This is a genomic window from Streptococcus gwangjuense, assembly GCF_003627155.1.
Lineage (GTDB): Bacteria > Bacillota > Bacilli > Lactobacillales > Streptococcaceae > Streptococcus > Streptococcus gwangjuensis.
In genome coordinates this window covers 979,134-1,036,423 of sequence record NZ_CP032621.1, presented here as the reverse complement: position 1 = coordinate 1,036,423, position 57,290 = coordinate 979,134, and the positions used below count along the sequence as shown (strand labels likewise).

Here is a 57,290-nt window from a genome sequence, read left to right as displayed (position 1 = left end):
GCTTATCGAATCTCAGCTGAGCTGACTCTCTGGTTTTTGGTCATGGTTGTGATTCTGACAATCGTTATTGTAGGCCTTTCTCGGTTAGTCAATCCTCTCTACAGCAGCCTGAGAAAGAAAACGGATCAACTAGTTCAGGAAACACGCCAGCAAATACAAGGGATGCGGGTTATTCGTGCTTTTGGTCAAGAAAAACGAGAGTTACAAATTTTTCAAACCCTTAACCAAGTCTATGCTAGATTACAAGAAAAGACAGGTTTCTGGTCTAGTTTATTAACACCTCTAACCTATCTGATTGTTAATGGAACCCTCCTAGTCATTATCTGGCAGGGATATGTTTCTATTCAAGGAGGATTGCTCAGTCAAGGGGCCCTCATTGCCCTTATCAACTATCTCCTACAGATTTTGGTGGAATTGGTCAAATTAGCTATGCTAATCAATTCTCTCAACCAGTCCTATATCTCTGCTAAGCGAATCGAGGAAGTCTTTGCTGAGGCTCCAGAGGATATCCATTCAAAATTAGAACAAAAGCAAGCTACCAGTGATCAGGTTTTACAAGTTCAAGAACTGACCTTTACCTATCCTGATGCGTCCCAGCCTTCTCTGAGAGACATTTCCTTTGATATGAAGCAAGGGCAAATCCTTGGTATTATTGGGGGAACGGGTTCTGGTAAATCAAGCTTGGTGCAAGTCTTACTTGGTCTTTATCCAGTAGACAAGGGGAGCATTGACCTCTATCGAGATGGGTCTAGTCCTCGTAATTTAAAGCAGTGGCGGTCCTGGATTGCCTATGTGCCCCAAAAAGTCGAACTTTTTAAGGGAACTATTCGTTCCAACCTGACTCTAGGTTTAGATCAAGAAGTAACTGATCAAGAACTCTGGCAGGCCTTGGAAATTGCGCAAGCAAAGGATTTTGTCAGTGAAAAGGAAGGGTTCTTGGATGCCCTAGTTGAGGCAGGAGGGAGAAATTTCTCAGGAGGACAAAAACAAAGACTGTCGATCGCTCGAGCAGTCTTGCGCCAAGCCCCTTTTCTCATCCTAGATGATGCTACCTCCGCGTTGGATACCATTACGGAGTCCAAGCTCTTGAAAGCTATCCGAAAGAACTTACCAAATACAAGCTTAATCTTGATTTCTCAACGAACCTCGACTTTACAGATGTCTGACCAGATTCTCCTCTTGGAAAAAGGTGAGCTTTTAGCTATCGGCAAACACGAGGACTTGATGAAATCCAGTCAAGTCTATCGTGAAATCAATGCATCTCAACATGGAAAGGAGGACTAGCATGAGACGACAAACTGCAAACCAGACGCTCAAACGTTTGGCCAAAGATTTAGCAAGCCATCCTTTCCTCCTTTTCTTAGCCTTTCTAGGAATTATTGCTCAGGTTGGTTTATCAATCTACCTACCTATCTTGATTGGGCAGGTCATCGACCAAGTCCTAGTGACTGGTTCATCATCAGTTTTTTGGCACATTTTCATTCAGATGATTTTGGTGGTCATAGGAAATACTCTCGTTCAATGGGTCAATCCTCTCCTCTATAATCGCCTAATCTTCTCTTATACTAGAAACTTGCGAGAGCGAATCATCCATAAGCTCCATCGTTTACCGATTTCTTTTGTAGACCGGCAAGGCAGTGGAGAAATGGTCAGTCGTGTAACCACGGATATAGAACAGTTGGCAGCTGGCTTGACCATGATTTTTAACCAATTTTTCATTGGCGTCTTGATGATTTTGGTTAGTATTCTAGCCATGCTCCAAATTCATCTCCTCATGACCCTCTTAGTTTTGCTGTTGACGCCACTATCTATGGTAATCTCACGCTTTATTGCTAAACGCTCCTATCATCTATTTCAGAAGCAAACAGAGACAAGGGGAATTCAGACTCAGTTAATTGAAGAATCGCTGAGCCAGCAGACCATTATCCAGTCTTTTAATGCTCAGGCAGAATTTATCCAAAGGCTGCGTGAGGCTAATGACAACTACGCAGGCTATTCTCAGTCAGCTATCTTTTATTCTTCAACGGTCAATCCTTCGACTCGTTTCGTCAATGCACTGATTTATGCCCTTCTAGCTGGAGTGGGAGCTTATCGTATCATGATGGGGTCCACCTTGACCATCGGGCGTTTAGTGACCTTTTTGAACTATGTCCAGCAATACACCAAACCCTTTAACGATATTTCTTCAGTGCTAGCTGAGTTGCAAAGTGCTCTCGCTTGCGCAGAGCGTGTTTATGCTGTCTTAGAAAGTCCTGAGGTGGCTGAAACAGGTAAGGAAGTCTTGACCAGTGACCAGGTTAAGGGAGCAATTTCCTTTAAACAGGTCTCTTTTGGCTACAATCCTGAAAAGATCTTGATTAAGGATTTATCTATTGACATCCCAGCTGGCAACAAGGTAGCTATTGTTGGCCCGACAGGTGCCGGAAAATCAACCCTTATCAATCTCCTTATGCGTTTTTATCCCGTTAACTCGGGAGATATCTTGCTGGATGGGAGATCCATTTATGACTATAGTCGTGCTTCTCTTCGACAGCAGTTTGGCATGGTGCTCCAAGAAACCTGGCTCAAGCAAGGGACCATTCATGACAATATTGCCTTTGGGAATCCTGATGCCAGTCGGGAGCAGGTGATTGCTGCTGCCAAAGCAGCCAATGCCGATTTCTTCATCCAACAGTTGCCGCAGGGTTACGATACCAAACTGGAAAATGCAGGTGAATCTCTCTCTGTCGGTCAGGCTCAACTTTTGACCATTGCGCGTGTCTTTCTGGCTATTCCAAAGATTCTTATCTTAGACGAGGCGACTTCTTCTATCGATACACGGACAGAAGTATTGGTTCAGGATGCCTTTGCCAAGCTCATGAAGGGACGTACAAGTTTTATCATCGCCCACCGCTTGTCAACCATTCAAGATGCGGATTTGATTCTTGTCTTGGTTGATGGTGATATTGTTGAGCATGGTAATCATCAGGAACTAATGGCTAGAAAGGGCAAGTATTACCAAATGCAGCAAGCTGCAGCTTTTAGCTCTGACTAATCATTTCTACTTTAAAATCTTATGGACAAAAAAAGTTGCCTTAGGGTGACTTTTTTGTTACAATAGCTAGAAAAATTATTCACTTTAAATTGTATTTTAGAAAAGGAGCCTATAATGAAAGTCTTTCAGCATGTAAATATCGTGACTTGTGACAAAGATTTCCATGTTTATCTAAATGGAATCTTAGCTGTTAAGGATTCTCAAATCGTCTATGTTGGTCAAGAGAAGTCAGAGATTTTAGAGCAAGCTGAGCAGATTATAGACTATCAGGGAGCCTGGATCATGCCTGGTTTGGTCAATTGCCATACCCATTCTGCTATGACAGGCTTGAGAGGGATTCGAGATGATAGCAATCTCCATGAATGGCTCAATGACTATATCTGGCCTGCAGAAGCAGGATTTACTCCCGACATGACTACCAAGGCGGTCAAAGAAGCTCTGACAGAGATGCTCCAGTCAGGAACAACAACCTTTAATGATATGTATAATCCCAATGGTGTGGATATTGAGCGGATTTATCAGGCAGTGAAAGCTTCCAAGATGCGTTGTTATTTCTCACCGACCCTCTTTTCTTCAGAGGGTGAAACAACTACTGAGACCATTGCTAGAACACGAGCCATCATCGAGGAAATCTTAGGATATAAAAATCCAAATTTCAAGGTCATGGTAGCTCCACATTCTCCTTATAGCTGTAGTAGAGACTTGCTGGAAGAAAGCTTGGATATGGCAAAAGAGTTGAATATTCCTATCCATATCCATGTGGTGGAGACCAAGGAGGAGTCGGGAATTATCCTGAAACGATACGGCAAACGCCCCCTCGCTTTTCTAGAAGAACTGGGTTACTTAGAGCATCCGTCTGTATTTGCTCACGGGGTCGAATTAAACGAGAGAGAAATTGAACGCTTGGCAACTTCTCAAGTGGCTATTGCCCACAATCCTATCAGTAACCTCAAACTGGCATCAGGAATTGCTCCAATTATCCAGCTCCAAAAAGCGGGAGTGGCTGTGGGAATTGCGACAGATTCAGTTGCTTCCAACAACAACCTTGATATGTTTGAGGAAGGACGGACAGCCGCTCTCCTACAGAAAATGAAAAGTGGGGATGCCAGCCAATTTCCTATCGAAACAGCTCTCAAGTCACTGACAATCGAAGGGGCTAAGGTTCTAGGAATGGAACATCAGGTAGGAAGTTTGGAAGTCGGCAAGCAGGCAGATTTTCTCGTTATTCAACCACAAGGGAAAATCCATCTTCAACCCCAAGAAAATATGCTCTCTCACCTAGTCTATGCTGTTAAATCCAGTGATGTTGATGATGTTTATATCGCTGGAGAACAGGTTGTTAAGCAAGGTCAAGTCCTGACAGTAGAACTTTAGAAGAAAAATCACGAAAAAATTTTAAAAAAAGTTTGCAAAAATCTTGCATTCTTTTTTTGACTATGCTATACTTATATACGGTTTGAAAAAACTGCCTAAGACAGTAGGGGAGCTCGACTCATAAGTATCCTACCGAGGACAAAACGTATCATGTAAAAAGAAGCGTATTGTACTTTCGTGTCTAGGTTTGGGCGCGTTTTTCTTTTGAAAAATTTCCCCAAGCAAAATAATAACGGAGGTGAACACACTAATGAGTGAAGCAATTATTGCTAAAAAAGCGGAACTAGTTGATGTAGTAGCTGAAAAAATGAAAGCTGCTGCATCTATCGTCGTTGTAGACGCTCGTGGTTTGACAGTTGAGCAAGATACAGTTCTTCGTCGTGAGCTTCGTGGAAGTGAAGTTGAGTATAAAGTGATTAAAAACTCAATCTTGCGTCGTGCAGCTGAAAAAGCTGGTCTTGAAGAACTTGCATCAGTATTTGTTGGACCATCTGCAGTAGCATTTTCTAACGAAGATGTTATCGCACCAGCGAAAATCTTGAACGACTTTTCTAAAAACGCTGAAGCACTTGAAATCAAAGGTGGTGCAATCGAAGGCGCTGTCGCATCTAAAGAAGAGATTCTTGCTCTTGCAACTCTTCCAAACCGCGAAGGACTTCTTTCTATGCTCCTTTCTGTACTTCAAGCGCCAGTGCGCAACGTTGCTCTTGCAGTCAAAGCGGTTGCAGACAACAAAGAAGACGCAGCTTAATCTTAAGCTACGCAGCGTAGCCTAGCTACGAAATCTATTATAAATTTAAAACATATTTGGAGGAAATAACAATGGCATTGAACATTGAAAACATTATTGCTGAAATTAAAGAAGCTTCAATCCTTGAATTGAACGACCTTGTAAAAGCTATCGAAGAAGAATTTGGTGTAACTGCAGCTGCTCCTGTAGCTGTTGCTGCAGCTGGTGCTGCTGACGCTGGTGCTGCTAAAGATTCATTCGACGTTGAATTGACATCTGCAGGCGACAAAAAAGTTGGCGTTATCAAAGTTGTACGTGAAATCACAGGTCTTGGTCTTAAAGAAGCTAAAGAACTTGTAGACGGTGCACCAGCACTTGTTAAAGAAGGCGTTGCAACTGCAGAAGCTGAAGAAATCAAAGCTAAATTGGAAGAAGCTGGAGCTTCAGTTACTCTTAAATAATAGAGCGACTACATTAGTAGCTTAAAAATATGATTAAACCGCTATTCTTAGGAGTAGCGGTTTTTATTTTGGTTTAAAAAGGGGCAAAAAAGGGTCAAACTATTTATAAAGTTTCTCCAGGACATCAATAACTTATATAGGGGATTGCTCCAAAGATAATATTTTATAAGTATGAGTTGCCTTTTCAACAAAGGGGTTATATAATAGTAATATAGGTATGGAAGATTAATCTTATAATTTATAGTTTTCATTTTAGAGGAGAAAAGATGGCATTAAATTTGTTTGATGTTATTCGTTATGAAGGTGAAGATACAAGGAATATACTTGCTTGGAGACATCCTAAAACGAATATCAAGATAGGAGCAACTGTAATTGTAAACCCTGGTCAGTGTGCTGTATTGTTTTCAAATGGAAGAGCAGTAACTACTTATGATGCTGGTAAACATAAGATTGAAGGATATGATATTCAAGTAGTTTCAGGAATAAAAAACTTTCTAAGTGGAGGTATTTCGTCTGACTCATTGTTTTTGTGGTTTGTGAATATGTATGATTTACAACCGATTGGATGGGGAACTTCTTCTCCTATAATGGTTCGAGATCCAGAAAGTGATATTCCTGTAGAATTGAAAATACATGGGAATTTCATTCCTCGAATTGTAGACTTAGAAGCTTTTATATTAGAATTTATGCCAAGTCACCCCGATATTATAACAGCTCCTATTTTACAAAAACGGTTTAGACAAACTTTTAGTGGGTTGATTAGTTCAGCTATTTCACAAGTAATATACAACCATAAGATTCCAATTCTTGATATTGAGATGCACAGTTTTGATATGTCTGTTGCTTTGTCAGCTATTTTATCCAGCCATTTTTCTAAATATGGAATTAGTATTGAGGAATTTAACATTGAGGCTTTAAAGGTAAATCAGAATAGCAATGGATATAGAGAAATCTTTAAATTCCACAAGCAAATTTTGGAAGCCAAAAGCAAGCAGGCTGGTCGAGATATTGAAGAGTATACTTATCAAGAAGAGAGACAATTTGATCTTTTAGAAGAGGCAGCAAAAAATAATGATTCTGCAGGAAATCTAATGGGAGCAGGCGTGGAAATAGCTATGGGACTTTCCTTGGGAGCTAAATTTAGCAACTTGGTGGATCAGATTGAAGATAGGAATTCATTTGACAAAGATGTGAATCAGCATCAAACTGACCTCAAAGGAGAAACAGGCTTAGCTAAGTTTTGTAGCCAATGCGGGACTGCTTTTTTGGAAGGAGCAAACTTCTGTTCTAATTGCGGGCACGAAAGATAGTTCAAATGATTGGAAAATCATTTTTATATCAATCTTGTTTAAGCATTATCTTTAATCTTTGATTTTTTGTATTTTCAAATTTACTTTTGTTTTATTTGGGAAGTCTGGTATTGCCAGAATTTCCCTTTTTCTTAGAAATTTGAAAACTATGATTTCTTTGTTTGTATTTTTAAATCATTCAATTTATGTAATTCTAAGTATGGAAATGTATGAATAAATACAATGATTCCCTGAAAGATATTAGGAAATCTTTTTAAAAGAGTAAGGGATTACTTAGACAAGTTCTATGACAGGAGGATATTTTGGATGTACCAAGTATTTCGTTTATTAAGTATACTTTTTATGGGATTAACAAGTGCAACATTTTTTCTTTCACTATGGGCTATAACTCTATTTCTTGAACATGGTAGGCCGATTTTCTCAATATTGATTCCTATTATTTTTTCTTTATCAGGTTTCTTTTTGTCATCCTTTGCATTTTATAGCTTTGGTATTTTAGAAAATATAAAAATTAAAGTCAAAGCTTTGGATGAGATATATAATGGGAAAGCTCTTTATAGAGAATATATAGCAACTAGAGGAGAAGATAGGTGAAACAGTATATTAAGAATAATTGGAAAAAAGGCTTTCATTGGTTAATTTCAAATATAGTAATACTCTGTTTTGTAGTTTTATCACTTGCTATCTTTTCTATAGATGATGAACCAAGAATCTTTATATTGAAAAATCTTGATTTTATAATTTTGGCAAAATCTATTGGAATTCCCGTTGTTATCAGTTTTTTATTTTTATCATTTCAAAATGTTACCTTTGTGCCAGTTGCTTTAGTTATTTTATATTTGTTTCGAGAAACAATTAAAGATTCCTTTTCCTTGAAGAAATTAAAACAGAAGAATTTACTTCAAATGCTTGTTTTAATCATTTTATCATCATTTTTTGAATATGAAAAATCTAGGGAATGGTCTATTCGATTTTTATTTCTTTTAGTTCCTTGGTATTTGCTTAGTGTGATTTTAATTTTGGTAATGACTTATTGTGAGTCTAGGAGACAAGAAGAAGTCAAGAAACGAAATCAAATACAAGCTTTATTCACTTTATTTGAAAAGCACCAGATTAACAAAAATACATATCCCGTTATTTGTCCATCATGTAGTGGTGAGAATCTGCTTGACCTAGGGCAAGGTAAATCATGTGATTATTGTGGTGCATGGTTATCTAGAAAGGAAATATAAATGAGACGCTATCGTTTAATCATTTCCAAGGTTGTTTATCCTATAGTATCTTTCATATGTATTGTCACCGGATTGAAATTTTATCAGTACATTGATAACTACATAAGATGGATTTTAGGAAAAAAAGAAGGTTTACTTTATGATTTCTACTTTATGTGGCTTTTAATAGTTACAATTTTGTTTGTTTTATTTTTCCTATTTTTGATTATATCATCTTTTTTATTTTTGAAACAGCCGCGTATGAAACAATATGATAAAGCTTTGATAACAGTTCTTAAGTTTGAAGAACAAGGTGAGGATGTTATTGAAATTAAGGGGAAAGAATTGCGAGATGAGTTATCTTATCGATTATCAGCGAAACGTGTTTATTGTCCTACTTGTCATAAGCCAACAGATGGAGTCATTGGAACTGAATTGACCTGTGCAACTTGCAGTAAAACTTTTATAGTTTCTTGATTTTAAGATAATCGAAATGCTATTATCTTATAGCTATTTTGATATTGTTTCTAAAACCTAGCAAGTTTATTTTCTTTAAAACACAAAAAGCAACAACTGTCTAGCTGTTGCTTTTTGTTAACTTTTTTCAAGTATTAAACAATACCTTGGGCAATCATAGCGTTTGCTACATTTTCAAAGGCAGCAATGTTAGCTCCTGCAAGGTAGTCTTTATCAAGACCGTATGTTTCTGAAGTTGTTTTAGCTGTGTTGAAGATGTTTGTCATGATGTCTTTGAGACGTCCATCAACTTCTTCACGAGTCCATGAGAGGCGAAGGCTATTTTGGCTCATTTCAAGAGCTGAAACGGCTACACCACCAGCGTTGGCAGCTTTGGCAGGTCCGTAGAAGATACCATTTTCTTTGTAAACTTTGATGGCATCAAGGTCGCTTGGCATGTTGGCACCTTCAGAGACACAGATAACGCCTTGGGCAACCAAACGTTTAGCTGCTTCACCATTGATTTCGTTTTGAGTCGCACATGGAAGAGCGATATCGTAGTTACCAGCGTAAGTCCATACAGAGCCTTCATGATAAGTAGCAGTTGCTTTCTCAGCTGCATACTCAGTCAAACGAGCGCGACGTTTTTCTTTAACATCAACCAAAAGATCGAAGTCGATACCATTTTCATCGATGACATAACCATTTGAGTCAGATACAGAGATAACAGTTGCACCAAGTTCAGTTGCTTTTTGAAGAGCGTACTGAGCTACGTTACCAGAACCTGAAATAACAACTTTCTTACCAGCAAAGCTGTTACCGTTAGCTTTGAGCATTTCTTCAGTGTAGTAAACCAAACCGTAACCAGTTGCTTCTGGACGAATCAAGCTACCACCAAATCCAAGAGGTTTACCAGTCAAGACACCAGCATCAAATTGGTTAAGGCGTTTGTATTGACCATAAAGGTAACCAATCTCACGTCCACCAACACCGATATCACCAGCAGGTACGTCAAGTGATGGTCCGATGTGTTTTTGCAATTCAGTCATGAAGCTTTGGCAGAAGCGCATCACTTCAGCATCTGTTTTACCTTTAGGATCGAAGTCTGATCCACCTTTACCTCCACCGATAGGAAGTCCAGTCAAGACGTTTTTAAAGATTTGTTCAAATCCGAGGAATTTCAAAATCCCTTGGTTTACAGTTGGGTGGAAACGAAGTCCGCCTTTATATGGTCCAACAGCTGAGTTGAATTGAACACGGTAGCCGCGGTTTACTTGAACTTTTCCATCACGGTCAACCCAAGGAACACGGAAAGAAATCACTCGCTCAGGTTCAGTAATACGTGCCAAGATATTTTCTTCGATATACTCAGGGTGTTTTTCAAATACAGGTTCCAAAGTGTTGAAAAATTCTTCAACAGCTTGGAGGAATTCAGCCTCGTGCCCGTTACGAGCTTTTACAGTTTCAAACACGCTTTGGATATATTCTTTAGCAGATGTCATATCGTTCTCCTTAAATTCTAATTTAATTATGTGTGTCATTATAGCAGAATTTTTTTTAACTGTAAAGAGAAAAACAAAAATTTTCTAAAAATTCTTTCAATTTGATTTTTGGGATTGTTTGAAATTGGAATTTTTTGAAATTGGATAAAAAACGAACATTTTTCTTATAAATGACTTTCTCAAAGAGAAAAGCTGAAAATATGGTATAATATTAGCAATAAATGGAATCCGGAGGATCAGAATCATGGTATCAACGAAAACACAAATTGCTGGTTTTGAGTTTGACAATTGCTTGATGAATGCAGCAGGTGTGGCTTGTATGACGATAGCGGAGTTAGAAGGGGTTAAAAACTCAGCGGCAGGAACCTTTGTCACTAAGACAGCGACTTTGGACTTCCGTCAGGGGAATCCTGAGCCACGCTACCAAGATGTCCCGCTTGGTTCTATCAACTCTATGGGCTTGCCAAATAATGGTTTAGACTATTATTTGGACTATCTTTTGGACTTGCAGGAAAAAGAGCCAAACCGAACTTTCTTCTTATCTCTAGTCGGCATGTCTCCAGAAGAAACCCATACTATCTTGAAAAAAGTCCAAGAGAGTGATTTTCGTGGTCTAACTGAGCTAAACCTCTCCTGTCCAAATGTTCCAGGTAAACCTCAGATTGCCTATGATTTTGAGACAACAGACCGTATCTTGTCAGAGGTATTTGCCTACTTTACCAAACCTCTTGGGATTAAATTGCCACCATATTTTGATATTGTTCACTTTGACCAAGCGGCAGCTATTTTCAACAAGTATCCGCTCAAGTTTGTTAACTGTGTTAACTCTATCGGAAACGGCCTTTATATAGAAGATGAGTCTGTCGTTATCCGTCCTAAAAATGGTTTCGGGGGCATTGGTGGAGAGTATGTCAAACCTACTGCTTTAGCTAATGTTCATGCCTTTTATCAACGATTAAACCCTCAAATCCAAATCATTGGAACAGGTGGCGTTCTGACTGGTCGTGATGCCTTTGAACATATCCTCTGTGGAGCGAGTATGGTGCAGGTAGGAACAACTCTTCATAAAGAAGGTGTTGGAGCTTTTGAACGCATTACTAATGAACTGAAAGCAATCATGGCGGAAAAAGGGTACGAAAGCCTAGAAGATTTCCGTGGGAAATTGCGCTATATTGATTAAATGAACTAAAAAGTTAGAAGAAAGGAGAGAAGATGCTAGCCATTGAAGAAAGTCAGAAGTTGACTTTATCAAATTTACCGAGCCTGAGCCTTTTTACAGGGACAGACCAGGGTCAGTTTGAAGTTATGAAGAGTCAAGTATTGAAACAGATTGGTTATGATTCTGCTGACCTTAACTTTGCCTACTTTGATATGAAAGAAGTAGTTTACAAAGATGTAGAACTGGAGTTGGTCAGCCTTCCTTTCTTTGCTGATGAGAAAATCGTGATATTGGATCATTTTGTCGATATCACAACAGCCAAGAAACGCTTTTTAACAGATGATGAACTCAAGTCGTTTGAGGAATACCTTGACAATCCTTCGCCAACAACCAAGTTGTTGATCTTTGCGGAAGGAAAACTGGATAGCAAAAGGCGGTTGGTTAAATTACTGAAGCGTGATGCTAAGGTCTTTGATGCAGTAGAAGCCAAAGAACAAGAATTGCGCCAGTATTTCCAAAAGTGGAGCCAGAAACAAGGTCTGCAGTTTGCCAATCATTCTTTTGAAAATCTTCTCGTCAAGTCTGGTTTCCAATTTAGTGAAATCCAGAAAAATCTCCTCTTTTTACAGTCCTATAAGGAAGACTCTGTTGTCGAGGAAGAGGATATTGTCAATGCTATTCCCAAGACCTTGCAGGACAATATTTTTGATTTAACTCAGTTTATTCTGACTAAAAAGATGGATCAGGCGCGCGATTTGGTTAGAGACTTGACCTTGCAAGGGGAAGACGAAATTAAGCTTATAGCTGTCATGTTAGGACAATTTCGGACTTTTACTCAGGTGAAAATTTTGGCGGAATCTGGCCAAACAGAAGCACAGATTGCAAGTAGTTTAGGCAGTTTTCTGGGGCGCACCCCGAATCCCTATCAAATCAAGTTTGCGCTGAGGGATTCACGAGGACTTTCCTTGAGCTTTTTGAAGCAAGCTATTTCCTATTTAATTGAGACAGACTATCAGATTAAGACAGGTCTTTATGAAAAAGGTTTCCTTTTTGAAAAGGCACTCCTGCAGATTGCTAGTCAGGTAAATTGATACTATTTTTGAAACTACAACCCGCGTCAATATTATCTTGTCGTGGGTTTCTTGCTGATTTGCTTATTTTATACTCAATGAAAATCAAAGAGCAAACTAGGAAACTAGCTGCAGGCTGCTCAAAGCACTGCTTTGAGGTTGTAGATAAGACTGACAAAGTCAGTCACATATATAATCCAAGGCGACGTTGACGCGGTTTGAAGAGATTTTCAAAGAGTATTATTAGAAAGTATTTCAGTGATTTCCTTATCTATAAGCAAAAAACTTGAAAAAAGTGAATGTTTGCGTTATCATTTTCATATAGAAAGAAAAAGAGGTATTACAGATGGCTATTATCTTACCAGATCTTCCATATGCATACGACGCTTTGGAACCATACATCGATGCGGAAACAATGCACTTGCACCATGACAAACACCATCAAACTTATGTCAACAATGCTAATGCAGCTCTTGAAAAACACCCTGAAATTGGTGAAGATCTTGAAGCCTTGCTTGCTGATGTAGAATCTATCCCAGCTGATATCCGTCAAGCGCTTATCAACAACGGTGGTGGACACTTGAACCACGCTCTTTTCTGGGAATTGATGACTCCTGAGAAAACAGCTCCTTCTGCAGAACTTGCAGCAGCAATCGATGCAACATTTGGTTCATTTGAAGAATTCCAAGCATCCTTCACTGCAGCAGCAACAACTCGTTTCGGTTCAGGATGGGCATGGTTGGTTGTCAACAAAGAAGGTAAACTTGAAGTGACTTCAACAGCAAATCAAGATACACCAATCTCAGAAGGTAAAAAACCAATCTTGGGCTTGGACGTTTGGGAACATGCTTACTACGTGAAATACCGCAACGTGCGTCCTGACTACATCAAAGCTTTCTTCTCAGTAATCAACTGGAACAAAGTAGATGAATTGTACGCAGCTGCTAAATAATGATAGTTGGAGGGAAGAATTGTTCTTCTCTTTTTAAGGTTATATTATTTTGGTCTGACAAAATCGTCAGACTTTTTTCATTTTTTAAGAGAAACGTGCTAACTGCTAGAAATTATGGTAGAATAAAGTATTAAGTAATCGTGGAAAAAGGATATCTATGCGAAAAGAAATTGCACCTGAATTATACAACTATAACAAGTTTCCTGGTCCTGAGTTCCATTTACACGGGGACAAGGTCGAAACGGAAGGGATCGCTTTTTCCTTGGTGGAAAATAGCAAGGATGCCTTCGATGTGACAGCTTTTAATCAGCGTTTTTCAGAAGTCTTAACCAAGTTTGATTATATCGTGGGAGATTGGAGTAACGAACAACTTCGCCTACGAGGTTTTTACAAGGATGACCGAACAGAAGAAAAACTTGAAAAAATCAGTCGTTTACAAGACTACCTTTTAGAGTATTGTAGTTATGGTTGTGCCTATTTTGTCCTAGAAAATGAAGCCCCTAAGCGAGCATCATTTGACAAGAAAATGCGTAAGAAGGAAGAAGAACATCCTTCTAAAAAAGGAAAGAAACCGACTCAAACAAAACGAAAACCGAATGCAGATAAGAAAAATAGACGTCGTCAGAAAGACCAGCATTCTCAGAAAGAGGACAAGGGGCAACGTCATTTTGTCATTCGTCAGAAGTGAGTAGAGAATAAGGAGAAGAAATGAAACCGTCAATTTATAGTTTAACACGTCAAACCATGCAGGAATGGGTTTTGGAGCAGGGAGAAAAGAAATTCCGTGCAGATCAAATCTGGGAATGGCTTTACCGAAAACGTGTGCAGTCATTTGAAGAAATGACCAATCTTTCAAAAGATTTGATTGCTAAGCTCAATGACCAGTTTGTAGTCAATCCCTTGAAACAGCGTATCGTTCAAGAGTCTGCTGATGGTACGGTCAAATATCTCTTTGAGTTGCCTGATGGTATGCTAATTGAGACTGTACTGATGCGTCAGCACTATGGTTTGTCAGTCTGTGTGACCACTCAGGTCGGCTGTAATATCGGTTGTACCTTCTGTGCTTCTGGTTTGATTAAGAAGCAACGAGACCTCAATAACGGTGAAATTGTAGCGCAAATCATGCTGGTTCAGAAATACTTTGATGAGCGTGGTCAGGATGAACGCGTCAGCCATATCGTTGTCATGGGAATCGGTGAGCCCTTTGATAACTACAACAATGTCTTGAATTTCGTTCGTACCATCAATGATGACAAGGGGATGGCTATCGGTGCTCGTCACATCACGGTTTCAACCTCAGGTTTGGCCCATAAAATTCGTGATTTTGCTAATGAAGGAGTTCAGGTCAATCTTGCCGTTTCCCTTCACGCACCTAACAATGAGTTGCGTTCAAGCATCATGAAGATTAACCGTGCCTTTCCGATTGAAAAACTCTTTGCAGCTATTGAGTACTACATTGAGACAACAAATCGTCGTGTGACCTTTGAGTATATCATGCTAAATGAAGTTAATGATGGTGTTGAACAGGCCCTTGAGTTAGCTGAATTGCTCAAGAATATTAAGAAATTGTCTTATGTAAACTTGATTCCTTACAACCCAGTTAGTGAGCATGACCAATATAGCCGTAGTCCTAAAGAGCGCGTGATGGCTTTCTATGATACGCTTAAGAAAAAGGGGGTCAACTGTGTGGTTCGTCAAGAACATGGTACAGATATTGATGCAGCTTGTGGACAATTGCGCTCTAACACAATGAAACGTGACCGCCAGAAAGCAGTCGCAGCAGTCAATCCTTAATGATGAAGAAAACTTATAATCATATTTTAGTATGGGGAGTCATTTTCTATAGCATTTGCATTGTCTATTTTTGCTTTACTCCTCAAGGACATTCTCCCGTGGGAGTGGAAACTCCAGGTATTCAGCATCTTGGACGCCTGGTTTTTCTTTTGACTCCTTTCAATTCTCTCTGGAAACTGGGCCAAGTGAGTGATGTGGGACAATTATCTTGGATTTTTTTACAAAATATCCTCAATGTCTTCTTGCTTTTTCCTTTGGTGTTCCAACTCCTTTATCTCCTTCCAAACTTGCGGAAAACAAAAAAGGTGCTACTTTTTAGTTTTCTAGTGAGCCTTGGAATCGAGTGTACGCAGTTAGTCTTGGACTTTTTCTTTGATTTTAATCGCGTCTTTGAAATTGATGATTTGTGGACTAATACCTTGGGTGGCTATCTGGCTTGGTACCTCTATAAACAATTACATAAAAACAAGATAAGGAATTAAAATGAGTATTTTAGAAGTAAAAAATCTGAGTCACGGTTTTGGTGACCGTGCAATTTTTGAAGATGTGTCCTTCCGTCTCCTAAAGGGAGAACATATCGGCCTGGTCGGTGCCAATGGTGAAGGAAAATCAACCTTTATGAGTATCGTGACTGGTAAGATGTTGCCAGATGAAGGGAAGGTTGAGTGGTCTAAATATGTTACTGCTGGATACTTAGATCAACATTCTGTCTTGGAAGAAGGACAGTCGGTGCGTGATGTTCTCCGTACAGCCTTTGATGAGCTTTTCAAAGCAGAAGCCCGTATCAATGATCTCTATATGGAAATGGCTGAAGATGGAGCGGATGTTGATGCTCTCATGGAAGAAGTGGGAGAACTCCAAGACCGTCTGGAGAGTCGTGATTTTTATACCTTGGATGCTAAGATTGATGAAGTAGCGCGCGCCCTTGGTGTCATGGACTTTGGTATGGATACGGATGTGACCTCTTTGTCAGGTGGGCAAAGAACCAAGGTGCTTTTAGCTAAACTCCTCCTTGAAAAGCCCGATATCTTGCTTTTGGACGAGCCGACCAACTACTTGGATGCTGAGCATATTGATTGGCTTAAGCGCTATCTCCAAAACTATGAGAATGCCTTTGTCCTTATTTCGCACGATATTCCATTCCTCAATGATGTGATTAATATCGTCTATCATGTGGAAAATCAACAGCTGACGCGTTACTCTGGTGACTACTACCAGTTCCAAGAAGTCTATGCCATGAAGAAATCTCAGCTAGAGGCAGCCTATGAACGTCAGCAAAAAGAAATTGCAGACCTCAAGGACTTCGTCGCGCGAAACAAAGCGCGTGTTGCAACACGAAACATGGCCATGTCTCGTCAGAAGAAATTGGATAAGATGGATATTATCGAACTCCAAAGTGAGAAACCAAAACCATCCTTTGATTTCAAACCAGCTCGTACACCAGGGCGCTTTATCTTCCAAGCCAAGGACTTGCAGATTGGTTATGACCGTCCTCTTACTAAGCCCTTAAACCTCACCTTTGAACGTAATCAAAAGGTTGCCATTATCGGAGCAAATGGTATCGGGAAAACAACTCTCTTGAAGAGTCTCTTGGGAATTATCCCACCAATCGCTGGGGAAGTGGAACGCGGAGACTACCTAGAACTTGGTTACTTTGAACAGGAAGTAGAAGGAGGCAATCGTCAAACACCACTAGAAGCAGTTTGGAATGCCTTTCCTGCACTTAATCAAGCAGAAGTCCGTGCAGCCCTTGCTCGTTGTGGTTTGACAACCAAGCATATCGAAAGTCAAATTCAGGTCTTGTCAGGTGGGGAACAAGCAAAAGTGCGTTTCTGTCTCTTGATGAATCGTGAAAACAACGTTTTAGTGTTGGACGAGCCGACTAACCACCTGGATGTGGATGCTAAGGATGAACTCAAACGTGCCCTCAAAGAATACAAGGGATCTATTCTTATGGTCTGCCATGAACCAGACTTTTATGAAGGCTGGATGGACCAAGTATGGGATTTTAATAATTTAACTTAAGAATGAGAGTAAAAGAAATACAGTATCGAATGTGGATACTGTATTTTTGGGTTTTTAAGATTTAAAATCGTAGTCTTTCACCACTTCGATGCTATCGATAGTAATAGCAGTCGTTGGCTTGTCTTTTTCATCTTTTTCGGCTTTGGCAATTTTATCTACAACATCCATACCGTCAATCACTTGACCAAAGACTGGGTGTTTGCCATCTAGACTAGGGTTTCCCCCTTCTTTATAGGCCTCGATGATTTTCTTTGGATACTTGCTTGTAGGGAGTTTAGCAGAGGTATCTGTAGAATTTTGGTTGATGAAGAATTGGCTACCATTGGTGTTTGGTTGACCAGTATTGGCCATAGAAAGAGCACCACGGATGTTATAGAGATAAGGAGTAATTTCGTTCTTGAAACCAGTTCCCTTGTCTTTTGTCTTATCCTTGTCATGCCAGATGGACTGACCACCTGTACCATCTCCCTTTGGATCTCCAGTTTGGACCATAAAGCCATCGATGACACGGTGGAAGGTAATGCCGTTATAGTAGCCTTCTTTGGCATGAGTAAGGAAGTTTTCAACTGCTAGAGGAGCGAGTTTAGGGAAGAGTTTAATACGGATATCACCCTGACTTGTGTGGAGAATCACTTCAGCCTCGTCTTCAGCAACTTCTTTAGATAGTTGTGGGAAATTGGCGTTTTCGTTTGTCAAAGCATCATTTAACTCCTTGGCAGATTGGGCTGCTGCTTTGGAGCTTTCCTCAGCGGCCAAGCTAGAATCTACATAGTCATCACCACGCAAACTACGTTGGATGTTGCTACATCCAGCTAAGGCTACAGTGGATAGTAAAAGAAGGGTTGCTAGTTTTTTCATTCTGTTCCTCTCAAAAATTCATTTCTACCATTGTACCCTAAAAGGAAGTGGATTTCAAATGTTAGTGACAAGACAGTTTAAGAGGAAGTCAACCTGAAGGTCGCTTGTTTAGAGGTATCAATACCATAAGTGTACTCGAAGTATTTAGGAAACCAGGTCTTAAGAAAGCTCGTAAAGCATCACAATTATCAAAACGTTAATCAACACGCTTATATCAACGTTTACAGACATTTAAGAAATTTCTCTTGGATGTCTTTTTTTGTCTAGCTAAATTTTACAAATTGGGCAATTTAGGTTACTCAATAATATAAAAAAGATAAAAATTTAAAGTTCGAATTTTAATTTTAAAAAAAGTAATTATTATTGAATATCTGTTCAAACATTTTTCTTTTCTAAGGTTAATATAAGTATATATACTTTAAAAAAGGAAGTCAAACATCTTGCTCATAGATTTTTGCATTTTTAAAAAATACATTTTGTCATATAATAATGTGGAAAATTGACGGATTCCTTAAATAATCATATAATATGAATATATAAACCCTTACATACTATTCTACTTATACTTGATAAAATGCAAGTTCTTGAGGATCTATAAATATATAGACACTCTTCTATTTATAAAGTGAAATAAAGAATCACGGAGAAAGTTTATGGATATTAAAGAGACATTCAACCAGCTAGACAATACAAAATTTAATGATTTCAATAATCGCCTTGAAGGTTTTGAGAAACTTTTTAAAGACAAATATTATTTTACCCATCCCGAAGATTTTAGCTCAATCTTTAGCATTTTGGTAAAGTATGGAAAAAGTACAAGTAAATATATTTTATCGAAAGGAGAGATATATGAGTGAAATAGTTATTAATGCTCAGAATTTATCTAAAAATTTTTATAATTTTGATTCAAGACTCCCATTTATCAAGAGATTTTTGAAACGTAATCAAATAACGATTCGAGCTGTTCAAGATATTAGTTTTACGATTAAGAGAGGGAGTATAGTTGGCTTTATTGGGAGTAATGGAGCTGGTAAATCCACAACGATTAAAATGTTGACTGGGACTCTTTATCCTAGTTCCGGAAAATTAGAAGTGAATGGAGAAATTCCATTTAAAAGAAGTATAAATTTTAGAAAAAAAATTTCAATAGTAGTAGGAAATAAATTACAGTTATTTCAAGATGTTTCGGCTATGGATTATTTTCAATTGATTGGTACTTTATATGAGGTAGAACCGGCGATTTTACAAGAACGAATTCAGGAATTAAGCAATTTGTTGAATGTAAAAGATCAGCTTTACCAGCAGGTCCGGACCCTCTCTCTTGGACAAAAAATGAAAATGGAGTTTATCGCGGCATCTTTAACAAGTCCGGAAATATTATTTTTAGACGAGCCTACTATAGGGTTAGATATACAGTCTAAAAAAGATATCAGAACATTTTTAAAGAAAATGAATGAAGAATGTCATACTACTATTATTTTAACGAGTCATGATATGGATGATATTTCGTCTGTTTGTGACGAATTAATCGTCATTGACAAAGGAAAAATTATTTTGCAGGAGTCAATGGATGTTATTTTATCTAAATTTTCTGATTTTAAATATTTAAAGATAAAAATGACATTAGATTTGGTACCAGAGTTATGCTCTGTTAAAGGAGTAGTAGTCATTTCTCAAACAAAATCGGAATGTATACTAAAAATACCTAGAGATTTTGTCTTTGAGACATTAGAATCAATCAATAAGCTTGTAGATATAGAAGATTTTGAAATATCAAATCTTTCTTTAGAAGAAATTATTTTACAAAACTATTTTACAAAAAAGGAGCACAATTGAAAAAAGAAATGTCTATTATTCTGATATCATTTCGATCTATTTTGAACTATAAATCAAGTGTACTATTGTTAATGTTACAGGCAAGTATACAAATTATGATATCAGTATTTTTATGGACGTATATATATCAGAGTAACCAGATAAATATAGCAGGATATGATTTTACCTCAATGGTTCAATACTATTTGGGGACTATAATTTTTTCATATTTTGTTTTTTATCCAGTTGATTGGGAAATCAATGACGATGTTCATTCAGGAAATTTTTTTAGCATATTAATAAAACCTGTTACTTTTTATAAGTATTATTTTTGTAAAATGCTTGGAGATAGGCTTGCTCATTTATTATTTATCATCATTCCTGTCATTTTATTCTCCAGTGTTTATTACAAGAATGAGTTATTAACCATTGAAATTCTTATTTTAGGAAGTATTGCAATTATTCTATCTATGGTTCTATGGTTTTTAATATCATGTTGTGTAGGTATGCTTTCTTTTTGGTTAGAAAATATATTTTTTGTCCTTACTGTTAAAGAAATAGTAATTCAGTTTTTATCAGGAATATTATTGCCTTTAAGTTTTTTTTCAAATAATTTTCGTCTGTTTTTAGATGTATTACCTTTTAAATACTTAGTATATGAACCGCTTCAGATGTTTAGTAATGATACATATAAATTAATAGACTATTTGAGAATTATTTGTATTCAATTGATTTGGTGCATCATTTTTTATATTATATCAAGATTCATATTGAGAAAAGGAGTGGAGCACTTCTCAAATGTGGGAGGATAAAATGTTTAGAATAAAAGTAATTTTTAGGCTACTTCATTTTGGTTTTAAATCTGATATGAATTTTCATTTTGACTTCTTTTGTGGTCTATTTTCGTCGATACTGTGGATTGGTTTACCTATTGTATTTTTTAGATTGATTTTCTTAAACATAGACTCTTTTAATGGTTGGGACTATTATCAAATTTTATTTTTGGTAGGTTCCTACACTATTGTAGATGGAGTTATGATGGGATTGTTAATTAGAAGTATGGGAATTTTAGAATCAGATATTTTGAGTGGTAACTTGGATCAAATTTTATTGAGGCCGTTTGATACTCAGTTGTTCTATATTTTTAGATCATTTAATTTAGTTCAATTCGTGAATACTTTTTTTGGTCTTGCGATCATTTTTATAAGTTATGGAAATTTAAATGTACATTTAAATTCATTAAAAATATTATTTTATATCCTTTCTTTAATGTGTGGTTGTATTATATATTATTCAATTTGGTTTCTAATAACGATTAGTTCATTTTGGTTCCCAACTAAATTTTCAAAAGTAGATGTATTTTTGAATTATATTGGAATTTCTAAGTATCCATATAATATTTTTACAGGTATTAACAGATTGATCACTATGTTATTTGTTCCCAATTTATTAATTGCCAATCCTGCAGTATTAATATTTTTAGGGAAAGATACATTGAACCTATTTTTCTATCAAATAGTTTTTACAGTTTTTTTGATTATTATCAGTCGTACAATTTTTAGAAAAGGATTGAAAAAATATGAAAGTGCAGGAAGATAAACAATGTTGTTCAGTTATATGTTTGACTAAAGGAAGTGATTCGCTGTACTTTGTTTTGTGGTCATTGAAACATCAGATAATTATAAACTATAATTTAAAGAATAGTATTATTAACTTATAGGTGCTAAGAAAAAATTTAAAGAAATTCCCTCATTCAATCAAACTTATTCATATTTTTTAAAATAAGAAAATAGTTGGATTTTGATGATGGTTGATATAAAGCTAAACTGAAAGTACCTGAAATCCAACTGTGTCAAACCAGGTCATACGATCTGTGAGAAAAAGAACACATAACAAAAAGAGGAGCTTCACAATAAAGTTCCTCTTCTTTTATATATCCGAATCATTATTCTTATTTCAAAAAAGGTAGTGAAAAAGGTAGTGATTCGGTTGATTTATATTGCAATGTAGTGAAATTTAGAATTTCAAGAATCGCTTAAAATCAAGGTTTCTAACATCTATTGACGTGTAGTGAACCCCTATTTCACCTCTGTAAAAACCAAATAAGGTAAACTTTTGATATTCTGGTTCGATTTTATCTTATTTTTAATGAAAGTTTACCTTATTTAAATGAAAGTGATTGAACTTAATTGAAATTTGAATTTTTAGAAACTTATGAAAACGTTGATTTTAAAGCATTTTGAAATTGGATAAAATAAGTGGTGCCCCAACCAGGTCTTAAGAAAGCTCGTAAAGCATCACAATTAGTAAAGGTTAATTCGAAAGAATTACTATATTTTAAAAGAGCACATTTTCAAAGGATTTTTCTTTTGAATTCAATTCCTAATTAATCAATGAACTTAATACTAGGTCTCGAAAAGAATTATGCTTCCTCGTTCTGTCTGAGTTCAAAGAGGTCTTCTACTTTCAGATTAAAAACTTGAGCAATTTTAAGAGCCATTTCCAGCGAAGGGTTGTAACGGTTATTTTCCAAGTGCAGAATTGTCTCGCGTCGCATGCCGATGAGGTCGGCTAACTCCTGCTGGGTCATGCCTGTCGACTCACGAACAGATTTAAGATTAGTAATAATCTTGCTTTCTTTGGCCATGCTTATCCTCTCCGTTCCAAGATAAAGTAGACAACCGCAAAGATGAAAATCAAGGCAGCTATGCTAATAAAGACTTGACCCATGTAAAGAGTGAGAGACCCCATATACCCAATGATAACTGTTAGGCTCATCAGTGCGCCTAGTGTAAAAACTAACATCAAGCTAGCTGCCTTTGCTAAATTGGCATAAAAGCGTTCGTCCGGAGTTTCCTTGACATTTTTCAAAGAGAAAAAACCAAATACAATCACTTCAATAACGAGGCCAATTCCCAAAATCCATTCTTTAATACCAGAACTTTCGCTTGGGGTCGCAACCCAAATTCCTACTGTATAAAAAATGCTTGCTGCAAACACAAGTATCGTGTAAAGCTTAGCAGATAAGTCAAAAATAATCTTTCCCTTACCTTTCTGACTCTTATGTAGCCAGCTACAAATAGCTACAATTTGACCTGACACTGAAATACCAGTAATAACTAACTTGGGTCCCCAACTAAGATTAGAACCAAATAAAACAATAAAATCAATAAAGAGAGCTACAGCAATCATTGCAATGAGGCCACGCATTTTTTGACTTTTTTTCATGATAGACTCCTTTTTTGTGTTATAAATATATAACACTTAAATTTTATGTTATAAATATATCACATTTAAATTTGGAAAGCAAGAATTTATGTGCCAAGGTGGCAATTATTTGAAAAAATTTTTTAATAAAAGCCCTTGATAGTCAAACAACTTTAGTAGATATCATTCTTAAAATCCTTGATATTTCGCTTGGGAACAGGCTTGGAATTTAGAAGCCAAGCATCCAAATCACGTTCAGGAGAGATGGAGGGTTTGACTTTATGGTCTTTATAAAATTTTTCTAAAATAGTATTTATGACATTCTCTTTCTGATTTTTCTTTAAAATATAACAAATTTCTAAATGATTTAAGAATTTTATAGTCTGTCAAGTTTTTTTCTTGACACCTGTTAGAAATCTGTTATAATAGAACATGTGCTAAATAGCTCAGCTATTTCACCGAAATAAAAAATAAGAAAAGAGACTTTAAAAATGGCAGTTAAAATCCGTTTGACTCGTATGGGTTCTAAGAAAAAACCTTTCTACCGTATCAATGTAGCAGATTCACGTTCACCACGTGACGGACGTTTCATCGAAACAGTTGGAACTTACAACCCACTTGTTGCTGAAAACCAAGTAACTTTGAAAGAAGACCGCGTTCTTGCATGGTTGGCTGATGGAGCTCAACCTTCAGATACAGTACGTAACATCCTTTCAAAAGAAGGCGTATTGAAAAAATTCCACGATTCTAAATTCTCAAAATAAGTTTAAAGTAGGTTGACAGATGGATACGATTGAAAATCTCATTATTGCGATTGTGAAACCCTTGATTTCACAACCAGATGCCTTAACTATCAAGATTGAAGATACACCAGAATTTTTGGAATATCATTTGGATCTTGATCAAAGCGATGTGGGTCGTGTAATCGGTCGTAAGGGTCGCACTATTTCTGCGATAAGAACGATTGTCTACTCTGTCCCAACTGAAGACAAAAAAGTAAGAATCGTTATTGACGAAAAATAAGAAGGGCGGGACGAATGTCTCGCTTTTTTTGCCAGGAGAAAGAATGAGAGATTTAACAGTTAGACAACTAGAGGAATATTTACTTGACCATTACCGACAATCTAGAACAGAAGAAGGGCTTTTTATTAAGCTAGTAGAAGAAGTTGGAGAAGTTGCTGAGGTTTTAAATGGACGCTCTGGTCGAAAAGAAGGAGTTCAAGATTCGAACGAGGAACTAGCAAAAGAATTGGCTGATATCATTCACTACACTGTCGCAATTGCGGCCATCAACGACATAGATCTAACCAAGACCATTTTTGAAAAAGACAAAAAGGCGGCTATCAAATATCAGCATGAACGAGATTTGGAAGGATTTTTGAAGGGGAAGTAGAGCTATTGTCCTCTTACTCCAACTTGAGAAAATCCATAGAACGTGATAAAATAAGGGATAAGGATTTTTAATAATTCATTATATAGAACGAGTGGATTTCTTTATGAAGAGGATTGAAGTATCTACAGAAATTGGTAGTCTCTCTGTTACTTATCAAAAGCAAAAGAAAATGCTAGTTTGTTTAAGTGGGGCAGGTTTACTACCAAGTTATGAAAATTTTTCACTTATACTTGAAAAACTTCCTCCTACAATTGGTTATTTGACAATTGATTTTCCGAACACAGGTAGGAGTCCGATTCATGACCAAGCTGGAAAAAATCTAGATAATCTTGCAGATGCAGTTTATAAAGTACTTGAAGAATTAGGGATTTCTGAATATATACTTTGTACACATAGTTTGAGTGGAATTTTAGCTTGCAAATTACTCAAGAAACCAATTAAGTGTCAGGCTTTAGTAGCAATTGAACCGACAACTAAAAAAGTCATGTTTGCTGATTTTTCAGAAAATCCTTATCCAGAAATGGAAAAGCAGATGATGTTGATTGAAGAGTGTGGTCCTGAATTTTATTTTAAGAATTTAACTCAAGAGACATTTAGCACTGAAATTAATAAAGAAATCTGGGAAATAATGCAAGAAAAAGGTTCAGAGTTGGAAAATCAAGATACAGGATTTCAGATATCTGGAGAGATTACTGAGGAAGATTTTGAGAATGTATCTATAGAATCTTATATCCCTGTATTTATTTTTTGTCAGCCTTATAGAGAAAAAGAGTACAGAGAATCAGAATATTGGACTTCCAATACTAAACTCATTTTAGGAGGGAGTCACCATTATTTACAGTGGTCTGAACCCGAAAAAATTGCGACTATTATTCGAGAATTGTCAGAATAAGATGAAAAAAAGGAGAGTACAGGAGACAAGATGAACTACTTTAATGTTGGGAAAATCGTTAATACGCAGGGGTTGCAGGGTGAGATGCGAGTCTTGTCTGTGACAGATTTTGCAGAAGAACGGTTTAAAAAAGGGGCTAAGCTGGCTTTGTTTGATGAAAAAGATCAGTTTGTTCAAACAGTGACCATTGCTAGCCACCGTAAACAGAAGAACTTTGACATTATTAAATTCAAAGATATGTACCATATCAATGCTATCGAAAAGTACAAGGGGTACAGTCTCAAGGTTGCTGAGGAAGATTTGAATGATCTAGACGATGGTGAATTCTACTATCACGAGATTATTGGTTTGGAAGTCTATGAGGGAGAGAACTTGATTGGGACTATCAAGGAAATCTTGCAACCAGGTGCCAACGATGTCTGGGTGGTCAAGCGAAAAGGTAAGCGTGACTTGCTCTTGCCTTATATCCCACCAGTGGTTCTCAATGTTGATATTCCAAATAAACGGGTCGATGTGGAAATCTTAGAAGGATTAGACGATGAAGATTGATATTTTAACCCTCTTTCCAGAGATGTTTTCTCCACTTGAGCACTCAATCGTTGGAAAGGCTCGAGAAAAAGGGCTCTTGGATATCCAGTATCATAATTTTCGAGAAAATGCTGAAAAGGCCCGCCATGTGGACGACGAGCCATATGGAGGTGGTCAGGGGATGTTACTTCGAGCCCAACCCATTTTCGATGCCTTTGATGCTATTGAAAAGAAAAATCCGCGCGTGATTCTCCTCGATCCAGCTGGAAAGCAGTTTAATCAGGCTTATGCTGAGGATTTGGCTCAAGAGGAAGAGCTAATCTTTATCTGTGGGCACTACGAAGGATATGATGAGCGCATTAAGACCTTGGTGACAGATGAGATTTCCCTGGGGGACTATGTCCTGACTGGTGGTGAATTGGCGGCTATGACCATGATTGATGCTACGGTACGTCTGATTCCAGAAGTGATTGGCAAGGAGTCTAGCCACCAAGATGATAGTTTTTCTTCAGGCCTTCTCGAATATCCTCAGTACACACGTCCCTATGATTATCGAGGTATGGTTGTCCCAGATGTTCTGATGAGCGGGCACCATGAAAAAATCCGTCAGTGGCGCTTGTACGAGAGTTTAAAGAAAACCTACGAGCGCAGACCGGATTTGTTAGAAAATTATCAACTGACAGCAGAAGAAGAAAAAATGCTGGCAGAAATCAAAGAAAACAAAGAATAAAGGAGATACCTATGCAAGTAATCAAACGTGATGGAGAAATTGCTGAATTTAATCCAGATAAGATTTACCAAGCTATCTTAAAGGCGGCTCAGACTGTCTATGTATTGACAGATGATTTGCGTCAAAACCTTGCACAAGTCACTAAGAAAGTGGTTTTGGATTTGGAAGAAGCCAAGGTGGAACGTGCTACCATCAGCATGATTCAGTCTATGGTTGAACATCGTTTACTGGGTGCAGGTTACATTACCATAGCAGAACATTATATTTCCTATCGTCTACAACGTGACTTGGAAAGAAGTGGTTATGGGGATCATATCGCGGTTCATTTGCATTTTGAACAAATTCGCTAAGAAAAAAGAGTGGGATGAAGCAACTACATCTCACTCTTTCTTAAATCTATTTTTTTGGGCTGTTTGGACAGTTGAAGGGACAAACCGCAGGCGTTGAATATCGCTTATACGGATAATACGGGTCACATTTTTGGCAAAATTTTTCACGATAATTTGCTGGCGTTGCTGATCGTATTTGATGATGTCACCCGTAAAGCTTGTCTCAGACAAGATAAGATGAACAGCGGTTTGTTTCTGGATAGCCTCTTCAATAGTAGCCGTAAGGGAGTTGGTTTCAGTCTGGTCAGGTTGGTCATGTCCATTTAAAAAGTCATGTATTTTATCTAGAACTTGCTGGAATTTATGTTTCATATCGGCCTCCCTTCTTTTATATCAATATTATATAAAATTTTCCTAAAATCTACAAGATTTTACGAATAATCAAATGAAAGCTAAAAAAGGAGAAGAAAATGGCAGAATTTACATTTGAAATCGAAGAGCATTTGTTGACTCTTTCTGAAAACGAAAAAGGTTGGACCAAGGAAATCAACCGTGTGAGCTTTAATGGTGCCCCTGCAAAGTTTGATATTCGTGCTTGGAGCCCAGACCACACTAAGATGGGCAAAGGAATTACTCTATCAAATGAAGAATTTCAAACGATGGTGGATGCCTTTAAAGGAAATTAAATTTTTAAAATGAAAGAAAAGGATATTGAGTCATGACAACTCGATATCCTTTTTTAGTTAGCGAAGTAAGCCTGATTTTTAAGGCGTTGAAGTAGGGGACGGCTAATCAAACTAATAGCTAGAAGTTTACCAAGGTCTGGAATGATAAAAGGAATGACCCCCACAACAAGAGCTTTTTCAAATGCCATTCCAGCTAGGAAATGCAAGCTGAGAATCCCTCCGACAAAGACAAGGGCATCACCCAAGAGATTTGCAAGAAAAATATTGACAATCCCGCTCTTGCTGTTGGTTAGAGAGGAAGTCAGTCCAGAGTACACAAGATAAAACCAAAGATAGCCTGCAGTAGGGCCAACTAAAGCCTGAAATCCTGCTCCACCTCCTGCAAAGACAGGAAGACCGATAGCGCCTAGAAGAAGATAGAGACCAACAGAAAGTACAGCCTCTCTCGGTCTAAAGACAGTAGCAATTAAGCCGATTGCAAAGTTTTGCAGAGTGAAGGGGACAGGTCCAATTGGGAGACTGATTTGTGCCAATACAGCAATGAGAGCAGCCCCAATCGCAGGGATAGCATAAACGTGAGCTTTTTTCAAAATAGTTAACCTCTTTTCTGATGTATAGTAACTATTATACTCATAGTGGAATCATTGTCAACCAATTTTTAAAGATAAGGTAACAAAAACTGTAACGGCCGATTTTGCTTACTGGTTAAGTTGGATTATTGTTTTGTTGATTCGAAAGCATCAAAAAAGAAGCAGACACATTTGTATCAGCTTCTTTTGTTTTGATTAACGCATAGTTACAAATTCTTCAGATGCAGTTGGGTGAATCGCCACAGTTGCATCAAAGTCAGCCTTGGTTGCTCCCATTTTGATAGCAACAGCAAATCCTTGAATCATTTCATCAACACCGTAGCCAATTCCATGAAGTCCGACAACTTTTTCTTCTGAACCAGCTGTGATCAATTTGAAACGTGTTTCTTGACGGTTGCAAGTGCAAGCAGAGTACATAGAAGTAAAGCTTGATTTGTAAACCTTGATTTTGTCTTGGCCGTATTCTTTAATAGCTTGCTCTTCTGTCAAGCCAACAGTTCCGATAGCAGGGTGTGAAAAGACAACGGTTGGAATAGTTGAGTAGTCCATTTTAGCAGTTGTTTTGCCGTTAAAGAGACGTTCAGACAAAGTACGACCAGCCTTGATAGCAACTGGAGTCAGTTCTTTTTCGCCCGTTACATCACCTAGAGCGTAGATTCCCTCAACAACAGTATTTTGGTATTCATCCACTTGGATAAAGCCACGTTCGTTCAGAGTAACTCCAGCTTTTTCAAGTTGCAAGCCTTCAACGTTTGGACGGCGACCAGTAGCCCAGATAACTTGGCTAGCTGTGTGACTAGTACCATCTTCGAAATGAATGGTAATGCCATCAGTAGTTTTTTCTAACTTAGCAGGGACTTTGTGAGTATGAAGTGGCAAGTTTGTTCTTTCCATTTCCTTAACCAGACCTTCAACGATGTAAGAGTCAAAACCACGTAAAGGACGATCGCGGCGAACAAAGAGGTCTGTCTTGACACCAAAGGTGTGAAGTACGCCAGCCAATTCAACGGCAATATAACCAGCGCCTAGAATTGCAACTGACTCTGGCAATTCTTCCCAGGCGAATACATCATCAGAAGAGCCACCTAACTCAGCACCAGGAATGTTTGGAATACTTGGATGGGCACCAGTAGCAATCACGATATGTTTAGCACGAATCAGTTCACCATTTACACTGACAGTATGAGAATCTACAAATTCAGCATGACCTTCAATCAAGTCTACACCGTTGCGTTTAAAACTCCCATCATAAGAAGAACGAGCGCGATCGATGTAAGCTTCACGATTGCGACGTAGGGTTGCAAAGTCAAAGTTAAGATCAGTAGTCTTAAAACCGTAGTCTTCTCCAAATTGATGGAAAGTCTCAGCGATTTGCGCCCCGTACCACATGATTTTTTTAGGAACACAACCGACATTGACACAGGTTCCACCTAATTTCTTTTCCTCAATAACGGCTGCTTTAGCTCCGTGTTCACCAGCACGGTTCATGGTAGCAATTCCTCCACTACCTCCACCGATAGCAATGATATCGTATTCTCTCATTGAAAACTCCTTTGTACTCTTTTAAATAGTAGAGTGTCATTTTTTGATAGTCATATTCTATCTTTTTTTTGAATTGATTGCAAAAATCTGCTACGTTCAAAAAAAAATTAAAGAAAAGGCTTGCAAAAAAGAAAAATAAAGTGTATTATATAACTAGTACAATGATAGTTAAAAAAATTCCGAACAATAATTAAATCCTGAAATGTCATTATTTCGTTCTGAACTGTTATTGTTTATATTTGGTAATTTTTATATAATATTGTTAAGGACTTTAAATAAAAAAGGAGTTTCATTATGAAAAAGAATCGCAAAGCTAAAAAGTGGCAATTGTATGCAGCAATTGGTGCTGCAAGTGTAGTTGTATTGGGGGCTGGAGGGATTTTGCTCTTTAGACAACCATCTCAGACTGCTGTAAAAGATGAGCCTACTCATCTTGTTGTTGCCAAGGAAGGAAGCGTAGCGTCCTCTGTTTTATTGTCAGGGACAGTAACAGCAAAAAATGAACAATATGTTTATTTTGATGCTAGTAAGGGAGATTTAGATGAAATCCTTGTTTCTGTGGGTGATAAGGTCAGCGAAGGACAGGCTTTAGTCAAGTACAGTAGTTCAGAAGCCCAGGCGGCCTATGATTCAGCCAGTCGAGCAGTAGCTAAGGCAGACCGTCATATCAACGAACTCAATCAAGCACGAAATGAAGCTGCTTCAGCTCCGGCTCCACAGTTGCCAACGCCAGCAGGAGGCGAAGGAGCTGCAGGGCAAACTCCAGCACCAGTCTCAGGAAATGCAGTGTCATCTATTGATGCACAGCTAGGTGATGCTCGTGATGCACGTGCAGATGCAGCAGCGCAATTAAGCAAGGCTCAAAGTCAGTTGGATGCCATGACGGTTCTCAGTACCCTAGAGGGAACTGTGGTCGAAGTTAACCGTAATGTTTCTAAATCTCCAACAGGATCTAGCCAAGTGGTCGTTCATGTCGTAAGTAATGAAAACTTGCAAGTTAAGGGAGAACTATCTGAATATAACCTTGCCAATTTATCTATTGGACAAGAAGTAACCTTTACATCTAAAGTTTACCAAGATAAGAGCTGGACTGGTAAGATTAGCTATATCTCTGACTACCCTAAAAACAATGGCGAAGCAGCGAGTACAGCGGCTGCCGCAGCAGCTGGTAATTCTGGCTCAAAATATCCATATACCATCGATGTTACAAGTGAAATCGGTGACCTGAAACAAGGATTCTCTGTAAGTGTTGAGGTCAAGAACAAGAGTAAAGCTATTTTGGTTCCTTTAACAAGTGTTGTTATGGAAAATGATAAGAATTATGTCTGGGTACTTGACGAGCAGAAAAAGGCCAAGAAAGTGGAAGTTGGTTTGGGAAATGCTGATGCAGACAATCAAGAAATCACTTCAGGTCTGACAAATGGAGTCAAGGTCATCAGTAACCCAACGTCTTCTCTAGAGGAAGGAAAAGAGGTGAAGGCTGATGAAGAAACTAATTAGTCTAAAAAATATCTGCAGAAGCTACCGTAATGGTGACCAAGAACTGCAGGTTCTCAAAAATATCAACCTAGAAGTGAATGAGGGTGAATTTGTTGCCATCATGGGACCATCTGGTTCTGGTAAGTCTACGTTGATGAATACGATTGGCATGTTGGATACACCAACCAGTGGAGAGTATTATCTTGAAGGTCAAGAAGTAGCTGGCCTTGGTGAAAAACAACTAGCCAAGGTCCGCAATCAACAAATCGGATTTGTCTTTCAGCAGTTCTTTCTTCTATCCAAACTCAATGCTCTGCAAAATGTAGAATTGCCCTTGATTTATGCAGGAGTTTCAGCTTCAAAACGGCGCAAGTTAGCTGAGGAATATCTAGATAAGGTTGAATTGACAGAACGAAGTCACCATTTGCCTTCGGAATTATCTGGTGGTCAAAAGCAACGTGTGGCTATTGCGCGTGCCTTGGTAAACAATCCTTCTATTATTCTTGCTGACGAACCGACAGGAGCCTTGGATACTAAAACAGGTAACCAAATCATGCAATTATTAGTTGAACTGAATAATGAAGGAAAAACCATTATCATGGTAACGCATGAGCCCGAAATCGCAGCTTATGCCAAACGCCAGATTGTCATTCGAGATGGGGTCATTTCGTCTGATAGTGCACAGTTAGAAAAGGAGGAAAACTAAGATGCAGAATCTGAAATTTGCCTTTTCATCTATCATGGCCCACAAGATGCGCTCTTTTCTCACTATGATAGGGATTATTATTGGTGTTTCATCAGTTGTTGTGATTATGGCTCTGGGAGATTCCATGTCTCGTCAGGTTAATAAAAACATGACCAAGTCACAGAAGAATATCCATGTCTTTTTCTCACCTATCAAAAGCAAAGATGGTTCTTTTACCCAAAAGCAATCAGCTTTGACAGTTTCTGGAAAAGAAGAGGATGTTCCTGTGGAACCACCAAAACCACAAGAATCCTGGGTCAAGGAAGCGGCAAAACTGAAGGGTGTAGATAGTTACTATGTAACCAACTCAACCAATACCACCCTGGCTTATAAGGATAAAAAAGTGGAGCGTGCTAGCTTGACAGGTGGGAATATTACCTACATGAAGGCGGTTGAAAATGAAATTGTTGCAGGCCGTAGTCTTATAGCTCAGGATTATAAAGACGTGGCCAGTGTCATTTTACTAGACCAAGAACTTGCCAATAGTCTGTTTGGTTCAGCTCAAGAAGCTGTTAACCAGATTATAGATGTTGGTGGCTTTAGTTACCGTGTCATTGGTGTCTATACTAGCGATGAGGCCAAGACTGCCAAGACTTTTGGTATTGGTGGACTTCCGATTACGACTAATATTTCTCTTGCCAATAATTTCAATATGGATGAAATTTCTGATATTGTCTTCCGTGTCAATGATACCAGTTTGACACCGACGGTGGGACCAGAATTAGCTAGAAAATTGACCGAGATTGCTGGTCTTCAGCAAGGGGAGTATCAGGTGGCAGATGCGACTGCAGCCTTCCAAGAAGTACAACAACTGTTCGGCTTTATAACTACGATTATTAGTGCCATTGCAGGTATTTCCCTCTTTGTTGGAGGAACTGGTGTTATGAATATCATGCTGGTTTCGGTGACAGAGCGTACCCGTGAGATTGGTCTCCGTAAGGCTTTGGGTGCAACTCGTGCCAATATTTTAATCCAGTTTTTGATTGAATCCATGATTTTGACCTTGTTAGGTGGATTAATTGGTTTGACAATTGCAAGTGGTTTAACTGCATTAGCAGGTTTGTTACTGCAAGGTTTGATTGCGGGTATAGAAGTTGGAGTATCAATTCCAGTTGCCCTATTTAGTCTTGCAGTTTCGGCTAGTGTGGGTATCGTTTTTGGAGTCTTGCCAGCCAACAAGGCATCGAAACTTGATCCAATTGAAGCTCTTCGTTATGAATAAGATCAACAAGATGGACACTTGTCTATCTTGTTTTTGTATGGATTTCCCTATCGAAAATCACTAAAAATGTGATATAATGAAGTGTTAGAAAAACAGGTTTCATTTGCCTGGAAAGGAAAAATTATGTCTGAAAAGAATTTTTATATTACAACGCCGATTTACTATCCATCTGGTAAACTTCATATCGGATCTGCCTACACAACCATCGCCTGTGATGTTTTAGCACGTTACAAACGCTTGATGGGCTACGATGTCTTTTATTTGACAGGTCTTGATGAGCATGGTCAAAAGATTCAACAAAAAGCAGAAGAAGCTGGAATCACCCCTCAAGCCTATGTTGATGGGATGGCAGTTGGAGTTAAAGAACTCTGGCAATTACTCGATATCTCATACGATAAATTTATCCGTACAACTGATGACTACCATGAAAAAGTTGTCGCACAAGTCTTTGAACGCTTGCTTGCTCAAGATGACATCTATTTGGGTGAATATTCTGGTTGGTACTCAGTCTCAGATGAGGAATTCTTTACAGAAAGCCAGCTTGCAGAAGTATTCCGTGATGAAGTTGGAAATGTAACTGGTGGTATCGCTCCATCAGGTCACGAGGTGGAATGGGTCTCTGAAGAATCATACTTCCTTCGCCTCAGCAAATACCAAGATCGTTTGGTAGACTTTTTCAAAGCTCATCCTGACTTTATCACTCCAGATGGTCGTCTGAATGAAATGTTGCGTAACTTCATCGAGCCAGGTTTGGAAGACTTGGCGGTTTCTCGTACAACCTTTACATGGGGAGTGCCTGTCCCATCAAATCCTAAACACGTTGTCTACGTTTGGATTGATGCCCTTCTTAATTATGCGACAGCACTTGGCTACGGTCAAGATGAGCACGGTAACTTTGATAAGTTCTGGAATGGAACAGTCTTCCACATGGTTGGAAAAGACATCCTTCGCTTCCACTCAATCTATTGGCCAATCCTTCTTATGATGTTGGATATCAAATTGCCAGATCGTTTGATTGCCCATGGTTGGTTTGTCATGAAAGACGGTAAGATGTCTAAGTCTAAGGGGAATGTGGTTTACCCTGAAATGTTGGTAGAGCGTTATGGACTAGATCCACTTCGTTACTACCTCATGCGTAGCCTTCCAGTTGGTTCAGATGGAACTTTCACCCCTGAAGACTATGTAGGCCGTATCAATTACGAATTGGCAAATGACCTTGGAAACCTCCTCAATCGTACGGTCTCTATGATTAATAAGTACTTTGACGGGCAAGTACCTGACTATGTAGAAGGCGTGACTGAATTTGACAATGCTCTTGCTCAGGTTGCAGAACAATCAATCGCTGACTACCATACACACATGGAAGCAGTTGACTACCCACGTGCTTTAGAAGCAGTCTGGACTCTCATATCTCGTACTAACAAATACATCGACGAGACAGCTCCATGGGTCTTGGCTAAGGATGAAGCACTCCGTGACCAATTGGCAAGTGTCATGAGTCACTTGGCAGCCAGCCTTCGTGTTGTAGCTCACTTGATTGAGCCATTTATGATGGAAACCAGTCGTGCAGTCTTGACTCAACTTGGTTTAGCAGAAGTTTCTAGCCTTGAAAACCTGAACTTGGCGGATTTCCCTGCAGGTGTGACTGTAGTTGCCAAAGGAACACCAATCTTCCCACGTCTCGATATGGAAGAAGAAATCGCCTATATCAAAGAACAAATGGAAGGCAATAAGCCAGCTGTCGAAAAAGAATGGAATCCAGACGAAGTCGAACTCAAACTCAACAAAGAAGAAATCAAGTTTGAGGACTTTGATAAGGTTGAAATTCGTGTCGCAGAAGTCAAAGAAGTTTCTAAAGTAGAAGGTTCTGATAAGTTGCTCCAATTCCGCTTGGATGCTGGTGATGGTCAAGACCGTCAAATCCTCTCAGGAATTGCAAAATACTATCCAAACGAACAAGAATTGGTCGGTAAGAAAGTTCAAATCGTTGCCAACCTCAAACCACGCAAGATGATGAAAAAATATGTCAGTCAAGGGATGATCCTCTCAGCTGAACATGATGGTCAATTAACCCTCCTCACAGTTGATCCAGCTGTACCAAACGGAAGTGTGATTGGGTAAAAGTAAAAGACCAACGTTATCCACGTTGGTGTCAGATTTAAGAGGCTCTTTGTCAACTGTAGTGGGTTGAAGAAAAGCTAAGATCGAGAAAGGACACATTTCGTCCTTTCTTTTTTGATATTGAGAGCGATAAAAATCCGTTTTTTGAAGTTTTCAAAGTTCCGAAAACCAAAGGCATTTCGCTTGATAAGTTTGATGAGATTATTGGTCGCTTCCAATTTGGCGTTGGAATAGGGTAGTTGAAGGGCGTTGACAATCTTTTCTTTATCCTTGAGGAAGGTTTTAAAGACAGTCTGAAAAAGAGGATGAACCTGCTTTAGATTGTCCTCAATAAGTCCGAAGAATTTGTCAGGTTCCTCGTTCTGAAAGTGAAAAAGTAAGAGTTGATAGAGATTGTAGTGGTGTTTCAACTCTTCTGAATAGCTCAAAAGCTTGTCTAGAATTTCTTTATTTGTTAAGTGCATGCGAAAAGTAGGGCGATAAAAACGTTTATCACTCAGTTTACGACTATCCTGTTGAATGAGCTTCCAGTAACGTTTGATGGTCTTATATTCATGAGATTTTCGCTCAAATTGATTCATGATTTGGACACGGACACGACTCATAGCACGGCTGAGATGTTGGACAATGTGAAAGCGGTCGAGAACGATTTTAGCGTTAGGAAAAAGTTTCCTGGCAATATCGTAGTAGGGGCTAAACATATCCATCGTAATGATTTTCACCTGACAACGAACGGCTCTATCGTAGCGCAGAAAGTGATTTCGGATGATAGCTTGTGTTCTACCTTCAAGAACGGTGATAATGTTGAGATTATCAAAGTCTTGTGCAATGAAACTCATTTTTCCCTTGGTAAAGGCATACTCGTCCCAGGACATAATCTCAGGAAGTTGGCTAAAGTTATGCTTAAAGTGAAAATCATTCAGTTTACGAATGACAGTTGAAGTTGAAATGGAAAGCTGATGGGCAATGTCAGTCATAGAAGTCTTTTCAATTAACTTTTGCGCAATTTTTTGGTTGATAATACGAGGGATTTGATGATTTTTCTTGACGATAGAAGTCTCAGCGACCATCATTTTAGAGCAATGATAGCACTTGAAACGACGCTTTTTAAGGAGGATTCTGGTAGGCATACCAGTTGTTTCAAGGTAAGGAATTTTCGATGGTTTTTGGAAGTCATATTTCTTCATTTGACTTCCGCAATCAGGGCAAGATGGTGCCTCATAATCTAGTTTAGCGATGATTTCTTTGTGAGTATCCCTATTGATGATATCCATAAATTGGACATTAGGGTCTTTGATATCGAGTAGTTTTGTGATAAAATGTAATTGTTCCATATGAATCTTTCTAATGAGTTGTTTGGTCACTTTTCATTATAGATCTTATGGGACTTTTTTTCTACAACAAAATAGGCTCCATAATATCTATAGGGGGTACCCACTACAAATATTATAGAGCCATTTAAGACAAAGCCTTTAGACTAAAAGTTTCTAAGGGCTTTTCTTTGTTGACTAAACTGAGATTTTTATTGATGGAACTCATATCAAGGCCATAGCTAATAACCACAAATATACTCATCAAGTTATAGACATGCAAGCTAAGTTTATGAGTAAGCAACTTGAAGTTGAGATTGACTTGGATCGGAAAAAACAAAGAAATGTTAAGTGGAAGTCACTTTGAGAAGTTAATATTATTTTTCTATCTCTATTAGAGTGACTTCTAATGTAGAAGTATAATAGATTTTTTGGTATAATAAAAGTTATGGAAATCGAAAAAACCAATCGTATGAATGCGCTCTTTGAGTTTTATGCGGCGCTTTTGACAGACAAGCAAATGAATTATATAGAGCTCTACTACGCTGATGATTATAGCCTTGCTGAGATTGCTGAAGAGTTTGGTGTCAGTCGTCAGGCTGTCTATGATAATATCAAGCGGACAGAAAAGATTCTGGAAGATTATGAGATGAAATTGCACATGTACTCGGACTACATTGTCCGTAGTCAGATTTTTGACCAGATTTTGGAGCGCTATCCCAAGGATGACTTTCTGCAGGAGCAGATAGAAATTCTAACAAGCATTGATAATAGAGAATAAGAGGAAGAAAAATGGCATTTGAAAGTTTAACAGAACGTTTGCAGAACGTCTTTAAAAATCTACGCAAAAAAGGAAAAATCTCTGAGGCTGATGTCCAAGAAGCAACCAAAGAGATTCGCTTGGCCTTGCTTGAGGCCGATGTTGCTTTGCCCGTTGTAAAGGACTTTATCAAGAAAGTTCGTGAGCGTGCAGTCGGACATGAAGTCATTGATACCCTTAATCCTGCGCAACAGATTATTAAAATCGTTGATGAGGAACTGACTGCTGTTTTAGGTTCTGATACGGCAGAGATTATCAAGTCTCCTAAGATTCCGACGATTATCATGATGGTCGGTTTGCAGGGGGCTGGTAAAACAACCTTTGCAGGTAAATTGGCCAACAAACTCAAGAAAGAAGAAAATGCCCGTCCTTTGATGATTGCGGCGGATATCTATCGTCCAGCAGCCATTGACCAGCTCAAAACTCTTGGGCAACAGATTGATGTGCCTGTTTTTGCTCTTGGGACAGAGGTTCCAGCTGTTGAGATTGTTCGTCAAGGTTTGGAACAAGCCCAAGCTAATCATAATGACTATGTCTTGATTGATACGGCAGGTCGTTTGCAGATTGATGAGCTTTTGATGAATGAACTTCGTGACGTGAAAGCCTTGGCTCAACCAAATGAAATCTTGCTTGTCGTTGATGCCATGATTGGTCAGGAAGCGGCCAATGTTGCGCGTGAGTTTAATGCTCAGTTGGAAGTCACTGGGGTCATCCTTACCAAGATTGATGGGGATACTCGTGGTGGTGCGGCTCTATCGGTTCGTCACATCACTGGAAAAGCAATCAAGTTCACTGGTACAGGTGAAAAAATTACAGATATCGAAACCTTCCACCCAGACCGTATGTCTAGCCGTATCCTTGGTATGGGGGATATGCTCACTTTGATTGAGAAAGCTTCTCAGGAATACGATGAGCAAAAAGCCCTTGAAATGGCTGAGAAGATGCGTGAAAACACCTTTGATTTCAATGATTTCATTGATCAGTTGGATCAGGTGCAAAATATGGGGCCGATGGAAGACTTGCTCAAGATGATTCCAGGTATGGCTAACAATCCAGCCCTTCAAAACATGAAGGTAGATGAGCGTCAGATTGCTCGCAAACGTGCTATTGTGTCTTCAATGACACCTGAAGAACGTGAAAATCCAGATTTGTTAAATCCGAGCCGTCGCCGTCGTATCGCTGCAGGTTCTGGGAATACCTTTGTCGAAGTTAATAAATTCATCAAAGACTTTAACCAAGCTAAACAGCTTATGCAGGGTGTTATGTCTGGGGATATGAACAAGATGATGAAGCAGATGGGAATCAATCCAAACAATCTTCCTAAAAATATGCCAAATATGGGAGGAATGGATATGTCTGCCCTTGAAGGAATGATGGGACAAGGTGGTATGCCTGACTTATCAGCTCTAGGAGGAGCGGGAATGCCAGATATGAGCCAGATGTTTGGTGGTGGACTAAAAGGTAAAATCGGTGAATTTGCTATGAAACAGTCCATGAAACGCATGGCTAACAAAATGAAGAAAGCGAAGAAGAAACGCAAATAAAAAAGGAAAGCAGAAGTGCTTTCCTTTTTGATATAGAATATGTGCTTTCTATGATTAGGCAATTTTCTTAATCGAAAAATTGACTAAATAGAAAGAGAGATTTCAAATCCTTGCGTCCATTCGGATTTTACTGTGATTTCGATTTTTAAAGCATCTGCTAATTGTTTGACTAGATAGAGCCCCATACCTGTTGATTTTTTCCTTGTATCACCTGAATCACCTGTAAAGCCTTTTTCAAAGATATGAGGAAGGTCACAGGCTTTAACTCCGCAACCATTATCCCTAATAATCAGACTTGTGCGCCCCTTATCTTTTGACATAGAAATACTGAGTTCGGGCTTGTCAGAGCTATATTTAAGGGCGTTGGCGAATATTTGAGAGAGGATAAATTCAAAACTGCGTTGATCGGTGTAGCAGATTCCTTGTATGTTCTCTAGCTGAATCGTAAATTTCTTTTCTTTGAGCAAGGGATCAAAGTTTTCCAAAAGATCTTGGATACACTCTTGGAGGTCAAGGTCTTCAAATAGAAAATCATTTTTTTCACTTTTCACCCTGTAATAGAATAGTATCTGTGATACATTTCCTTGGATTTGATTTTTCACATAGTCCAACTTAAAAGTTGTATCCTTTGGCAACTGGTCACTTTGATTGTCCAAAAGGAGGGAAAGAAGGGATAGAGGGAGTTTGATTTCATGAGCCCATTTTTCAACATAGTCCTCGTATTCGGCTAGTAATGAGTTGAGCTTTCCTATTTCCGCTTGCCTTTGATAAAGCGCATTTGCGATTTCTTCGATGTTTTCTTTCTCTGAGGCACTTGATAAACGCAATAATTCCAGCTCAGTATCGACCTTGGGATTGGCTATGAAGGCTTTATAGGCAGCGGATTTTTTTCTTTCTTTTCTTATCAGTAGGAATGATAGGATGAAAAAGAGCAGGACAGTAGCTAAAAGATAGAGAATGATGAGGGCTTGAAACTTTCTCACGTCTGAAAGCCAAAGCAGGACAGCTGTGAATAGATCAAATGCTAAGAGAACAAGTAACCAAGGCAGATAGGTAGCCAAATATTTAGGATTCTGTTTCATATTCCCTTTCCTCTTCCAATTTGTAACCGATGCCTCTGACGGACTTGACTTGAAGTGCAATACCAGCCTGTTTCATCACCTTTTTGAGTCTTGCAATATTTACTTGAAGGGCATTTTCATCTATGAACTCAGTTGTATTCCACAGTTTCATGCTTAGTTCTTCTTTTGTGACGACAGAATCAGTTGCCACTAATAAAGTTTCTAACAATTTCCCTTGATTTTGGGGGAGTAAAATCGACTGTCCATTGATATAAAGGGTATAGGTCTGTCTATCCAGCAGAAAGTTGTCTTTTTCAAGTAGATTTTGTCTGCCTTCATAGCGTTTCAAGATATTTTCTATACGTGCCAAAAATCTTTCTTTCTTGAAAGGCTTTGTTAGATATTCATCTGCCCCTAATTTCAGAGCGTAGATTTCATCTTTTAATTGTTCACGGGAGGTGAGAACTAATATAGGGACAGAGCGTTTTGACTTGAGATTTTTACAAATTTGAAAACCTGTTTCTCCTGGCAAATTCAAATCCAGTATGATTAGATCTGTATCGTATTGCAGCACTTGCTGGCTTGTATCTTTGAAGTCAGTCAACTTATCAACTTGATAACCCGCTTTCTCTAACAAGATGACAATTTCATCTCGAATCAAGGCTTCATCTTCAATAACCAGAATATGCTTCATATCGGTTCCTCCTTTTCCTATTTTATTCTACCTTATTCATCTCTTTTGGGTTCCATTAATGACAATAAGTACTTGTTGCTATTTTTCTTTACAATTCTGATATAGATGACTTCAAAGCCAGCTAACAGCAGTACGATCAGCATGGCTGTGATAAATCTCTGCCCCTTAAGCATTCTTGCGCTAGTGGGCACTATTCCTGTGAGGAGGGAGCTCACTCCGAAGCTACTACTGATAAGTGCAAGGGCTATTGGTAGACCGAAATACCAGTTGACTTGCTTTTCTGACGATTTACAAAGAGTTTCGTAGTTGGCACCAAGATGGATTAAGGTCTGGTATCGTCTATAGGATTGTCTTTGTCCCATCAAAAACTGAACGCCGATAATTGTATTTGCGACAACAAGGAAGATGATAGACAGATAGATGGTGACATAGCTGGCAGAGATAATGTAAAACAATTGTCTTCCCATATTTTGTATATAGCTTTCATAGCCAAGAGAGGTTTGATTTAGCTTTTCATTGGTATCTGAGATAGCTCTCATCAAGCCTTTTTCCTTGACTAGCTCAGGAGCCAAGATACCGCTAACATAGTTCGAATAGCGACCGTCTGTATAGCTCATAAAAATCTCATCTGGAACTATGAGAGCGACAGAGAGGGTTATCTCATGATCCGTTACGATTGGCAAAGACTCCACCTCGCCAATCAATTTTACATCATTTCCCATGACTTTGATTTGAGGCTTTGTCTTTAGGACAGAGTTGACAAGACTTTCATCTGGCAGAAAATCTTTCCCCATATACAAATATGCTTCCTTATTAGTTAGTTCTAGAGGAGGAAGATTGGCAGCCTTTTTAAGTTCATTGTATTCGGAAACTGGTATGAGGTGGAAATTAGTAGACTGTTTAAATTTATGGAGCAAAACTTCCTTGTTCTTGTTGTCTTTTTGATTTTTCAACTCCTTGATGACCTCTTCAAAGGACACGGATTCGTGTTCTTTAGTTTGGCCTACTTTAATTTGCAGAATCTTTGAAAACTGTGATACTAGTCCGGCAGCTTCAAGCTCTTTTTTAACTGCATTTACATCAAGATTTTCATCTGTTTCCTGCTTACTATCTCTAAATGTATAATCCAATACGTGGGTTTGATTGCCTGAATTGCCGCTTGCAATGGCCACACCTGCTCCAAAGAGGCACAAGGCAGAGAAGATTAAGAGGGAGCAGACAGCCAGTATAGTTGAGCGTTGGATAACTAATTCCTGAATCTGTCTAAAATTATAGGCATGAAGTTTTCGATTGTTTCCAAGCTTGACCAAAAAGTCTATGAATAAACGCATACCAAAGAAGAGTAGGATAGTTCCCAGAGTTCCTAAGAGAACGGTGATGCCCATTGTTATGACATTTTCCCAAGCTCGTCCACTCATACCCATGTAATAGGCTGTTCCTAGAAGCAAAATTCCGAGGACAGAAGCAAGAAGGTACACCCCCTTGGGGAGTAGTTTCTTCATCCCAGAAGGAGAATAGGCGAGCAGGTTTCCGATTTCCATATTGGCAGTCTTTGCACTTAAAAGGACAAAAACAGCTAATTTTACGGCTAGGAAGCCGATGACTGTATAGAGTAGAGCTGTGGTAGATAGAGAAAATTGATGTTCAATAATCCCTAGTCCCACAATTTTAGCGGTTATTAGGCTAATCAATTCTGAAATTAAGATGGAAATAGGAAGTCCTATTCCAAGGGCAAGGACACTGTTTCTCAAATCCTCTAGCAGAAGTAGCAAGAACAGTTTGCTTCTTCGCATTCCCAGTGTGAGATAGACACCAAATTCATGTTTTCTCCTTTCCATCTGCATACTGCTTGAGAAGTAGACTAGAAAAAAGAGAATAAAGAGCGTTGCTACATAAAGAATGGGAATCATGCTAAAGAGTTTATTTACAGCGTCACTTTCTATTTGTTTTAGAAAGTGCATCACATCTTGATGAGACAAAGAAAGGATGATGTAAAAGGAGATAATAGACAGAACCATAGAACTGAAATACAAGCCGTTATTTTTTCGATCTCTCTTGCTATTTCTTGAGACTAATTTAGAAAACATTACCATCACCTCCAGCTAGTGCAGCCATGACCTTTAGTATTCTGTGGTAGAAGTCTTCTTGACTTTCTCTTGGATAATCGCGACGGATTTCATGGAATAGTTTTCCATCTTGGATAAACAAGATGCGGTTGCAAAAGCTAGCTGCTACGGAATCGTGGGTCACCATGAGAATGGTGGTTTCTTCCACTTGATTCATTTCGGATAATTTTTGCATCAAAATGGTCGCATTTTTTGAATCCAAAGCCCCTGTGGGCTCGTCCGCAAATACAATCTTAGGGTCTAAAATTAAGGCGCGCGCAGCAGCTACCCTTTGCCGTTGACCACCTGATAATTGAGATGGGAACTTATTTAGAAGTTCAGAAATATCCAGATACTGGGAAAGCAATTCTAACCGAACCTTGCTTTCATTAGTATCGACCTTGTGCAAAGATAAGGGAAGTAAAATATTCTCTTTGGCAGTCAGATTGTCCAAAAGCTCAAAATTCTGGAAGAGATAGCCAATTTCCTTGCCACGATAATCAGCCAAATGGTTCCCTTTTAACTGACCTAAATCTTTTCCTTGCATTTGAATAGAGCCATCAGTTGGCTTAATAATAGTAGCGAGACAGTTAAGAAGGGTTGTTTTCCCAGAACCGCTACTCCCCATAATTCCTAAGAACTCGCCTTTGACAACTTGAAAAGATATGCCATCCAAGGCTTTGGTAATATTGGGCTCTTTCCCATAATGCTTTTTTAATGATTCTACTCGTAAAATGGTTTCCATGTGAAACACCTCCATTTTTTGTTACTTTCATTATAATATGAATCAGAGTAGAATAATACTTACGGATGATGTAAGAAATCTTTATCGCTGACTTTTATAGTTAGGTTATTGGAGCTATACTTACTATATTATAGCATGGTTTCAGGGATTTAAAAAGAGGAGTTGAGAGTCGAGAAATTTTCCTAATATTGAAATTATAAAAAATAATACCACTGTAGTCCATGCTCCAGCAGTATTATTTTATAGGAAACTCTACTCCCACTCAATTGAGACTGGTATATCCCTATCCCTTGTAAATCAAGGGTTTAGAAGGGTTATATACTTCAATGGGGGGATTTTTCGGGGGGATTGATTTTTTCATATGCTGATTTCAATTAAATTTTACTCTTGTTTCTGATGCGGTTTGTACGGTAATTGCATTTGTAAGTAGTTGAGCTATCTCTTTATCAGCACCACTGTACAAGTACTAATGATAGTCAGCTATCAGGAACATATTCATACGAAAAAAGCGGTATTGATGGTTCTGAAATGGGATTCGAAGACGAAGAATTGACATTGCATTACGAACTAAAAGTAAGTGGTGATGAAAACATATTTAATATCAATCTCCTTTCAGAGATAGGCAATAATGTGAAGTATCTCTATTCCGAGAAAGTAGCTATTGATACAGACAAACAGATTATCAGTGATAACAATGGTACTGAGCTGAAATATTCAGTTTCTGGAGATTCTGTAACAATGCCTGATTTAGCAGGAGATAGTGGTGAAACAGTAACATTAAGTAAATAGAATAAACCAAAAAAGAGAGCTTGATATGTAATCTATCAGGCTCTATTCTTGTAAGATTGTAAGTAATATTTTATATTAATCATCTAATTACAGTTTTTTTACATTTTTTATTAATATTTCTGTATTGTCAATTAAAAATTTCCCATCATTATTACTAATAAACTCATTGATATATTTAAGAATACAAACATAATGATTATAGTAAACGTTATATGTATTTACATCTAAACAGAAGTGAGTTAAAGCAAATTTAACATGGTCAGTTCGTTTAATATCGGTGAAATCTACGATTTTTGCTCTTTTGGTATCAATTTTCTTTCCTAGAGCATATCTATTCGGAATTTCGTTATTATCACTATTATGAATGATACTATAGTCATTCATAATGGGTGTATTTACTTTAAAATTTTCAAAAAAATGTTCTCTATTAATAAAAAGATTATGGGATTTTAATTCCTTAATTAATTTAATAATGGGTACATACAGGTTTGTATTAAACATATTAATAGAGGTGATTCTATCTAACTCGTTTGTTAATATTTTAATTTGCTCGTCATAGCTTGTAAATAAGTTAAAACCCAGCAATTCATGCGAAAGTAGTCTATTTATTTCTGTAGGAGTCATATTTAAAACATTAGTAATTGCTTCAAAAGAGCAGACAGTTTCACTTCCATATAAAACCTTTATAATTCTTGATATGATATTAATAAAGCATGAATAGATTTTTATACTATAAAAGTCACTAACTTCTTGGACTTGTTCTAAAGTATAGTAATTCTTATCAATTATTTGTTTAAATATATCAGCTAACTTTTTCCTTGTTTCGGAAATATTGGATGTTTCATAAGTTAGAATTCGTCTATTACGTAAATCGAAAGGTAGTTCTGAAACATCGCCAAAATCAGAATTGAACACACAAATAACTCTATCCCACCCTAGACAATTTACTGCATATCCTAATTCAAATAATACGTTAGGGTTAGGAGTTCTTTTACCATTTAAACTACTGTTTATAATTGATATATCTGCTATAAATAGGCCACACTTATCAATTTTGGTTAATATTGAATCAACAATATCTGGACTACCTAGAACACCTTTTGTATCTCTGTCAATTTCAGTGATAAGAGAGTACGGAGAATCTTGGTTCATTTTTTTCAATGCTAATTTTATAGAATTCTCAATTAAATTTCTATTTGTTTTATTCGGTAAGTCAGATTGCCATGAAAAGAATATTGTAGTCATAAAAAGCTCCGATAGTTAATCAGTAGAATATTATTTATGAATGAATTTGGTTAGCAATAACTACGATGTTTGAGTTCCTCATTTATTTTGATAATATAGAAAATTAATATGAGCAGAATGAGATGATAGTCATACTCATATTGCTGAATAGAATCATAAATAGGTACTCCATGCAAATACTTATTTCTGATTCCCCAGCTATTGTCATATGATTTGTTATTTAGGACAAAATTCAAATAATTAATTTCTTGAATTGAAAATAAGGTATCCGAAAATATTAACCATCCATTATCAAGCATCCTATCAGCACTGAGTTTTTCAGATTCAGATAAAGATATACTATTAACAGAGCCATATAAGAACATTTTTTCTAAAAGACTTATTTGGGACATATCTTTAAAAGATATAACACCTGTATCATTTTGGCAAATTCCAGCATCTATTAGTAGTTTTATGTAATCTATTTGATATTCATGAAAATTTGCATAACTCAAGCATTGTTGTGAAATTAATTCCTTAAAGTTGCTTCCTTTGTATTCCTCATTAATAAAATGAATAGGACTTTGGTCAGAGAATAATAAATTAACAATCTGTTGAATATTATTATCTGAATTATTCATTGAGAAGTATTTTCTTTTAGTAAAACTCTGCAAAGATTCAATTGAAGGAGTAGAAGTAATATTATATAAATTTACATCAATAAGCCCTTCTTCACTCAATAATTTGTATTGTTTTCTTAATGATTCTTCGATTCTAAAAAGTGTTGCTGTTTTATTTCCCGTTGTTTCTGAAATTGAAGGCACATCAAAATGTATCCAATCAATACCGTACTGATTAGTCAGGAAAATATCGAAAAACCAAGTAATGAAATCTTCAATTCTTAGACTGAATTTCTGTAGTATTTTTGATAAAGCAATCAGTTTCATCACGTATAGTTGATGCTTGACTGAGAAGTAAAAACCAAATTTATAGTGATTTCTAGTCGAAATGCCTAACGTTCTTTCAAGTACCCCCATCTCTAGTTGAGGAAAGCTTGCTAATGCAAAAGTACCAACACTTGTGCTCAGTTCAAAGTCTTTACAAAAATAGTCTAATATATTTTGAAAATTATGTTTTTCAAAAAGTTTAGCACTATCTATAAAAGTTGATATTGTATATTCATATTGTTTTGGCCTAGATCCACCTGTTGCGACTGCAATAGGATTATACAAACCTTTTTCAATTCCCTCAATATGAAGTTCCCTACTCTTTTTAATTGCGTAATAGTACGCTTCCTTCTTTGTATATACTCTAATATCAACTTGAATTCCAAAATCCTTATCATTAAAACTAGAATTAAATTCTTGAATTTTTTTGTCAATCAACAGTTTTTGTTTATCTGTAAGTTGAAAGTATCTATTCTTATCGAAACCTTTTATAGGGTTTCTTAAAATTTTTAAATAATTTATATTCACATCGGGGTCACAAATATATTTTTCAATTAAATCATTCCACTCTAAATTTGTGATATTACTTGGGATAACATTTTTACATGAATTTGAATCTACAAAATTATCGAGTAATATTTCAAGATGAGAGGGTGAACTCAGAAAAAATTGCTTAATGAAAGTAGGATACTTTTTTAGAAAATAGGTATTTTTTAAGAGATGACATAAATGTAGATTGGATTCTATAAAATATTGCACAAACTCTACTTCACTAATTTTTTGACCATAGTTAAATAATGTAAATATCTCAAAAAAGTCTTCACGATAGTTATATTCGCTTTGTAGAAGTTTTATGTTATTTAAAATCTCATCTTTCGGAGCAGAACCAAAATAATTATTTTGTAGTTGAATCATCGAAGGAAGAGATTTCTTTATTTTTTCAATATAGCTTAGCGACCAGTCAATTGAAAAAACCTCATTTTCTATGAATTTGATAATATTATAAAATTCAAGGGCTTCCAAAAAAGAATTTAGACTATAAGAATTCGATAAATAAGCATCTAAAATTTCTTGAATTCTTGGAAAATAGAAACCGATAGATAAGTCATTTACATCATAAAATTTTACTCTAGAAATCATATATATTTTTTACATTTGAAAAATAAAATTACGTGCTATAAAAATACTTTGTACTTTTTATTATAAAAATCCCTCCAAAAATGTTGGTCAAAAAAATTTTTAACTAACTTTTCGAGGGGATTTAGGGGGGAATCAAATGAAGATACACCCTTTTTAGACTATTTTGTTCCTGCTAAACTGCTGTAGAATCGCTATTTTGAAGGTAAATCAAGCCTCTCCATTACTCCCACTCAACGGTTGCAGGTGGTTTACTTGTAATATCATAGACGATACGGTTAACATGATCCACTTCGTTTACGATACGTACTGAGATTTTTTGAAGGACATCCCATGGAATTTTGGCAAAGTCAGCAGTCATACCATCGATAGAAGTGATCGCACGGATTGCAATCGTGTAGTCATAAGTACGACCGTCACCCATAACGCCGACTGAACGAACGCCTGTGTTAACTGTGAAGTATTGCCAGATATCGCGATCAAGACCAGCTTTAGCAATTTCCTCACGAAGAATAGCGTCTGACTCACGAACGGTTTCAAGTTTTTCTTCAGTAATTTCTCCCATGACACGGATAGCAAGGCCTGGTCCTGGGAATGGTTGGCGCCATACGATATGGTCTGGCATACCAAGCTCTGTACCAAGGGCACGAACTTCGTCTTTATAAAGAGTGTTGAGTGGTTCAATCAATTCAAACTGCATGTCTTCTGGAAGACCACCCACGTTGTGGTGTGACTTGATAGTTTGAGCTGTATCTGTACCAGACTCGATAACGTCTGTATATAAGGTACCTTGAGCAAGGAATTTCACATCTTTGAGCTTGCTTGCTTCGTCATCGAATACATAGACAAATTCATTACCGATGATTTTACGTTTTTGCTCAGGGTCAGAAACACCAGCAAGTTTGTCGAGGAAACGTTTTGCAGCATCTGCTTTAACGATATTTAAACCAAACTTACCACCAAGCATGTCCATAACTTGGTCAGCTTCTCCTTTACGAAGAAGACCGTGGTCTACAAAGATACAGATCAATTGATCGCCAATTGCTTTCTGAAGAAGAACCCCAACAACTGAAGAGTCAACCCCACCTGAAAGGCCAAGAAGGACACGTTTATCTCCAACTGTTTCACGGATTTTTTTGATCTGCATATCAATAAAGTTATCCATTGACCAATCGCCTTTAGCTTTACAGATGTTAAGGGCAAAGTTACGAAGGATATCATTTCCGTATACAGAATGACGAACTTCTGGGTGGAATTGGATACCGTAAATGTGTTTATCTGGATTTTCAATGGCTGCGTAAGGGCAATCAGCTGAAGTCCCTGTACGAACAAAGTCAGCAGGAATCTCAGTAACTGCATCACCATGGCTCATCAAAACAGTCTGTTCATCAGGTGTTGATTCAAAAAGAGCTGATGGTGTGTGAGTTAGGGTTGATTGACCATATTCACGATTTCCAGCATCACCTGCGGGAACAACTTTTCCTCCAAGTTTATGGGTCAACAACTGCATACCATAACAGATTCCCAAAATAGGAATTCCAAGTTCGAAAATTTCTGGGTCAATATCGAATGAACCATCTTCGTATACAGAGTTTGGACCACCTGAAAGAATGATTCCTACCGGATTGATTTCACGAACTTCAGCAGCTGAAATTTTATGGCTCTTTAATTCTGAAAAAACACCAATCTCACGGATACGGCGTGAAATCAGCTGGTTGTATTGGCTACCATAGTCCAAAACGATGATTTTTTCTACATCTTGCAAATCAGTTGAAATGTTGCTCATCTTTTTCCTTTCTCAAAAGAAATATCTTTTTCCAATATTCTATCACAAATAAGGGCGAATTACCAACTAAACAAGGCAAAGTTTGACTTTTTCTAGTTTATTGGGGTACAATAGAGAAAAGATAGAAATGAAGTGAAAAATATGTTACCCGCTTATATGAAAATCCATGATCAGATTAAAAAGGATATTGACGAACATCGTTGGGCCATTGGTGAGAGACTTCCCAGTGAACGAGATTTAGCAGAGCAGTTTGCGGTTAGTCGCATGACTCTCCGCCAAGCTGTATCTCTGTTAGTCGAAGAAGGCGTCTTAGAGCGCCGCGTAGGAAGTGGCACCTTTGTTTCTAGTACTCGAGTACAAGAAAAGATGCGAGGGACAACCAGTTTTACTGAAATTGTTAAGTCCCAAGGTAAAGTACCCTCTAGCCAGCTCATTTCCTACAGAAAAACAATTCCCAATGAGCAGGAAGTTGCCAAGCTAAGAATTTCTCCTACCGAAAATATTATCCGAATGGAACGGGTCCGCTATGCCGACCAAGTTCCTCTAGTTTATGAAGTTGCTTCTATTCCTGAAAAATTCATTAAGGACTTTAAAAAAGAAGAAATCACCAGTCATTTCTTCCAAACCCTGCAAAAACACGGCTACCGTATCGGTAAATCACAGCAGACTATTTACGCTCGTCTAGCTAAAGAAAAGATTGCTCACTATTTGGAAGTTGAAAGAGGACATGCTATTCTTGGATTAACCCAGGTTTCCTATCTAGAAGATGGGACAGCTTTTGAATACGTGAAAAGTCAGTATGTTGGCGAACGTTTTGAATTTTATCTTGAAAATAACTAGTCTAGAAAGGCTAGTTTTTTGATTTCCTAAAAGATTAGAATTGTCAAAACAATCTGTCTAGGCTTGATTTTATGGCTTATTTACTATAAAATGAGAAGGAAAAACGTCAAACTTTTATATTGCAAATAGGAGAAAACATGACAAAAACATTAAAACGTCCTGAGGTTTTATCACCTGCAGGAACTTTAGAGAAGCTAAAAGTAGCTGTTCAGTATGGGGCAGATGCTGTCTTTATCGGTGGTCAGGCCTATGGTCTTCGTAGTCGTGCAGGTAACTTTACTTTCGAACAGATGGAAGAAGGCGTGCAGTTTGCTGCCAAGTATGGGGCTAAGGTCTATGTGGCTGCCAACATGGTTATGCACGAAGGAAATGAAGCTGGTGCTGGTGAGTGGTTCCGTAAACTGCGTGATATCGGGATTGCTGCAGTTATCGTATCTGACCCAGCCTTGATTATGATTGCAGCGACTGAAGCACCGGGGCTTGAAATTCACCTCTCTACTCAAGCCAGCGCCACTAACTATGAAACTCTTGAGTTCTGGAAAGAACTTGGCTTGACGCGTGTCGTTTTGGCGCGTGAGGTTTCAATGGAAGAATTGGCAGAAATTCGCAAACGCACAGACGTTGAGATTGAAGCTTTTGTCCATGGAGCTATGTGTATTTCTTACTCAGGTCGTTGTACTCTTTCAAACCACATGAGTATGCGTGATGCCAACCGTGGAGGGTGTTCTCAGTCTTGCCGTTGGAAATATGATCTCTACGATATGCCATTTGGGAAAGAACGTAAGAGCTTGAAAGGTGAGATTCCTGAAGAATTTTCAATGTCAGCCGTTGATATGTCTATGATTGACCATATTCCAGATATGATTGAAAATGGAGTAGACAGTCTCAAAATCGAAGGACGTATGAAGTCTATTCACTACGTATCCACAGTAACAAACTGCTACAAGGCTGCTGTTGATGCTTATCTAGAAAGTCCTGAAAAGTTTGAAGCGATCAAACAAGACTTGATTGATGAGATGTGGAAGGTCGCCCAACGTGAATTGGCAACAGGTTTCTACTACGGTACACCATCTGAAAATGAGCAGTTGTTTGGTGCTCGTCGTAAAATTCCTGAGTACAAGTTTGTCGCTGAAGTGGTTTCTTATGATGAAGCGACACAAACAGCGACCATTCGTCAACGGAATGTCATTAACGAAGGCGACCAAGTTGAGTTTTATGGCCCAGGTTTCCGTCATTTTGAAACGTATATCGAAGATTTACATGATGCCAAAGGCAATAAAATCGACCGCGCTCCAAATCCGATGGAACTATTGACTATTAAGGTGCCTCAACCTGTTCAAGCAGGAGACATGGTTCGAGCTCTCAAAGAAGGACTCATCAATCTTTATAAGGAAGATGGAACCAGCGTCACAGTGCGTGCTTAATAAACATGTAGGGGACGAAAGTTTTCTAGTTGCTTTCCCTTTAATTCTTCTTACTAAAAGAGCATTAGGTTAAAGAAAATATATTAATTTCCATCCGAGATTTCATCTCGGATTTTTTCATTATTTTTCAGAAAGACCTAGATAATGGACGGATTTATTACAAGTTTTTTCCAAAGTTTTCTATATAATAAGCTAAAAAATAGTAAAATTGTAAATAATTTTCATTAAACGCTTTCAATGTTAGTAAAAAGTTGACAAATCCAATTTTTAGGACTAAACTAAGTAAGTAAATTTTAATTAAAAGGAGAATTCGTCATGAATTTAACATTTTTCGGTCTATGTCTTGCCTGTATGGGTGTATCTCTTGGTGAAGGTATGTTGATGAACGGTTTGTTGAAATCAGTTGCTCGCCAACCAGATATCATCTCAGAACTACGTAGTTTGATGATCCTAGGGGTTGCCTTTATTGAAGGTACTTTCTTTGTTACTCTTGTCTTTTCATTTATCATCAAATAAAAGAAGTATAAATTGAAAAAGGGAGGATTTTAGATGGAAGAAAGTATTAATCCAACCATCAATATTGGTCCTGTTACCTTTAATTTAACCATAGTAGTTTTGACTTTGTTGACTGTAGCACTTATTTTTGGCTTTATTTATTGGGCAACTCGAAATATGACTTTGAGACCCACAGGAAAACAAAATGTATTAGAGTATTTATTTGATTTTGTTGTTGGATTTACAAAATCAAACCTTGGTCCAATGATAAAGGATTATTCTCTCTTTTATTTCTGTTTATTCCTATTTATGGCCATTGCAAATAATATTGGCTTAATGGCTAGAATTCAGACTACAGATGGTGTAAATCTTTGGACCTCACCAACAGCAAATTTGTCATTTGACTTGGTCTTGTCTTTTACAATTATCTTGATGACCCACGTAGAAGGAATTCGTCGTCGTGGAATCAAAAAGTATTTAAAAGCATTTGTAACACCAGGTTTTATGACACCAATGAATCTCTTAGAAGAAGTTACCAATCTCCTTTCACTTGCATTGCGGGTCTTTGGTAATATCTTTGCAGGGGAAGTGATGGCAAGTATGTTAGTCCTACTTTCTCATCAGGCCTTCTATTGGTATCCTATTGCTTTTGGAACAAATCTAATCTGGACTGCATTTTCTGTTTTTATTTCTTGTGTACAAGCATATGTATTTACATTGTTATCTTCAATGTACCTAGGAAATAAAATTAATGATGAAGAATAGAAAGGAGTAGTTTATGAATGTAACAGTAGGTGAATTACTTGGTGATTTTATACTAATCGCTGGTTCCTTTATTCTCTTGCTAGTCTTGGTTAAGAAATACGCTTGGTCAAATTTGACTAGCATTTTCGAACAAAGAGCAGAAAAAATTGCAGCAGATATTGACGGAGCTGAACAAGCACGTCAAAAAGCAGAAGTATTGGCTCAGAAACGCGAAGATGAATTGGCTGGTAGCCGTAAAGAAGCTAAGACAATCATTGAGAATGCGAAAGAAACAGCTGAGAAAAGCAAAGCTAGTATTTTAGCAGATGCTAAGCTAGAAGCAGGACGCTTGAAAGAAAAAGCGAACCAAGAAATTGCTCAAAATAAAGCTGAAGCTTTACAAAGCGTTAAGGGTGAGGTAGCAGATTTGACAATCAGCTTGGCTGGTAAAATCATCTCACAAAACCTTGACGGTCATGCCCATAAAGAACTCATTGATCAGTATATCGATCAGTTAGGAGAAGCTTAATGGACAAGAAAACAGTAAAGGTAATTGAAAAATACAGCATGCCTTTTGTCCAATTGGTTTTAGAAAAAGGAGAAGAAGACCGTATCTTTTCAGACTTAGCTCAAATCAAGCAAGTTGCTGAAGAAACAGGCTTACCTTCTTTTTTAAAAAAAGTGGCAGTAGACGAGTCTGACAAGGAAAAAACGATTGCGTTCTTCCAAGATTCAGTATCATCTTTATTGCAAAACTTTATTCAGGTTCTTATCTACAATCACAGAGCAAATCTTTTTTATGATATTCTTGTAGATTGCTTGAACCGACTTGAAAAAGAAACAAATCGATTTGAAGTGACGATTACGTCAGCTCATCCTTTAACTGATGAACAGAAGAGTCGCTTGCTCCCTTTGATTGAGAAAAAAATGTCTCTTAAAGTAAGGAGTGTAAAAGAACAAATCGATGAAAGTCTTATTGGTGGTTTTGTCATTTTTGCCAATCACAAGACAATTGATGTGAGTATTAAACAACAACTTAAAGTTGTTAAAGAAAATTTGAAATAGAAAGTGGTGTTCTTTTGGCAATTAACGCACAAGAAATCAGCGCTTTAATTAAGCAACAAATTGAAAATTTCAAACCCAATTTTGATGTGACTGAAACAGGTGTTGTAACCTATATCGGGGACGGTATCGCGCGTGCTCACGGCCTTGAAAATGCCATGAGTGGAGAGTTGTTGATTTTTGAAAACGGCTCTTATGGGATGGCTCAAAACTTGGAGTCAACAGACGTTGGTATTATCATCCTAGGTGACTTTACAGATATCCGTGAAGGCGATACAATCCGCCGTACAGGTAAAATCATGGAAGTCCCAGTAGGTGAAAGTCTGATTGGTCGTGTTGTGGACCCACTTGGTCGTCCAGTTGACGGTCTTGGAGAAATCCACACTGATAAAACTCGTCCAGTAGAAGCGCCAGCTCCTGGTGTTATGCAACGTAAGTCTGTATCAGAACCATTGCAAACTGGTTTGAAAGCTATCGACGCCCTTGTACCGATTGGTCGTGGTCAACGTGAGTTGATTATCGGTGACCGTCAGACAGGGAAAACAACAATTGCGATTGATACAATCTTGAACCAAAAGGGTCAAGATATGATCTGTATCTACGTAGCGATTGGACAAAAAGAATCAACAGTTCGTACACAAGTAGAAACACTACGTCAGTACGGTGCCTTGGACTACACAATCGTTGTGACAGCTTCTGCTTCACAACCATCTCCATTGCTCTTCCTAGCTCCTTATGCTGGGGTTGCCATGGCGGAAGAATTTATGTACCAAGGTAAGCATGTTTTGATTGTTTATGATGATTTATCAAAACAAGCGGTAGCTTATCGTGAACTATCACTCTTGCTTCGTCGTCCTCCAGGTCGTGAAGCCTTCCCAGGGGATGTTTTCTATCTTCACAGCCGTTTGCTTGAGCGCTCAGCTAAAGTTTCTGATGAACTTGGTGGTGGATCTATTACAGCCCTACCGTTTATCGAGACACAAGCAGGAGATATCTCTGCCTATATCGCAACCAACGTGATTTCAATCACTGATGGACAAATCTTCCTTGGTGATGGTCTCTTCAATGCAGGTATTCGTCCAGCCATCGATGCGGGTTCTTCTGTATCGCGTGTAGGTGGTTCTGCACAAATCAAAGCCATGAAAAAGGTTGCTGGTACACTTCGTATCGACCTTGCTTCATACCGTGAGTTGGAAGCTTTCACTAAGTTTGGTTCTGACTTGGATGCAGCAACGCAGGCTAAGTTGAATCGTGGTCGTCGTACAGTTGAAGTTTTGAAACAACCTGTTCACAAACCATTACCTGTTGAGAAACAAGTAACCATTCTCTATGCTTTGACACATGGTTTCTTGGATACTGTTCCAGTAGATGAAATTGTTCGTTTTGAGGAAGAGTTCCATGCCTTCTTTGATGCTCAACATCCAGAGATTTTGGAAACCATTCGTGATACAAAAGACTTGCCAGAAGAAGCAGTCTTGGATGCTGCGATTACAGAGTTTCTCAATCAAACCAGCTTCCAGTAAGAATAGAGGTGTCAGATGGCAGTATCTCTAAATGATATTAAAACAAAAATCGCCTCAACAAAAAATACGAGTCAAATCACTAATGCCATGCAGATGGTATCAGCTGCTAAGCTAGGTCGTTCTGAAGAAGCTGCTCGCAACTTCCAAGTTTATGCTCAAAAAGTTCGTAAACTTTTGACGGATATTCTTCATGGTAATGGAGCTGGTAGTTCAACTAATCCGATGTTGATTAGTCGTCCAGTTAAGAAGACAGGCTATATCGTCATTACTTCAGACCGCGGTTTGGTTGGAGGTTATAATTCTTCTATTCTGAAAGCCGTTATGGAGCTGAAAGAAGAATACCATCCAGACGGTAAAGGTTTTGAAATGATTTGTATTGGTGGAATGGGAGCTGATTTCTTTAAGGCTCGTGGTATTCAACCACTTTATGAATTACGTGGCTTGGCAGACCAACCTAGCTTTGATGAAGTTCGTAAGATTATTTCAAAAACTGTTGAAATGTACCAAAATGAACTTTTTGATGAACTCTATGTCTGCTACAACCACCATGTCAATACGCTAACTAGTCAAATGCGTGTGGAGCAAATGCTTCCAATTGTTGACTTGGATCCAAATGAAGCAGATGACAGTTACAGCTTGACCTTTGAATTGGAAACTAGCCGAGAAGAAATTTTGGAGCAGTTGTTGCCTCAGTTTGCAGAAAGTATGATTTACGGGGCTATTATCGATGCTAAGACAGCTGAAAATGCTGCGGGTATGACCGCCATGCAAACAGCGACAGATAATGCTAAGAAAGTCATTAATGATTTGACAATTCAGTATAACCGTGCCAGACAGGCGGCGATTACACAAGAAATTACAGAAATCGTAGCAGGAGCTAGTGCCTTAGAATAGGCACTAGTCCAGCTCGTATGAAAATGAACTTAGGACCTAGTTAAGCTAGGGACCGACAGTATCTTATATAGAATAGGAGAAGGAGATGAGTTCAGGTAAAATTGCTCAGGTTATCGGTCCCGTTGTAGACGTCTTGTTTGCAGCAGGGGAAAAACTTCCTGAGATTAACAATGCACTTGTCGTCTACAAAAATGACGAAAGAAAAACAAAAATCGTCCTTGAAGTAGCCTTGGAGTTGGGAGATGGTATGGTTCGTACTATCGCCATGGAATCAACAGATGGTTTGACTCGTGGAATGGAAGTATTGGACACAGGTCGTCCAATCTCTGTACCAGTAGGTAAAGAAACTTTGGGACGTGTCTTCAACGTTTTGGGAGATACCATTGACTTGGAAGCTCCTTTTACAGAAGATGCAGAGCGTCAGCCAATTCATAAAAAAGCTCCAACTTTTGATGAGTTGTCTACCTCTTCTGAAATCCTTGAAACAGGGATTAAGGTTATCGACCTTCTTGCCCCTTACCTTAAAGGTGGTAAAGTTGGACTTTTCGGTGGTGCCGGAGTTGGTAAAACTGTCTTGATTCAAGAATTGATTCACAACATTGCCCAAGAACACGGTGGTATTTCAGTATTTACTGGTGTTGGGGAACGTACTCGTGAGGGGAATGACCTTTACTGGGAAATGAAAGAATCAGGTGTTATCGAGAAAACAGCCATGGTATTTGGTCAGATGAATGAGCCACCAGGAGCACGTATGCGTGTTGCCCTTACTGGTTTGACAATCGCTGAATACTTCCGTGATGTAGAAGGACAAGACGTGCTTCTCTTTATCGATAATATCTTCCGTTTCACTCAGGCTGGTTCAGAAGTATCTGCCCTTTTGGGTCGTATGCCATCAGCCGTTGGTTACCAACCAACACTTGCTACGGAAATG

Annotated in this window: 59 protein-coding genes and 1 other annotated feature (2 of these 60 cut by a window edge); of the genes, 44 read left to right on the top strand and 15 right to left on the bottom strand. The window is 38.0% G+C overall.

The features are described from left to right. The 9 genes from D7D53_RS05160 to D7D53_RS05115 all read left to right on the top strand — a co-directional run. A protein-coding gene (locus D7D53_RS05160; RefSeq protein WP_120770331.1) for an ABC transporter ATP-binding protein crosses the window boundary here: on the top strand, positions 1–1,284 show its 3' portion. The gene continues 441 nt to the left of window position 1, outside the view; only the last 1,284 of its 1,725 coding nucleotides appear in the window; its start codon lies beyond the left edge, outside the window; the stop codon is at positions 1,282–1,284. Position 1,285: 1 nt separating this feature from the next. Beyond that, positions 1,286–3,034, top strand: coding sequence for an ABC transporter ATP-binding protein (locus D7D53_RS05155; RefSeq protein ID WP_120770330.1), 1,749 nt, complete (start codon positions 1,286–1,288; stop codon positions 3,032–3,034). A 114-nt stretch (positions 3,035–3,148) separates the two neighbouring features. Continuing rightward, positions 3,149–4,408 carry a TRZ/ATZ family protein gene (locus tag D7D53_RS05150; protein ID WP_120770329.1) on the top strand — a complete coding sequence of 420 codons (1,260 nt, stop codon included), beginning with the start codon at positions 3,149–3,151 and terminating at the stop codon, positions 4,406–4,408. A 76-nt stretch (positions 4,409–4,484) separates the two neighbouring features. Beyond that, positions 4,485–4,620: a sequence feature (ribosomal protein L10 leader region), on the top strand. A gap of 38 nt (positions 4,621–4,658) precedes the next feature. Next, positions 4,659–5,159, top strand: coding sequence for a 50S ribosomal protein L10 (rplJ, locus tag D7D53_RS05140; protein WP_004259693.1), 501 nt, complete (start codon positions 4,659–4,661; stop codon positions 5,157–5,159). A 71-nt stretch (positions 5,160–5,230) separates the two neighbouring features. Beyond that, positions 5,231–5,599 (top strand): 50S ribosomal protein L7/L12, encoded by a 369-nt coding sequence (rplL, locus tag D7D53_RS05135; RefSeq protein WP_001196965.1) that lies wholly within the window; start codon positions 5,231–5,233, stop codon positions 5,597–5,599. A gap of 266 nt (positions 5,600–5,865) precedes the next feature. Then, entirely contained in the window at positions 5,866–6,909 is a 1,044-nt protein-coding gene (locus D7D53_RS05130; protein WP_120770328.1) for an SPFH domain-containing protein, read from the top strand. A 306-nt stretch (positions 6,910–7,215) separates the two neighbouring features. Further along, positions 7,216–7,503, top strand: coding sequence for a hypothetical protein (locus D7D53_RS05125; protein ID WP_004259684.1), 288 nt, complete (start codon positions 7,216–7,218; stop codon positions 7,501–7,503). Beyond that, entirely contained in the window at positions 7,500–8,141 is a 642-nt protein-coding gene (locus D7D53_RS05120; RefSeq protein WP_020901491.1) for a hypothetical protein, read from the top strand. The genes D7D53_RS05125 and D7D53_RS05120 overlap by 4 nt, the downstream gene beginning before the upstream one ends. Continuing rightward, positions 8,142–8,597, top strand: coding sequence for a hypothetical protein (locus D7D53_RS05115; RefSeq protein ID WP_120770327.1), 456 nt, complete (start codon positions 8,142–8,144; stop codon positions 8,595–8,597). A 134-nt stretch (positions 8,598–8,731) separates the two neighbouring features. Here D7D53_RS05115 and gdhA read toward each other — a convergent pair whose 3' ends face one another. Next, positions 8,732–10,078 (bottom strand): NADP-specific glutamate dehydrogenase, encoded by a 1,347-nt coding sequence (gene gdhA / locus D7D53_RS05110; RefSeq protein WP_000199532.1) that lies wholly within the window; start codon positions 10,076–10,078, stop codon positions 8,732–8,734. Between the two features lie 244 nt (positions 10,079–10,322). Here gdhA and D7D53_RS05105 point away from each other — a divergent pair, with 244 nt between their 5' ends. From D7D53_RS05105 to D7D53_RS05070, 7 genes are all read left to right on the top strand, one after another. Then, the gene (locus D7D53_RS05105) at positions 10,323–11,258 is read left to right on the top strand and encodes a dihydroorotate oxidase (RefSeq protein ID WP_120770326.1); all 936 of its coding nucleotides are present in this window, start codon (positions 10,323–10,325) and stop codon (positions 11,256–11,258) included. A 32-nt stretch (positions 11,259–11,290) separates the two neighbouring features. Further along, positions 11,291–12,328 carry a DNA polymerase III subunit delta gene (holA, locus tag D7D53_RS05100; RefSeq protein ID WP_120770325.1) on the top strand — a complete coding sequence of 346 codons (1,038 nt, stop codon included), beginning with the start codon at positions 11,291–11,293 and terminating at the stop codon, positions 12,326–12,328. A gap of 325 nt (positions 12,329–12,653) precedes the next feature. After that, positions 12,654–13,259: a superoxide dismutase SodA gene (gene sodA, locus D7D53_RS05090; protein WP_120770324.1), complete on the top strand. Its 606-nt coding sequence runs from the start codon at positions 12,654–12,656 to the stop codon at positions 13,257–13,259. A 157-nt stretch (positions 13,260–13,416) separates the two neighbouring features. Beyond that, positions 13,417–13,947, top strand: a complete 531-nt coding sequence (locus D7D53_RS05085) for a YutD family protein (RefSeq protein WP_120770323.1) — start codon at positions 13,417–13,419, stop codon at positions 13,945–13,947. Between the two features lie 20 nt (positions 13,948–13,967). Next, positions 13,968–15,053: a dual-specificity RNA methyltransferase RlmN gene (rlmN, locus tag D7D53_RS05080; RefSeq protein ID WP_000804762.1), complete on the top strand. Its 1,086-nt coding sequence runs from the start codon at positions 13,968–13,970 to the stop codon at positions 15,051–15,053. Then, positions 15,053–15,535 (top strand): VanZ family protein, encoded by a 483-nt coding sequence (locus tag D7D53_RS05075; RefSeq protein WP_120770322.1) that lies wholly within the window; start codon positions 15,053–15,055, stop codon positions 15,533–15,535. The genes rlmN and D7D53_RS05075 overlap by 1 nt, the downstream gene beginning before the upstream one ends. A gap of 1 nt (position 15,536) precedes the next feature. Continuing rightward, complete coding sequence (locus tag D7D53_RS05070) at positions 15,537–17,078, top strand: ABC-F family ATP-binding cassette domain-containing protein (protein WP_120770321.1); 1,542 nt, start codon at positions 15,537–15,539, stop codon at positions 17,076–17,078. A gap of 54 nt (positions 17,079–17,132) precedes the next feature. Here the strand turns inward: D7D53_RS05070 and D7D53_RS05065 are convergent, their stop codons facing one another. After that, positions 17,133–17,936, bottom strand: a complete 804-nt coding sequence (locus D7D53_RS05065) for a peptidylprolyl isomerase (protein ID WP_084947549.1) — start codon at positions 17,934–17,936, stop codon at positions 17,133–17,135. Positions 17,937–18,589: 653 nt separating this feature from the next. Here D7D53_RS05065 and D7D53_RS05060 point away from each other — a divergent pair. From D7D53_RS05060 to D7D53_RS05045, 4 genes are all read left to right on the top strand, one after another. Next, positions 18,590–18,793 (top strand): hypothetical protein, encoded by a 204-nt coding sequence (locus D7D53_RS05060; protein ID WP_003010127.1) that lies wholly within the window; start codon positions 18,590–18,592, stop codon positions 18,791–18,793. After that, entirely contained in the window at positions 18,786–19,772 is a 987-nt protein-coding gene (locus D7D53_RS05055; protein ID WP_003010129.1) for an ABC transporter ATP-binding protein, read from the top strand. The genes D7D53_RS05060 and D7D53_RS05055 overlap by 8 nt, the downstream gene beginning before the upstream one ends. A 71-nt stretch (positions 19,773–19,843) precedes the next feature. Then, entirely contained in the window at positions 19,844–20,563 is a 720-nt protein-coding gene (locus D7D53_RS05050) for an ABC transporter permease (protein ID WP_245941788.1), read from the top strand. 1 nt (position 20,564) lies between these two features. Beyond that, complete coding sequence (locus D7D53_RS05045) at positions 20,565–21,350, top strand: ABC transporter permease (protein WP_003013947.1); 786 nt, start codon at positions 20,565–20,567, stop codon at positions 21,348–21,350. An 823-nt stretch (positions 21,351–22,173) separates the two neighbouring features. Here the strand turns inward: D7D53_RS05045 and D7D53_RS05040 are convergent. Both D7D53_RS05040 and D7D53_RS05035 read right to left on the bottom strand, forming a co-directional pair. Continuing rightward, positions 22,174–22,398, bottom strand: coding sequence for a helix-turn-helix transcriptional regulator (locus tag D7D53_RS05040; protein ID WP_001041098.1), 225 nt, complete (start codon positions 22,396–22,398; stop codon positions 22,174–22,176). A gap of 2 nt (positions 22,399–22,400) precedes the next feature. Continuing rightward, a complete protein-coding gene (locus D7D53_RS05035) occupies positions 22,401–22,979 on the bottom strand; it encodes a hypothetical protein (protein WP_120770320.1) in 579 nt (192 codons plus the stop codon). A gap of 470 nt (positions 22,980–23,449) precedes the next feature. On the opposite strand from D7D53_RS05035, the gene rpsP reads away from it, so the two are divergent. From rpsP to D7D53_RS05000, 7 genes are all read left to right on the top strand, one after another. Next, entirely contained in the window at positions 23,450–23,722 is a 273-nt protein-coding gene (rpsP, locus tag D7D53_RS05030; RefSeq protein ID WP_000268760.1) for a 30S ribosomal protein S16, read from the top strand. Between the two features lie 19 nt (positions 23,723–23,741). Next, complete coding sequence (gene kphA / locus D7D53_RS05025) at positions 23,742–23,981, top strand: RNA-binding protein KphA (RefSeq protein WP_000379617.1); 240 nt, start codon at positions 23,742–23,744, stop codon at positions 23,979–23,981. Between the two features lie 43 nt (positions 23,982–24,024). After that, complete coding sequence (locus D7D53_RS05020) at positions 24,025–24,351, top strand: MazG nucleotide pyrophosphohydrolase domain-containing protein (RefSeq protein ID WP_020901482.1); 327 nt, start codon at positions 24,025–24,027, stop codon at positions 24,349–24,351. A 103-nt stretch (positions 24,352–24,454) separates the two neighbouring features. Then, complete coding sequence (locus tag D7D53_RS05015; protein WP_120770319.1) at positions 24,455–25,243, top strand: alpha/beta fold hydrolase; 789 nt, start codon at positions 24,455–24,457, stop codon at positions 25,241–25,243. A gap of 30 nt (positions 25,244–25,273) precedes the next feature. Beyond that, complete coding sequence (gene rimM / locus D7D53_RS05010; RefSeq protein ID WP_120770318.1) at positions 25,274–25,792, top strand: ribosome maturation factor RimM; 519 nt, start codon at positions 25,274–25,276, stop codon at positions 25,790–25,792. Next, entirely contained in the window at positions 25,782–26,501 is a 720-nt protein-coding gene (trmD, locus tag D7D53_RS05005; RefSeq protein ID WP_120770317.1) for a tRNA (guanosine(37)-N1)-methyltransferase TrmD, read from the top strand. The genes rimM and trmD overlap by 11 nt, the downstream gene beginning before the upstream one ends. A gap of 11 nt (positions 26,502–26,512) precedes the next feature. Continuing rightward, the gene (locus tag D7D53_RS05000) at positions 26,513–26,851 is read left to right on the top strand and encodes an ATP cone domain-containing protein (protein ID WP_001196040.1); all 339 of its coding nucleotides are present in this window, start codon (positions 26,513–26,515) and stop codon (positions 26,849–26,851) included. A gap of 30 nt (positions 26,852–26,881) precedes the next feature. Here D7D53_RS05000 and D7D53_RS04995 read toward each other — a convergent pair whose 3' ends face one another. Then, positions 26,882–27,202 carry a hypothetical protein gene (locus D7D53_RS04995; protein WP_120770316.1) on the bottom strand — a complete coding sequence of 107 codons (321 nt, stop codon included), beginning with the start codon at positions 27,200–27,202 and terminating at the stop codon, positions 26,882–26,884. Positions 27,203–27,300: 98 nt separating this feature from the next. On the opposite strand from D7D53_RS04995, the gene D7D53_RS04990 reads away from it, so the two are divergent. Next, entirely contained in the window at positions 27,301–27,516 is a 216-nt protein-coding gene (locus tag D7D53_RS04990) for a YdbC family protein (RefSeq protein ID WP_000807422.1), read from the top strand. A gap of 53 nt (positions 27,517–27,569) precedes the next feature. Here the strand turns inward: D7D53_RS04990 and D7D53_RS04985 are convergent, their stop codons facing one another. Both D7D53_RS04985 and gor read right to left on the bottom strand, forming a co-directional pair. Continuing rightward, complete coding sequence (locus D7D53_RS04985; RefSeq protein ID WP_120770315.1) at positions 27,570–28,106, bottom strand: biotin transporter BioY; 537 nt, start codon at positions 28,104–28,106, stop codon at positions 27,570–27,572. Positions 28,107–28,301: 195 nt separating this feature from the next. Then, the gene (gene gor / locus D7D53_RS04980) at positions 28,302–29,648 is read right to left on the bottom strand and encodes a glutathione-disulfide reductase (protein ID WP_120770314.1); all 1,347 of its coding nucleotides are present in this window, start codon (positions 29,646–29,648) and stop codon (positions 28,302–28,304) included. Between the two features lie 291 nt (positions 29,649–29,939). Here gor and D7D53_RS04975 point away from each other — a divergent pair, with 291 nt between their 5' ends. The 4 genes from D7D53_RS04975 to metG all read left to right on the top strand — a co-directional run bounded on the left by D7D53_RS04975 (position 29,940) and on the right by metG (position 35,215). Continuing rightward, complete coding sequence (locus tag D7D53_RS04975; RefSeq protein WP_162927910.1) at positions 29,940–31,148, top strand: efflux RND transporter periplasmic adaptor subunit; 1,209 nt, start codon at positions 29,940–29,942, stop codon at positions 31,146–31,148. After that, positions 31,132–31,833, top strand: coding sequence for an ABC transporter ATP-binding protein (locus tag D7D53_RS04970; protein ID WP_000733791.1), 702 nt, complete (start codon positions 31,132–31,134; stop codon positions 31,831–31,833). The genes D7D53_RS04975 and D7D53_RS04970 overlap by 17 nt, the downstream gene beginning before the upstream one ends. Position 31,834: 1 nt before the next feature. Beyond that, positions 31,835–33,094 carry an ABC transporter permease gene (locus D7D53_RS04965; protein ID WP_120770312.1) on the top strand — a complete coding sequence of 420 codons (1,260 nt, stop codon included), beginning with the start codon at positions 31,835–31,837 and terminating at the stop codon, positions 33,092–33,094. 123 nt (positions 33,095–33,217) lie between these two features. Continuing rightward, a complete protein-coding gene (gene metG, locus D7D53_RS04960; RefSeq protein WP_120770311.1) occupies positions 33,218–35,215 on the top strand; it encodes a methionine--tRNA ligase in 1,998 nt (665 codons plus the stop codon). Between the two features lie 77 nt (positions 35,216–35,292). On the opposite strand, the gene D7D53_RS04955 is transcribed toward metG, so the two are convergent. Continuing rightward, entirely contained in the window at positions 35,293–36,549 is a 1,257-nt protein-coding gene (locus D7D53_RS04955; RefSeq protein WP_120770310.1) for an ISL3 family transposase, read from the bottom strand. Between the two features lie 424 nt (positions 36,550–36,973). Between D7D53_RS04955 and D7D53_RS04945 the strand changes: the two genes are divergently transcribed. Beyond that, positions 36,974–37,306, top strand: coding sequence for a putative DNA-binding protein (locus D7D53_RS04945; protein ID WP_000402066.1), 333 nt, complete (start codon positions 36,974–36,976; stop codon positions 37,304–37,306). 11 nt (positions 37,307–37,317) lie between these two features. Further along, entirely contained in the window at positions 37,318–38,889 is a 1,572-nt protein-coding gene (ffh, locus tag D7D53_RS04940; protein ID WP_120770309.1) for a signal recognition particle protein, read from the top strand. Between the two features lie 83 nt (positions 38,890–38,972). Here ffh and D7D53_RS04935 read toward each other — a convergent pair whose 3' ends face one another. The 4 genes from D7D53_RS04935 to D7D53_RS04920 are packed head-to-tail and all read right to left on the bottom strand — an operon-like array spanning position 38,973 to position 43,494. Continuing rightward, entirely contained in the window at positions 38,973–39,971 is a 999-nt protein-coding gene (locus D7D53_RS04935; protein ID WP_120770308.1) for a sensor histidine kinase, read from the bottom strand. Beyond that, a complete protein-coding gene (locus D7D53_RS04930) occupies positions 39,955–40,644 on the bottom strand; it encodes a response regulator transcription factor (protein ID WP_120770307.1) in 690 nt (229 codons plus the stop codon). The genes D7D53_RS04935 and D7D53_RS04930 overlap by 17 nt, the downstream gene beginning before the upstream one ends. A gap of 32 nt (positions 40,645–40,676) precedes the next feature. Next, positions 40,677–42,731, bottom strand: a complete 2,055-nt coding sequence (locus tag D7D53_RS04925) for an FtsX-like permease family protein (protein ID WP_120770306.1) — start codon at positions 42,729–42,731, stop codon at positions 40,677–40,679. Next, the gene (locus D7D53_RS04920) at positions 42,721–43,494 is read right to left on the bottom strand and encodes an ABC transporter ATP-binding protein (RefSeq protein ID WP_120770305.1); all 774 of its coding nucleotides are present in this window, start codon (positions 43,492–43,494) and stop codon (positions 42,721–42,723) included. The genes D7D53_RS04925 and D7D53_RS04920 overlap by 11 nt, the downstream gene beginning before the upstream one ends. A 528-nt stretch (positions 43,495–44,022) precedes the next feature. Between D7D53_RS04920 and D7D53_RS04910 the strand changes: the two genes are divergently transcribed. After that, a complete protein-coding gene (locus D7D53_RS04910) occupies positions 44,023–44,283 on the top strand; it encodes a hypothetical protein (RefSeq protein ID WP_120770304.1) in 261 nt (86 codons plus the stop codon). Positions 44,284–44,370: 87 nt separating this feature from the next. Here the strand turns inward: D7D53_RS04910 and D7D53_RS04905 are convergent, their stop codons facing one another. From D7D53_RS04905 to guaA, 3 genes are all read right to left on the bottom strand, one after another. Beyond that, positions 44,371–45,528, bottom strand: coding sequence for a hypothetical protein (locus D7D53_RS04905; protein WP_120770303.1), 1,158 nt, complete (start codon positions 45,526–45,528; stop codon positions 44,371–44,373). Positions 45,529–45,578: 50 nt separating this feature from the next. Next, complete coding sequence (locus D7D53_RS04900) at positions 45,579–47,594, bottom strand: hypothetical protein (RefSeq protein WP_120770302.1); 2,016 nt, start codon at positions 47,592–47,594, stop codon at positions 45,579–45,581. A 220-nt stretch (positions 47,595–47,814) separates the two neighbouring features. Next, positions 47,815–49,377, bottom strand: a complete 1,563-nt coding sequence (gene guaA / locus D7D53_RS04895; protein ID WP_120770301.1) for a glutamine-hydrolyzing GMP synthase — start codon at positions 49,375–49,377, stop codon at positions 47,815–47,817. Between the two features lie 141 nt (positions 49,378–49,518). Here guaA and D7D53_RS04890 point away from each other — a divergent pair, with 141 nt between their 5' ends. The 9 genes from D7D53_RS04890 to atpD form a co-directional block, all read left to right on the top strand. Next, a complete protein-coding gene (locus D7D53_RS04890) occupies positions 49,519–50,217 on the top strand; it encodes a GntR family transcriptional regulator (protein ID WP_120770300.1) in 699 nt (232 codons plus the stop codon). Between the two features lie 137 nt (positions 50,218–50,354). Beyond that, positions 50,355–51,641, top strand: coding sequence for a peptidase U32 family protein (locus D7D53_RS04885; protein ID WP_120770299.1), 1,287 nt, complete (start codon positions 50,355–50,357; stop codon positions 51,639–51,641). A 315-nt stretch (positions 51,642–51,956) separates the two neighbouring features. Next, positions 51,957–52,157: a F0F1 ATP synthase subunit C gene (locus D7D53_RS04880; RefSeq protein WP_001054560.1), complete on the top strand. Its 201-nt coding sequence runs from the start codon at positions 51,957–51,959 to the stop codon at positions 52,155–52,157. A 33-nt stretch (positions 52,158–52,190) separates the two neighbouring features. Then, entirely contained in the window at positions 52,191–52,901 is a 711-nt protein-coding gene (gene atpB / locus D7D53_RS04875) for a F0F1 ATP synthase subunit A (protein WP_000392870.1), read from the top strand. Between the two features lie 13 nt (positions 52,902–52,914). After that, complete coding sequence (gene atpF, locus D7D53_RS04870; protein ID WP_001103468.1) at positions 52,915–53,409, top strand: F0F1 ATP synthase subunit B; 495 nt, start codon at positions 52,915–52,917, stop codon at positions 53,407–53,409. Continuing rightward, positions 53,409–53,945 carry a F0F1 ATP synthase subunit delta gene (locus D7D53_RS04865; protein ID WP_120770298.1) on the top strand — a complete coding sequence of 179 codons (537 nt, stop codon included), beginning with the start codon at positions 53,409–53,411 and terminating at the stop codon, positions 53,943–53,945. The genes atpF and D7D53_RS04865 overlap by 1 nt, the downstream gene beginning before the upstream one ends. A gap of 14 nt (positions 53,946–53,959) precedes the next feature. Beyond that, positions 53,960–55,465: a F0F1 ATP synthase subunit alpha gene (gene atpA, locus D7D53_RS04860; protein WP_042900828.1), complete on the top strand. Its 1,506-nt coding sequence runs from the start codon at positions 53,960–53,962 to the stop codon at positions 55,463–55,465. Between the two features lie 15 nt (positions 55,466–55,480). Continuing rightward, complete coding sequence (locus D7D53_RS04855; RefSeq protein ID WP_000301224.1) at positions 55,481–56,359, top strand: F0F1 ATP synthase subunit gamma; 879 nt, start codon at positions 55,481–55,483, stop codon at positions 56,357–56,359. 85 nt (positions 56,360–56,444) lie between these two features. Further along, on the top strand, positions 56,445–57,290 hold the 5' portion of the coding sequence (atpD, locus tag D7D53_RS04850) for a F0F1 ATP synthase subunit beta (RefSeq protein WP_000094357.1). The gene runs 561 nt beyond the window's last position; 846 of the gene's 1,407 nt are visible here — the first part of the coding sequence; it begins with the start codon at positions 56,445–56,447; the stop codon falls past the right edge of the window.

Bases quoted from the DNA above. Each gene is read 5' to 3' on its own strand.
- D7D53_RS05045 (WP_003013947.1), top strand. From the start codon at position 20,565: ATGTTTAGAATAAAAGTAATTTTTAGGCTACTTCATTTTGGTTTTAAA.
- D7D53_RS04905 (WP_120770303.1), bottom strand. From the start codon at position 45,528: ATGACTACAATATTCTTTTCATGGCAATCTGACTTACCGAATAAAACA.
- kphA (WP_000379617.1), top strand. From the start codon at position 23,742: ATGGATACGATTGAAAATCTCATTATTGCGATTGTGAAACCCTTGATT.
- D7D53_RS04930 (WP_120770307.1), bottom strand. From the start codon at position 40,644: ATGAAGCATATTCTGGTTATTGAAGATGAAGCCTTGATTCGAGATGAA.
- D7D53_RS04900 (WP_120770302.1), bottom strand. From the start codon at position 47,594: ATGATTTCTAGAGTAAAATTTTATGATGTAAATGACTTATCTATCGGT.
- D7D53_RS04965 (WP_120770312.1), top strand. From the start codon at position 31,835: ATGCAGAATCTGAAATTTGCCTTTTCATCTATCATGGCCCACAAGATG.
- D7D53_RS05035 (WP_120770320.1), bottom strand. From the start codon at position 22,979: ATGAAAAAAAGTCAAAAAATGCGTGGCCTCATTGCAATGATTGCTGTA.
- D7D53_RS05050 (WP_245941788.1), top strand. From the start codon at position 19,844: ATGTTACAGGCAAGTATACAAATTATGATATCAGTATTTTTATGGACG.
- D7D53_RS04970 (WP_000733791.1), top strand. From the start codon at position 31,132: ATGAAGAAACTAATTAGTCTAAAAAATATCTGCAGAAGCTACCGTAAT.
- D7D53_RS04890 (WP_120770300.1), top strand. From the start codon at position 49,519: ATGTTACCCGCTTATATGAAAATCCATGATCAGATTAAAAAGGATATT.
- D7D53_RS05065 (WP_084947549.1), bottom strand. From the start codon at position 17,936: ATGAAAAAACTAGCAACCCTTCTTTTACTATCCACTGTAGCCTTAGCT.
- D7D53_RS04865 (WP_120770298.1), top strand. From the start codon at position 53,409: ATGGACAAGAAAACAGTAAAGGTAATTGAAAAATACAGCATGCCTTTT.
- D7D53_RS05040 (WP_001041098.1), bottom strand. From the start codon at position 22,398: ATGGCCAAAGAAAGCAAGATTATTACTAATCTTAAATCTGTTCGTGAG.
- D7D53_RS05075 (WP_120770322.1), top strand. From the start codon at position 15,053: ATGATGAAGAAAACTTATAATCATATTTTAGTATGGGGAGTCATTTTC.
- D7D53_RS05000 (WP_001196040.1), top strand. From the start codon at position 26,513: ATGCAAGTAATCAAACGTGATGGAGAAATTGCTGAATTTAATCCAGAT.
- D7D53_RS04925 (WP_120770306.1), bottom strand. From the start codon at position 42,731: ATGTTTTCTAAATTAGTCTCAAGAAATAGCAAGAGAGATCGAAAAAAT.
- rimM (WP_120770318.1), top strand. From the start codon at position 25,274: ATGAACTACTTTAATGTTGGGAAAATCGTTAATACGCAGGGGTTGCAG.
- D7D53_RS04880 (WP_001054560.1), top strand. From the start codon at position 51,957: ATGAATTTAACATTTTTCGGTCTATGTCTTGCCTGTATGGGTGTATCT.
- D7D53_RS05130 (WP_120770328.1), top strand. From the start codon at position 5,866: ATGGCATTAAATTTGTTTGATGTTATTCGTTATGAAGGTGAAGATACA.
- trmD (WP_120770317.1), top strand. From the start codon at position 25,782: ATGAAGATTGATATTTTAACCCTCTTTCCAGAGATGTTTTCTCCACTT.
- D7D53_RS05070 (WP_120770321.1), top strand. From the start codon at position 15,537: ATGAGTATTTTAGAAGTAAAAAATCTGAGTCACGGTTTTGGTGACCGT.
- D7D53_RS05085 (WP_120770323.1), top strand. From the start codon at position 13,417: ATGCGAAAAGAAATTGCACCTGAATTATACAACTATAACAAGTTTCCT.
- gdhA (WP_000199532.1), bottom strand. From the start codon at position 10,078: ATGACATCTGCTAAAGAATATATCCAAAGCGTGTTTGAAACTGTAAAA.
- D7D53_RS04855 (WP_000301224.1), top strand. From the start codon at position 55,481: ATGGCAGTATCTCTAAATGATATTAAAACAAAAATCGCCTCAACAAAA.
- rpsP (WP_000268760.1), top strand. From the start codon at position 23,450: ATGGCAGTTAAAATCCGTTTGACTCGTATGGGTTCTAAGAAAAAACCT.
- metG (WP_120770311.1), top strand. From the start codon at position 33,218: ATGTCTGAAAAGAATTTTTATATTACAACGCCGATTTACTATCCATCT.
- rplL (WP_001196965.1), top strand. From the start codon at position 5,231: ATGGCATTGAACATTGAAAACATTATTGCTGAAATTAAAGAAGCTTCA.
- D7D53_RS05105 (WP_120770326.1), top strand. From the start codon at position 10,323: ATGGTATCAACGAAAACACAAATTGCTGGTTTTGAGTTTGACAATTGC.
- rlmN (WP_000804762.1), top strand. From the start codon at position 13,968: ATGAAACCGTCAATTTATAGTTTAACACGTCAAACCATGCAGGAATGG.
- D7D53_RS05150 (WP_120770329.1), top strand. From the start codon at position 3,149: ATGAAAGTCTTTCAGCATGTAAATATCGTGACTTGTGACAAAGATTTC.
- D7D53_RS05015 (WP_120770319.1), top strand. From the start codon at position 24,455: ATGAAGAGGATTGAAGTATCTACAGAAATTGGTAGTCTCTCTGTTACT.
- D7D53_RS04995 (WP_120770316.1), bottom strand. From the start codon at position 27,202: ATGAAACATAAATTCCAGCAAGTTCTAGATAAAATACATGACTTTTTA.
- sodA (WP_120770324.1), top strand. From the start codon at position 12,654: ATGGCTATTATCTTACCAGATCTTCCATATGCATACGACGCTTTGGAA.
- gor (WP_120770314.1), bottom strand. From the start codon at position 29,648: ATGAGAGAATACGATATCATTGCTATCGGTGGAGGTAGTGGAGGAATT.
- D7D53_RS05060 (WP_003010127.1), top strand. From the start codon at position 18,590: ATGGATATTAAAGAGACATTCAACCAGCTAGACAATACAAAATTTAAT.
- D7D53_RS05020 (WP_020901482.1), top strand. From the start codon at position 24,025: ATGAGAGATTTAACAGTTAGACAACTAGAGGAATATTTACTTGACCAT.
- guaA (WP_120770301.1), bottom strand. From the start codon at position 49,377: ATGAGCAACATTTCAACTGATTTGCAAGATGTAGAAAAAATCATCGTT.
- D7D53_RS05125 (WP_004259684.1), top strand. From the start codon at position 7,216: ATGTACCAAGTATTTCGTTTATTAAGTATACTTTTTATGGGATTAACA.
- ffh (WP_120770309.1), top strand. From the start codon at position 37,318: ATGGCATTTGAAAGTTTAACAGAACGTTTGCAGAACGTCTTTAAAAAT.
- D7D53_RS04910 (WP_120770304.1), top strand. From the start codon at position 44,023: ATGGGATTCGAAGACGAAGAATTGACATTGCATTACGAACTAAAAGTA.
- atpF (WP_001103468.1), top strand. From the start codon at position 52,915: ATGAATGTAACAGTAGGTGAATTACTTGGTGATTTTATACTAATCGCT.
- D7D53_RS04920 (WP_120770305.1), bottom strand. From the start codon at position 43,494: ATGGAAACCATTTTACGAGTAGAATCATTAAAAAAGCATTATGGGAAA.
- D7D53_RS04885 (WP_120770299.1), top strand. From the start codon at position 50,355: ATGACAAAAACATTAAAACGTCCTGAGGTTTTATCACCTGCAGGAACT.
- holA (WP_120770325.1), top strand. From the start codon at position 11,291: ATGCTAGCCATTGAAGAAAGTCAGAAGTTGACTTTATCAAATTTACCG.
- D7D53_RS04990 (WP_000807422.1), top strand. From the start codon at position 27,301: ATGGCAGAATTTACATTTGAAATCGAAGAGCATTTGTTGACTCTTTCT.
- D7D53_RS04945 (WP_000402066.1), top strand. From the start codon at position 36,974: ATGGAAATCGAAAAAACCAATCGTATGAATGCGCTCTTTGAGTTTTAT.
- D7D53_RS05115 (WP_120770327.1), top strand. From the start codon at position 8,142: ATGAGACGCTATCGTTTAATCATTTCCAAGGTTGTTTATCCTATAGTA.
- atpB (WP_000392870.1), top strand. From the start codon at position 52,191: ATGGAAGAAAGTATTAATCCAACCATCAATATTGGTCCTGTTACCTTT.
- rplJ (WP_004259693.1), top strand. From the start codon at position 4,659: ATGAGTGAAGCAATTATTGCTAAAAAAGCGGAACTAGTTGATGTAGTA.
- D7D53_RS05055 (WP_003010129.1), top strand. From the start codon at position 18,786: ATGAGTGAAATAGTTATTAATGCTCAGAATTTATCTAAAAATTTTTAT.
- D7D53_RS05155 (WP_120770330.1), top strand. From the start codon at position 1,286: ATGAGACGACAAACTGCAAACCAGACGCTCAAACGTTTGGCCAAAGAT.
- D7D53_RS04955 (WP_120770310.1), bottom strand. From the start codon at position 36,549: ATGGAACAATTACATTTTATCACAAAACTACTCGATATCAAAGACCCT.
- D7D53_RS04935 (WP_120770308.1), bottom strand. From the start codon at position 39,971: ATGAAACAGAATCCTAAATATTTGGCTACCTATCTGCCTTGGTTACTT.